Consider the following 57,671-nt stretch of genomic DNA (forward strand, 5'->3'; position numbering starts at 1 on the left):
TGGGTGCAGTACCCATTCATCGCAGCATTAAGGCCCCTAAGAAAATAGTTAAAGCTAGTCCAAAGAAAAGAGTGACTGCAAAAGCGAAGCGCTAGTTCGCTTAGCAGCTCCAAAACAAAATGCCTAGATTTGGATCTAGGCATTTTTTACATCTTACTAGTGATTAGCAATGCAAAGTTAAGCCTCTTTCTTGCCCAACATTTCCCAGGTAGCTACTACGCTATCCGGATTGAGAGAGATCGAAGTAATGCCCTTAGCAACCAACCAACGGGCAAAGTCTGGGTGGTCTGAAGGGCCTTGACCACAAATACCAACGTATTTGTTTTGCTTACGGCAGGCATCAATAGAGCGAGCAATCATGAACTCCACCGCAGGGTCGCGCTCATCAAAGTCAATTGCCAGCAATTCCATACCGGAATCACGATCTAAGCCCAAAGTTAACTGAGTCATATCGTTTGAACCGATTGAGAATCCATCGAAATGCTCGAGGAATTGATCCGCTAAGATTGCATTAGAAGGAATCTCGCACATCATGATCAGGCGCAGACCATTCTCACCACGCTTGAGGCCTAACTTTGCCATCATGTCGATGACGCGCTCAGCCTGCTTAATGGTGCGAACAAAGGGCACCATGATCTCAACGTTATCCAGACCCATATCCTCACGAACACGCTTCATTGCGGCACACTCTAAAGCAAAGGCTTCACCAAAATCTGCTGATACGTAACGGGATGCGCCACGGAAACCGAGCATTGGATTCTCTTCGTCCGGCTCATAGCGTGAACCGCCAATCAGCTTCTTATATTCATTTGACTTAAAGTCGGACAAACGCACGATCACGGGTTTTGGATAAAAAGCAGCAGCAATCGTTGCTACACCCTCAACCAATTTATCTTCATAAAACTGACGCGGACTTGCATAGCCACGAGCAACACTCTCGACTGCGCGCTTCAGATCAGGGTCAATGTTTGGATACTCCAAGACAGCACGTGGGTGCACACCAATGTAGTTATTGATGATGAACTCGAGACGGGCCAAACCAACACCGGCATTTGGGATTTGGCAGAAGTCAAAGGCCAACTGGGGATTACCGATATTCATAGTGATCTTGACTGGGATCTCTGGCAATACGCCACGAGAAACTTCAGTCACTTCAGTTTCAATCAAGCCATCATAAATATGGCCTTCGTCACCTTCTGCGCAAGATACAGTAACCATCATGCCGTCTTGCAAATGCTCAGTCGCGTCACCACAACCTACTACCGCAGGAACACCTAACTCGCGAGCAATAATCGCTGCGTGACAAGTACGACCTCCACGGTTAGTGACGATCGCAGAAGCACGCTTCATCACTGGCTCCCAATTAGGATCAGTCATATCAGCAACTAATACATCGCCTGGCTGCACACGATCCATCTCGCTTGGGTCGCGAATAATGCGAACCGGGCCTGCACCAATCTTTTGACCAATCGCACGACCCTTAGCTAACACTTTTGAGCTACCTTTTAACTTGTAGCGCATTTCTACTTGACCTGCAGCCTGACTCTTTACCGTCTCTGGGCGTGCCTGCAGAATATAAATACGGCCATCTTGACCGTCCTTACCCCACTCGATGTCCATTGGACGGCCATAGTGCTTTTCAATAATGACCGCGTATTTTGCTAATTCAGTAATGTCAGCATCTTCCAATGAAAAACGATTACGCTTTTCTGGAGCAACATCCACAGTCATCACCTTCTCAGCAGAGCCTGCTGGGGCAAATTGCATTTGAATCAGCTTAGAACCTAAAGAGCGACGAATAATCGCCTTCTTATCTTTTGCCAAAGTAGTTTTGAATACATAAAACTCATCCGGGTTCACTGCACCCTGCACAACTGTCTCGCCCAAGCCATAGCTCGAAGTGATAAACACCACATCTTCAAAACCAGACTCCGTGTCCAAAGTGAACATCACACCTGCAGCACCCAGGTCAGAGCGCACCATCCGCTGTATTCCAGCAGATAGCGCTACTTCAGCGTGGGCAAAGCCCTTGTGAACGCGGTAAGAAATCGCACGGTCGTTATATAAAGAGGCAAATACTTCACGAATCTTCTTAAGAACATCATCAATGCCTTCAACGTTCAAGAAAGTTTCTTGCTGCCCTGCAAATGAAGCATCAGGCAAGTCTTCTGCTGTAGCAGAAGAACGTACGGCAAATGAGCCTTTGCCGGAATCGTCTAACTTCTTAAAAGCAGTGCGAATCTCCTCATCAAGGCGTGGCTGAAATGGGGCGGTCTCAATCCAGCCGCGGATTTCTTTTCCAGCCTCGGCTAGAGCACGAACATCATCAATATTGAGATTTTCCAAACGCTTTTGAATACGCTCGGTCAAGTTGTTGTGTTCTAAAAAATCACGAAACGCTAATGAGGTAGTTGCAAACCCAGTAGGCACACGCACACCAGTGGAGGACAACTGAGAAATCATTTCACCAAGTGAAGCATTTTTACCGCCGACTGACTCAACATCCGTCATCCGGAGTTGCTCAAAAGGTAAAACATAGGCATTGGCTACATCGTTACTTTGTTGCTGTTGGTTGGACATAAAATACTCTCTAAGGATAAGGAAACTGGTCGAGCGGCCGGATAAAATACGGCATACTTCATTAACCACATATTGTAGTGCTGACCAAGACCTCTAGGCCAATCTCATGTCCACCCAAGCTCGTATTGTTTTTATTGTTTCTGATGGCACCGGCATCACCGCCGAGAACTTCAGCCAATCGATTTTGGCTCAATTTGAGGCCACTTTTAAGCATATTCGAGTGCCTTTTGTGGATAGCCCTGAAAAAGCCCATGATGCGGTCTCTAGCATCAATCAGGCAGCCTCCAAATATGAAGTCCAGCCCATTGTTTTCACTACTTTGGTGAATCCCGAACTGAACACCATTGTCGGCAAAGCCAATGGCCTGATTTTGGATATGTTCCAGACTTTTGTGGCGCCTTTGGAGCAGGCTCTCGGGGTTAAATCAACCCATGCCATGAACCGCCTGCACCACAATGCGGATACTGAGGCCTACAAAAACCGGATCGAAGCCATTAACTACTCTCTGGCCCATGATGACGGCCAATCCAATAAAAATCTAGCTGAGGCTGATGTCATTTTGGTGGGTATATCGCGGGTAGGCAAAACACCAACCAGTCTTTATTTAGCAATGCAATATGGCCTGAAGGCAGCAAACTACCCTCTGATTCCAGAAGATTTTGAACGTGGGCAGTTACCCAAAGATTTAATCCCGTATCGCAGTAAGATTTTTGGCTTGATGATTGATGCTGAACGCTTGTCAGAGATTCGCAATGAGCGACGCCCTGGCAGTAATTACGCCAAGTTAGAAAACTGCCGTTATGAGATCAACGAAGCCACCGCCATGATGAAAAAAGAATCCATTCCTTGGGTGGCTACGACGAGCAAATCGATTGAAGAGATTGCCACTACTGTCTTGCAATCTATTAAGTCGGATAAAACAATCCTCGGCTAGTGCACTAGCTAGTCTTAGTTACGACGAATTCGCACTGTCTCAAATAGACAGATTGCTGCAGCAGTCGAGACATTGAGGGATTCAACTCTTGGGTCAATCGGAATGGAGACGCCTTTGGCTTGAGCAAGCAGGTCTTCAGAAACGCCCTGTCCTTCACTTCCCATTACCCAGGCAACGGGATGAATCAATACCTTGGGCATATTAAATAGATCGAGCTCGCCATCAGCAGTGGTAGCTAGCAAAGGTGCAGTGACCGCACTTAAGACTTGCTGAGATGACCAGCCTTCATAAAGCTCAAGCAGGCGATGTGCGCCCATACCCGCTCGTAATACTTTGCTTGACCAAAGATGGGCACAACCGGACAGCGCAATTACCTGAGTAAAGCCTGCTGCCGCAGCAGTACGCAAAATAGAGCCCACATTCCCAGCATCCTGAATGCGATCCAAAATAATGACATCCCCCTCAAGCGTAGCAACCGACTTTTGCGGGTTCAAGGCAGATTCGGGAAGATCCAGCAAGCCCGCAATCTGCGGCGCATTGACTAGATCACTGAGCAAATCCCACAAACCTTTATCCAATTGATAAACCCGAGTCTCTGGACAAATTTCTACATGATCGTAAACAGCTTGAGCAATTTCTGGGTTCTGCAAACCCAACTCAGAAGTAATCAATATCTTGAGTGCTGGATTACCCACCCAAGTTTGTATCAAATGAATACCTTCTAACAAAGCCTGGCCGCAAGCAAATCTCGCCTTTTGTCCTTTAGGCCCAGTAGCTTGCAATTGACGAATCTCCTTAAATAAGGAATTATCTTTTGAGCTGATAAATTCAATTTTCATAGTTCGGATTATCGACTATGCAGTGCCAATACATTTCGCACAGGAGAAAAGCTACGGCGGTGTTGATCACACGCGCCAAATTTCTTTAGCGCAGCAAAATGCGCTTCAGTTGGATACCCCATATGCTGAGCAAAGCCATACTGGGGATGCAGCTCATGCAAAGCCATCATTTGACGATCGCGTGTGACCTTCGCCAAGATAGAAGCGGCTGATATTGCCGGCTCTTTGGTATCGCCCTTCACAATAGCCTCGGCTGCTATGGGAAGTTCAGGACAGCGATTGCCATCAATCAATGCTTTATCTGGCCAGCCGCCTAAACGTGTAGTGAGATCTTCTATTGCGCGGCGCATTGCCAACATCGTTGCTTGCAAAATATTGATCTCATCAATCTCCACTGGGCTCGCCTCACCAATGCCCCAGGCTTTAGCCTTTAGCTGAATTTGCTCAAACAAAAACTCACGCCTTGCAGCAGATAGCTTTTTAGAATCTTTTAATCCAACAATGGGATTCTCAGGATCAAGCACGACAGCACCAGCAACCACCGATCCCGCTAGTGGACCACGTCCCGCTTCGTCGACGCCACATACCCAAATCACGCTCACGTAATCACTCGATGTTTTGTAGCGACAATGGTTTGCGCTACGGCCTGAGCAACCAATAAGCCAGTGGGTCTGCGCAAGGTCTCGTGCATTTCTGCAAAACGGGTTTTTAATTGAGCGGCCTTGCTAGGATTATTTAACCAAGCTAACAAGGCATCAGCCAAGTTCTTGGGAGTGGCATCATCTTGTAAAAGTTCTGGCACAACGAACTCCCCGCAAAGAATATTTGGCAAACCAACATATGGCAGATAGCCTTGTCGTTTCATGATCTGCGCTGTCAACCAAGGCACCTTGTAAGAGATCACCATCGGCTTTTTCCAGAGTGCCGCCTGTAATGTCGCTGTACCACTAGCAATCAGCACAACATCGGCGGCCTCAAGCACAACATCAGCCTCGCCATCAATCAGATGAATATGAAGGTCAGGATTTTTATCGAGTGTATTTTTGAGCAAGGCTTCTAGCGGTTCACGCAAGCGTGGCGTTGCCACTGGGATTACAAAATGCAGAGTTTGTCCTGGCATGCACTTTGCAAGTTCTGCCATGGTCTCAAAAAAGACTGGTGCAATCAGTTCAATCTCAGAACCGCGACTACCCGGTAATACAGAGACAAGCACTCCGCTCAATGTATTACTTGGCAGATGTAAGATATTTTCTATTTTTTGCTTGGCGCTTGCTGGGTTTGGCTCAAGAGGTATTTCACTGGCAAGTGGGTGTCCGACATAAGTTGCGCTAATGCCAGCACGTTCATAAATCTCAGTCTCAAACGGAAAAATACAGAGCATACGTTCAACTGCTTGCTTAATTTTGTTGATGCGCCCAGCTCTCCACGCCCAAATGGATGGGGAAACGAAATGCAGCGTAGGAATACCTGCTTTGCGCAAAGCCAACTCAACGCCTAAATTGAAATCTGGTGCGTCAATACCTAGATACACATCTGGGCGACCATCGCCGGTAAGATTGGCAATCAACTCTTTACGTAATTTCAGAATCGCAGGTAACTGTTTTATTGCCTCAACGTAACCACGGACACTTAATGTCTCCATTGGCCAATCTGAGCGCAGACCCTCGTCCTGCATACGAGGACCGCCAATACCATAGACCTCCAGATTAGAGGTGTCGGGGATCTGTTTTAGTGCGCTCAATACTGGCGCTGCCAGCAAGTCACCCGAAGGCTCTCCGGCAACACAAGCAAGTTTAGACACTAGACCTACTCTATCGAATAATGCCGCGCGTAGAGGCGGCAATAAAGTCATGGAACTCTGTCAGCTTTTCTGCAGTTTGGGCATCGGATGCGCTAGCGAGCGCCATCTTCTGAATCTCTACCTTGGCTTCTTCAAAGCTGAGGCCATCTTTATAGAGAACCTTATATGCCTGCCGCAAAGCAGAAATCGTTTCGCTTGAAAAACCACGACGCTTTAGACCTTCCACATTAATGCCATGGGGAGATGCTTTATCACCAGCCGCAATCACAAACGGCGGAATGTCTTGCACTAATGCGGAGGCGCCACCCAACATAGCATGTTGACCGATGCGTACAAATTGATGCACACCAGACATACCACCCATGATTGCCCAGTCGCTTACCTTTACGTGGCCAGCAATTTGTGCATTGCTTGAGAAAATCGTATGGTTACCGATTTGGCAGTCATGTGCAATGTGCACATAAGCCATGATCCAGTTGTCATCACCAATTCTAGTGATGCCCTCATCCTGCGATGTACCCGTATGAATGGTCGTGAACTCACGAATGGTATTGCGATCCCCAATAATCAACTGGGTAGGCTCACCACGGTATTTCATATCCTGGGGAGCGCCGCCAATAGCAGCGAAGTGGGCGAAGTTATTTTCTTTGCCAATCGTGGTGTAACCCTCAATCACAGTGTGAGAGCCGATCTTGCAAGCAGCACCAATTTTGACGTTAGGTCCAATGACGGAGTACGGACCGATCTCTACGTCGCTGGCGATCTCCGCTTTACTATCAACTACAGCAGATGCATGAATCCGAGTCATTACGCACCTTTCGTACGAACGGCACAAGTGATATTCGCTTCGGCAGCTAACTCGCCATCCACAGTAGCTTGCACTTGGAACTTATAGATACCAGCACGTTCACGCTCTAGCTTAGCTGTCATGATTAATTGATCGCCAGGCAATACTGGCTTCTTAAAGCGAGCACCATCAATACCGGCAAAGTAATAAACTGCATTTTCTTCACGTACCTCAGAAAAGGTTAGAAGTGCCGCAGTCTGGGCAAGCGCCTCAATAATTAAAACCCCTGGCATAACCGGAAAATCTGGGAAGTGACCCTGAAAGAACGGCTCGTTCATGGTGACATTCTTCAACGCAGTAATGCTTTGACGAGGCTCAATCTCCAATACGCGGTCAACCAATAAAAATGGATAGCGATGTGGCAACAACTTCAAAATTTGATTGATGTCGATAGCGATGGGTTTGCTCATGTAATTACCTGCTGAATAAAGTTTCTAGATTTTTATAATATGGTGATGAAATTATTGAGATTTTTCTAATAATCGTAAGCGTTGGCGTATTTTATCGAGACCCCGCAGAATTGCTGCGTTTTTCTCCCAAGCGCTATGGAGCATTGAAGGATAAACGCCCGTGTAATGCTGCCCCGGCTCCGTAATTGAACGAATAATTGAGGTATTACCTGATATTGTTGTTCTGTCAGCAATGGTGAGGTGACCAGCAAAGTTCGCAGCGCCGCCAATAATGCAAAAGTTGCCAATCTTAGTACTTCCCGAAATGGCAGCACAACCAGCAATCACACAGCAATTACCGACCACTACGTTGTGAGCAATTTGAACTTGGTTATCTATCTTGGTACCATTGCCAATAATGGTGTCACTCATAGCGCCACGATCAATTGTGCTTGAAGCGCCCACCTCAACATCATTTCCGATAACAACAGCACCTGTTTGCGGTATCTTCACCCACTCAGCACCGGTAGCAGAAAAGTCAGGGGCAAAACCAAAACCATCCGCACCAATGACCGCTCCACTATGAATAATGCAGCGCTCACCAAGCTTAGTTTCTGAATAAAGCGATACGTTGGGATAAATCAAAGTATCGCTACCGATACTGGAGTTTCTGGCGACAGAAGTATTTCCTAACAAGATCACTCGCTCACCTAATTTAACGCCAGGACCGATTTGCACAAATGGTCCGATATGACATGAGGCTGGAATGCTGACGCTAGGATCAATGGCGGCACTGGGATGCACTCCAGGCGCATAAACAGGTGCAGAAGCCTTGGCAAAGTGCTGCGCCATTCTGGCAAAAGTGGCATAGGGATTTTTAGAGACAAAAAATACTCGTCCTGCCGCGTTACCTCCAAGGTTCGCTTGGAGAAAATCTAAATCTGCCTTGCTGACAATCAATGCACCTGCAGCGCTATCACTAGCCTGTTGGCGATACAGCGGATTCGAAAGAAAGGAGATTTGACTTGATTGCGCTCGCTCAAGAGGAGCGAGGCCTTGAAGCGAGAGGGAGCCATCCCCCACCAAGCTTACTTGAAACTGTTCGGCCAGCTCGATGGCGGTGGGCATAAAACTTACTTAAGACTATTCAAAGCCTTGATGACATCATCAGTAACATCAACCTTAGGATTGGCATAGGCTGGATCTTGAATAATGACATCAATTTTTCTTTGTTCAGCGATTTGCTTCAGGGCTTGATTAGCTTTTTCAGCAATCTTGGCACGCTCTTCAAAGTTACGCTGATTGAGATCCTCAGTGTACTCACGCTGTTTGCGCTGCAATTCGCGATCTTGATCGGCCAACTCACGCTGACGACGTGCACGCTCAGCCTCAGACATGACTGCTGAGTCACGATCTAACTTTTCTGCAGCAGATTTGATTTTTTGGGCGCTGTCACGAATTTCGTTTTGGCGTTTTGTAAATTCATTCTGCAGCTTAGTCTGACTAGCTTTGGCCATGTTCGATTCGTTGAATACTTTTTCAACGTTCACAGCTGCAACCCGAGTCCCAGCATCTTGAGCCAATGCCGATGGCATAGCAATGAGTGATGAAACAGCAATTAAGCCGTACTGAATCCATTTGGAAGATTGATGAAGCTTCATAAAACTTTCCTTAAACAATTAAAACGCTGTACCCACTTGGAACTGCAAACGTTGGACGTTATCCGTCGGTAATGATTTGATCGGAATACCATAACTAAACTTGAGCGGGCCCAGTGGTGATATCCATGATAAACCCAAGCCATAAGAATATCGTAATACGAGATTGATATTCTCGTTATAGACATTACCACCGTCTACGAAACCAAATACGCGCAGGGTTTTATCCACTCCAGAGCCTGGGACTGGCACGGTGTACTCCACATTATTGACGATTTTTGACTGTCCGCCGGTGGGCTGATAGCGTCCGATATACGAGTTGTAGTAAGTGGGGCCAAGCGAGCCAGGCGCGTAGCCACGAACCGAGCCGATACCACCAACATAATAGTTTTTAGTAATCGGAAACGGATTATTGCCATAAGCTTCACCGTAACCTAACTCTCCGTTGTAGGACAGAATGTTGCCTTTTGAGAAAGAGTGGTATTTCTGGTACTGACCGAATAAACGGTAGAAAGTCATATTTCCAACCGGGGTTCCTACCTCGGCACTTAACTGCTGCAAGGAACCAGTCGATGGAATTAAAGCGCTATCGCGACCATCGCGTGACCAACCTACAGTGATAGGTACGTTATAGGTAGTCAAAGTCGCAGGATATCCAGGCGAGGCTATACCGTAGCTCATCGCATAATTTAAATATGGGATAGGGGTATTGTTTGTAGTCTGAATCTGAAAGGCTTCTATACCCGTTCCAAAGAACACACGGTCAACCTCTGTGTATGGAACACCGAACTTGATATTGCTACCAACAGATTTAATTTGATAATTAGGATCGCCGACGTAGTACAAAGGCTTGGATGATCTGTAGTACAGATCGGTATAACGACTAATGCCATCCTCAGTGAAATACGGATCGTAGTTTGATAGGGCCAAGCTCTGGTTAATCTTACCCAAAGACATATTCAAACCTACGGCAGTACCCGTTCCAAATGCATTCTCCTGATTAATACCAGCAGAGAGAATCAATTTTTCAGTTGAGGAAAAGCCTGCACCAATCGTGACGGCGCCGGTTGGCTTTTCAGTTACCTTCACATTGACGTCAACTTGATCCGGTGACCCAGGAACGTCCTGAGTAGAAACATCATTCTCCGTGAAATAGCCCAAACGACCTAAACGTTTTTTGGAGAGATCAATCTTTTCACTATCGAACCAAGAGCTTTCAAACTGGCGCATCTCACGCCGAACCACCATGTCGCGGGTTTTAGCATTACCGGTAATATTGACTTGGCGCACATAAACGCGTCTACCAGGATCAACCACCAAGGTTAGATCTACCTCGCTTAAGTCACGACGAATATCCGGCTGTGGGTTGATGGTTGCAAACGCGTAGCCATATGAACCCAGAATTTCAGCAATCGCCTTGGTACTCTCAGTCAACTTGGCAGATGAGAAGGTATCACCTGGCTTGAGACTTACCAGCTGAATTAACTCAGCCTCTTTGCCCAATAAGTCTCCAGCTAAACGCACATTCTTCACTGTGAACTTATTGCCTTCACGAATACTCACTGTGAGATAGATGCCCTTTTTGTCGGGAGTAATAGAAACCTGAGTAGATTCGATAACGAACTCGAGGTAACCGCGATTGAGATAGTAAGAACGAATGTTCTCTAAGTCAGCAGTGAGCTTTTGCTTAGAGTACAAATTATCTTTGCTATACCAAGAAAGCCATCCGCCCGTCTTCAATTGCATCTCGCTTTTGAGAGTGCTCTCGCTAAAGACGTTATTACCGATAAAGTTAATCTCTTGAATCTTGGCTACAGGGCCTTCATCAATATTGAAATAAATCGCCACTTGATTGCGCTCTACTGGAGTAACAGTTGCAACTACTTCAGCAGCGTACATGCCCTTACCAACATACTGACGCTTGAGCTCTTGCTCGGCCTTATCAATTAGCGCTTTGTCATAGAAGCGGGCTTCAGCCACACCTACTGCCTTTAGGGATTTACGGACAATTTCTTGATCGAATTCTTTCATCCCAGTAAATTCAATTCGGGAGATAGTAGGTCGTTCCTCAACGATCACAATCAACACATTGCCTTGCGCTTGAATCTGAACATCTCGGAAAAAGCCAGTGTTGTACAAAGCCTTAATAGCCTCAGCACTCTTCTCATCTGTAAAGGTGTCACCCACCTGAACGGGCAAATAGCTAAAAACAGTTCCTGGTTCAACTCGCTGCAAACCCTCGATTCGAATATCTTTGATCACAAAAGAGTCGGCAGCTTGTGCATGAATGCAAAAACCGGCCGCAAGAATCAGAGCGGCTTGCGCAGCAAATCGAGTTAGAGAGCGAAAAGAGGGGATCAGAAAATTCAAAATGAAAGGTAGCGTTGCAAATCGTTAAACAAGGCTAGCAAGGAAAGGGATATCAGAAGCAAAAAACCCACTTTTTGGAGCTTTTCCTGCAGTGATAAAGATATTCGCTTACCAGCAACCAACTCCCATGCATCATACAGGAGCTGACCCCCGTCGAGCATTGGTAAAGGCACTAAATTCAAGAGTCCAATACTGATACTCATGAGGGCTAAAAAGGCGACAAATGGCTGCCAACCGACCTGAGCAGACTTACCAGCCATATCCGCAATACTTAAGGGCCCACCGAGCTGCTTTAAGGTCGTTTTACCCGTAAATAAACCCAACATTAGCCTTACGGAGACCTTGGTTATCAGAGAAACCCGCTGGTATGCAAAACTCAAAGCATCTATTGGCCCTAACTTGAGTTCCATCCACTCCGATGGTGGAATCGCCTGGGGAAACAAACCCAGCGCCTGAAATGGATCGGATTCAGGTGTAATTAGAGGTAAATCGCCCTGCCTAAAGGATTTGACGTGACGAGCACCAGTAGCATCCTGAATTTCTAGGGCAAATCCTTGCTCGCCGGTAATCGCATTTAAGAGCAGCCAACGCAATGCATTCCAACTTGGGACAGAGTCAAAATCATCAAGAATGGGAGCGCCACTGTAGTCAGATGAAAGAGATTGCCAACCAACAACCTGATCACCTGCGGCAACCCCCAGTTTTGCAGCAATGGATTGCTCGGGCGGAGCTTGAAGTCGAGCGGGAAGCTGGGGCACGCCCGAAACATAAATCACTGAGAACAAGATGACTGCCAAAAGGAAGTTGGCAAAGGGTCCTGCGGCCACAATCATAGAGCGTTGCCATAGGGGCTTTACATCGAAAGACTGGGGGCGCTCTTGCGGTGGAATAATTTGCTCACGATCACGGCCGTCCAACAATTTGACATAGCCACCCAAAGGAATAGAAGCAAGAACCCACTCGGTGCCGTTACTAGCGTGATAAGTAAAGAGGGGCTTACCGAAACCTAAGGCAAAGCGAAGTACTTTGACTCCGCATAAACGAGCCGCTAAAAAATGACCGAACTCATGAAAGCTGACCAATACACCCAGTGTGACTAAAAATGCGGCAAGAGTGATTAAGGCCTGCATCAAAATGCCAATCTATTTCTGAAGGTTGCGAATAAATTGAGTGGCAACTTGACGAGCCTGAGCATCAGACCCAAGAATGGTTTCTAAAGAATCTGCAGGGGCCGATGGCAAGGCATTTAAACAGTGCTCCACTACCTTCGAAATACTTAAGTAAGGCAATCCATCTTCCAAGAAAGCGGCAACGGCAACTTCATTGGCGGCATTTAATACGGCAGGCGAAGTCCCCCCTGCTTTTGCAGCAGCAAAAGCCAAACTCAAACAAGGGAATTGGGCAAAATTGGGCTCTGTAAAACTGAGGCCGCTCAACTGTGTCAGATTCAAAGGAGCAACACCAGCATTTATACGTTCAGGCCAAGCCAGCCCATAGGCAATGGGTGTACGCATATCAGGTTGACCCATTTGCGCTAAAACTGAGCCATCGCGATATCGCACCATCGAGTGCACTACGCTCTGCGGATGAATCAACACCTTAATTTTTTCTAGTGGCAAACCAAACAACCAAAATGCCTCAATAACCTCAAGACCTTTATTCATCATCGTCGCAGAATCAACCGATATCTTTCGACCCATTACCCAATTCGGATGTGCACAGGCTTGATCAGGAGTAATGCCTGCTAGATCTGCGAGAGGTCTATCCCTAAACGGTCCGCCAGAAGCGGTTAACCACAGCTCTTCAACGCCTAAATGAAGCGATGGAGTTTTTGTGAAACGATCGGGTAGGCATTGAAAAATCGCATTGTGCTCGCTATCAATCGGCAGCAATTCACCGCCGCCCACTTTCATCGCCTGCATAAATAAATTACCCGACATCACTAGCGCTTCTTTGTTGGCAAGTAATACTCGCTTACCTGCTTTTGCTGCCGCCAAGGTTGGGACTAGACCGGCCGCCCCTACAATCGCCGCCATCACGGTATCGCACCCAGATTCAGTTACTGCACTAACTAAAGCCTCAGGCCCATAAAGAACTTGTGTAGGAATCTTTTTTTCTTGCAAAAGTTGACTCAGTTGAGCAGCACCACCAGCATCAGCCACTACTGCAATAGCAGGCTTGAACTCGATACATTGCTCTGCTAAACGCTCAATTTGTTTTGCGGCAGTCAGGGCCACCACTTTAAAGCGGTCGGGGTGAGCGCGGATCACATCTAGGGTATTAACACCAATTGATCCAGTAGACCCTAAGATAGCAAGCTGTTTCAGAGACATTAAATCCACCCTGCTAATAATGCAGCGATCGGCATTGTTGGAATGAGTGCATCAACGCGGTCTAGTACGCCACCATGACCTGGCAGCAAATGGCTGCTATCTTTGACGCCAGCCAAACGCTTTAACTGAGACTCAAATAAATCTCCAAAGACGCTGAACGCCGTTAATACTGTCACCATCAGGAACATTGGCACCCAACCGAATTGAATAGCCCAAGCACCAAATAAAGTATCGCCTAGCGGTAAATAGGTGACACACAAGAATGCATAGAGATAACAAAGCGCTAAACCGCCTAGCGCGCCCTCAATCGATTTTCCCGGACTAATACTTACAGCTAACTTATGTTTACCAAAAGCTTTACCGACAAAATAAGCGCCGATATCAGCAACCCAAACCAAGGCCATCGTAGTTAATAAAAAGACTAAGCCCAGCTCACGTAAGAAGACCAAAGCAAACCAAGTTGCCGGCAGAATAATCAAACCCGCCATGCTATAGAAAGGTTTGAATTTTTGCAGCGAGAGATTCATTCCCTTCGCCAAGATAAATGGCGCGATAAAGAACCAAAACAAGACTGCCATCATGAGCAAAGAAAATTGCCATGTGATGGCTTGCACGCCTAGTAACAATAGAATAATAGCCAAACAGAACACAGCGTAGAGCCAAGCAGCCTTCTGAGCTTTCGGAGCAATCATGCGACTCCATTCCCAAGCGGCAGCAACTAAGGCGATCAAGAAAAATATACCCAAGTAAATCGGTGGCAAGAAAAATAAAATGGGTAATAGCACTGCCATCAAGATAGTGGCAGTAATGATTCGGGTTCTTAGCATGGGAGAAATAAAAAGGGGTTAGACAGCGTCGCTCAATGACTCAGACGCTAACTGAGCGCTGGTGCGTCCAAAGCGACGCTCGCGCTGACTAAACCAGTCAAAAGCTTTATGTAATTGAGCTTCATCAAAATCAGGCCAGAGAGTATCCGTGAAATACAACTCGGTATAGGCCAGTTGCCACAGCAGAAAGTTACTGACGCGCTGCTCGCCACCAGTTCGAATAAACAAATCTGGCTCAGGCGCATAGGCCATCGATAGATAGGGCTGCAATAATTCTTCAGATACTTGTTCTGGTGTCAAACCAGGATTGACAGTCAAAGATTGGCGCATCGCCTGCAAGATATCCCAGCGTCCACCATAGTTAGCAGCAATAGTGAGCGTCAGCCCTTTACAGGCAGCTGTTTTTTCTTCGGAGAACTGCACCATCTCCTGAATCCCAGAATCAAAGCGACTTAAATCCCCAATGAGGCGAAGACGGATATCGTTTTCAGCCAAACGAGAGACCTCACCCTTTAAGGACTTTAGAAATAGCTTCATTAAAAAGCTAACCTCTTCTGGAGGACGACGCCAATTTTCAGAGCTGAAAGCAAAGAGAGTGAGATATTCCACGCCCAGTTGGCGACACTCTTGAACAATCTTACGAACAGCACCCAAACCTTCTGAGTGGCCCGCTACTCGCGGCATGAAGCGCTTGCTGGCCCAACGCCCATTACCGTCCATGATGATGGCGACATGACGAGGAATGGCGCTAACCTTTGGAATAACTAAGGTTGAGCTAGTGTGCTGTGTCATAAGGCGAATAATAAGAATGAATCTGACGATTAAACCGTCATGATCTCTTTTTCTTTTTCAGAGACGATCTTATCGATCTCAACCACTGCGCGATCAGTCATCTTCTGAATATCATCAGTGGCACGACGCTCATCGTCTTCAGAAATTTCTTTATCTTTGGTGAGGCGCTTTAAATGCTCATTGGCATCACGGCGTAAATTACGTACAGCGATCTTAGTATCTTCACCCTCGTTTTTGACAACCTTAGTCAAATCACGGCGACGTTCTTCAGTTAATGCAGGCATGGGCACACGAATGACGGTGCCCTGGGATGCTGGATTGAGACCCAAATCCGAATCACGAATCGCCTTTTCAACTACAGCAACCATTGTTTTTTCAAATGGCTGCACATTAATCGTTCTGGCATCAGCCAAACCTAGGCTAGCCACTTGGCTTAGTGGCGTTGGATTGCCGTAGTAATCAACTTGGATATGCTCCAAGATTCCAGGATTTGCACGACCAGAGCGAATCTTCGCTAGATTGGTTTTCAGAGCCTCAAGAGACTTCTGCATCTTTTGATCGGTAGTGGTTTTAATTTCTGCTGCGGACATCAAGCCTCCTATTAAACGTGTACTAAGGTGCCTTCAGACTCACCTTGAACCACACGCATCAATGCGCCTGGCTTGAGAATCGAAAACACTTTGATTGGTAATTTGCGATCACGGCACAATGCAAATGCAGTTGCGTCCATTACCTGCAAGTTTTTGATGATTGCCTCATCAAAAGTCATTGTTTTATACAAAGTAGCTGTTGGGTCTTTCATTGGATCTGCACTGTAAATACCATCCACCTTAGTAGCCTTGAGCACGATTTCAACTCCCATCTCTGCGCCACGCAAAGCAGCTGCAGTATCGGTAGTAAAGAATGGATTTCCAGTACCAGCCGCAAAGATCACCACCTTGCCTTCACTCAAAGCACGAATCGCCCGAGGACGAATGTAGGGCTCAACGACTTGATCCATCCTTAAAGCAGATTGCACGCGTGCCTCAACCCCTTTTTGACGCAAGGCATCTTGCAGTGCGAGAGAGTTCATCATGGTGGCGAGCATTCCCATGTAGTCGGCGGTTGCACGATCCATACCAGCCGCACCACCTGCTACACCTCGGAAAATATTGCCGCCGCCGATCACGATAGCCAATTGAACGCCGCTATTCACTACGTCGGCTATTTCTTTCACCATGGAATCAATCGTGATTGGATTGATTCCAAAAGCATCATCCCCCATGAGGGCTTCACCAGAGAGTTTTAAGAGAACACGTTTGTAGGCTGGCATCGTTTTATTTTCCGTAATTTGCTAGGCAATTTATCTGCTTAGCTTATTGATCTTTAAGTACTTTTTAATACCTTGCCCAAATTATAAAGGGCTTGGCACCGATCAAAGAAAAGGGCATGGAAACCGAGGTTTCTATGCCCTTTTGGGTATTACAGCCTTGCTGGGTAAGCCCAGTGAGTTTGAGGCTAATTAAGCACCTTTAGCAGCGGCAACCTGAGCAGCAACTTCAGCCGCAAAGTCGTCTTGACGCTTCTCAATGCCCTCACCCACAACAAACATGGTGAAACCTTTGATGGTGGTGTTAGCAGCCTTCAGCATTTGCTCAACCGATTGCTTGTCGTTTTTAACGAAAGTTTGGTTCAACAAAGAAACCTCTTTGAGGTACTTCTGAATAGAACCCTCAACCATCTTCTCAACGATTTCTGGTGGTTTGCCAGATTCAGCAGCCTTTTGAACAGCAACACTTCGCTCAACAGCAATGGCTTCTGCAGGAACATCTGCCATCGACAAAGCCACTGGCTTCATTGCAGCAATATGCATTGCTACGTCTTTAGCTGCAGTCTCATCACCTTCGAACTCAACCATAACGCCAATGCGAGTACCGTGGAGATAAGATACCAACTTATTGCTGCCAGCGAAACGCTCAAAACGACGTGGCATGATGTTCTCGCCGATCTTACCGATTAAGGCGCTGCGAACTTCATCCACAGTTTGGCCATTCATTGGCAATGCTAATAAGGCAGCAACATCCGCTGGATTCTTTTCAGAAATCAGATTTGCGCAGGCTTGTGTAAATGCCAAGAAATCATCATTTTTTGAAACGAAGTCAGTTTCGCAGTTCACTTCAAGCAAAGTGCCTGTAGTGCCATTGATTGCTGAAGCAACAATACCTTCGGCCGTAACGCGGGATGCGGCTTTACCAGCTTTGCTACCGAGCTTTACACGCAGAATTTCTTCTGCACGAGCCATATCGCCATCAGCCTCAGTCAATGCTTTTTTGCACTCCATCATCGGAGCATCTGTCTTGGCGCGTAACTCGCCAACCATTGCAGCGGTAATAGCAGCCATTATTCAGCTTTCCCTTCTTCAACAAACTCTTCTTCGCCTTCTTTAACGGCAGTCAAGATTTCTTGAACAGAGTTTGATTTACCTTCGAGAATTGCATCAGCAATACCTCGAGCGTAGAGAAGAACAGCTTTGCTGGAGTCATCATTACCAGGGATGATGTAATCAACGCCTTCTGGTGAGTGGTTGGTATCTACTACAGCGATAACAGGAATGCCAAGCTTATTAGCTTCAGTAATAGCAATCTTGTGATATCCAACGTCCACTACGAAAATCGCATCAGGAACGCCGTTCAAATCCTGAATACCGCCAAGCGCTTTTTGCAACTTGTCGAGATCGCGATCATTAGTCAAGGCTTCTTTCTTGGAAAGCTTTTCCCAATCGCCAGCTTCTTTAGCAACTGCCATATCCTTCAAACGCTTCAGGGAGCCTTTAACAGTTTTGAAGTTGGTGAGCGTACCGCCCAACCAGCGACTGTCGATGTAAGGCATGCCAGCACGAGCAGCTTCTTCAGCAATAATCTCGCGTGATTGACGCTTAGTACCAACGAATAAGATAGTTCCACGGTTAGCAGCAATTTGTTTTGCAAATTTCAGGGCGTCCTGAAACATAGGCAATGTTTTTTCCAAATTGATAATGTGAATTTTGTTGCGATGGCCAAAAATATAAGGGGCCATTCTTGGGGACCAGAAACGGGTTTGGTGACCAAAATGGCAACCGGCTTCCAGCATTTGACGCATAGTTACTGACATAACTTCTCCTAAGGGTTGGTTTCTGAGATTGAGTCCTAGCTGCGCTAAAAAGCGCCACCCTGGAAGGCTCAACCCGCGATTTCAGATCAAAATTGACCTGAGAACGAAATTATAGCTTAAATATCAATGATCTAGACGCCCCACCCCTAGCGCCCCGCTAGAAAACCCACTCGGAAATACCCTAAAACGGGGCATCTGCCTATTAATTAGGCAGATGCCCACTAGCAAAAAGCTCCAAGTCGTTGATAATCAAGGCATGAACAGTGTATTTACAGCCGAAAAAGACATCCAAGGGATGCGCGAAGCTGGCCGCTTAGCCAGTGAAGTTCTTGACCACGTTGCTCCGCATGTGAATGCTGGTATCAGTACCGCTGAACTCGATCGCATTTGCCATGAATATATGCGTGACGTCCAAAAGACTATCCCAGCCCCACTCAACTACCAACCCCCAGGCTATCCACCCTTTCCGGCATCGATCTGCACCTCGGTCAATGATGTGATCTGTCATGGCATTCCTGGTGAGAAGATTTTAAAAACTGGGGATGTTGTTAATCTCGATATCACGGTAATTACGCCAGATGGCTACTACGGCGATACCAGTCGCATGTTTATGGTTGGGGAAGTTTCAGTACTAGCCAAGCGTCTTACGCAAATTACTTTTGAATGTATGTGGCTTGGAATTGCACAAGTTAAACCTGGCGCATCGCTTGGCGACATTGGCCACGTTATTCAGACCCATGCTGAAAAAGCAGGTTATTCAGTTGTTCGTGAATACTGCGGCCATGGTATTGGCAAAGTGTTTCATCAAGACCCACAGATTCTTCACTACGGTCGCCCTGGCACCGGTGAGAAATTAGAAGAAGGGATGACCTTCACTATTGAACCAATGATCAATGCCGGTAAGCGCGATATTCGCACGATGCCTGATCAATGGACGGTAAAGACTAAAGATCGAAGTCTCTCTGCGCAATGGGAACACACGCTACTGGTAACAGCCACTGGCGTTGAAGTATTAACTTGGTCAGAGGGAAGTAATCCGATTCCTGATTGCGTTAAAGGTCTCTCCTTTAGACCCCATCTAGCCAACGCTTGATTACTAAATTAGCTCAAGCGTAATGGGTCAAACTCTCGCAGCCGCTCAACCTGTTGCAGATATTGCCAGCTTACGGGCTGCCCGAGAACTAGCGTATAACGACTTTCGCGAGCATCAAGTAGTTGGGCGATTAACCAAGCAACTGAGTAAGCTCAGCGATGAACTCCTCATCAGCCTATGGAATTCCTGTGATTTAAGTTCGGATGCCGCTCTTGTAGCAGTCGGTGGATTTGGCAGGGGCGCACTCTTTCCCTATTCCGATATTGATATTCTGATTTTGCTGCCTTCAGATAAGCAATACTTTGAAGAAGTACTGGCCAGCAAGATTGAAAAGTTTGTAGCGCAATGCTGGGATACCGGTTTAGAAATTGGCTCCTCAGTTCGAACTATTGCCGAGTGCGCATCTGAGGCAGAGCAAGATATTACGGTTCGCACCTCCCTGCTTGAATCCAGACTCGTCTGTGGCAAAAAGGCCCTCTTCAAAGAATTTGAATCTGTTTATGAGAAGACCTTAGATCCAAAGTCATTCTTCCAGGCCAAGCTAGCAGAGCAAATCCAGCGGCACTATAAATATCAAGACACGCCCTACTCATTAGAGCCTAATTGCAAAGAGAGTCCTGGTGGCTTGCGTGACTTACAGGTAATCTCCTGGGTCAGCAAAGCAGCGCACTTAGGTAATACATTTAAAGATCTCAGTCTTGCAGGCCTCATTACCCAACGTGAGTTAACTGAGCTCAATCGGAACCAGCGTTTTTTAGAGACTCTGCGCGCTAACTTACACCTACTAGCGAAACGCAGGCAAGATGTTTTGGTGTTTGACCTACAGACACCGTTGGCAGCAGCCATGGGAATCCAAGAGGAATCCTCTAGGCTTGCCAGTGAAGCCATCATGCGCCGCTACTACTGGGCGGCTAAAGCAGTCAACCAGTTAAATGATGTACTACTTCAAAACATTGAAGCACTCCTCTTTCCTCAAGAATCTAAGACGACTCATGCCATTGCTGGCGAGGGCAATGAGTGCTTTATTGAGCGTCAAGGTGTCCTGGACATTACTGACCCCCAGTTGTTTCAGAAGCATCCAGAACAAATCCTGCGGACTTTCTTAGTTTTTGCGCAAACAGCGAACGTCAAAAGCTTATCAGCAACGATCTTTAGAGCCTTGTATAACGCTCGCCAAAAGATGGATAGTCAATGGCGCAAAGATCCGGTTAACCGCGCACTCTTTATTGAAATCCTTAAAGAGCCTGAGGGAGTCAGTCGCGCCTTCCAGCTCATGAACCGCACTAGCGTCCTCGGTCGCTATCTGCCAGCCTTCAGAAGAATCGTTGGTCAGATGCAGCATGACTTGTTTCACGTTTACACAGTGGATCAACATATCCTAATGGTGCTGCGGAATGTCCGCCGCTTTATGGTGGTTGAGCATACACACGAGTTTCCTTTTTGTAGCAGTCTGATTGCCCATTTTGAAAAGCCTTGGCTATTAGTCATAGCCGCACTCTTTCATGACATTGCCAAAGGACGTGGTGGCGACCACTCTGAGCTTGGCAAGGCGGACATGCGTAAGTTTGCCAAAGATCATGGCTTAGATAAGGCAGATACGGAGCTCTTAATTTGGCTAGTTGCAGAACACTTGAATATGAGCCAAGTAGCTCAGAAACAAGACATTACCGATCCAGATGTAGTGCAAGCCTTTGCTAAAAAGGTTGGTGATGAGCGCCACCTTACCGCACTCTATTTATTAACCGTTGCCGATGTCCGTGGAACCAGTCCCAAAGTATGGAATGCCTGGAAAGGCAAACTATTAGAAGATCTCTATCGTGTAACTCTCCGCGTATTGGGTGGAGCAAAGCCAGATGCGTCCTCTGAACTTGCGCAGCATCAAGAAGAATCCCGCGCCAAATTGCGCCTCTATGCAATTGAAGACTCTGCTTACGAAAATCTCTGGAAACAACTGGATGTTGCCTTCTTCTTGCGCCAAGATGCTGCCGACATTGCCTGGTTAACTCGCCATCTATTTGATAAGGTGGATAGCCAAACTCCGGTCGTACGTGCCCGCCTCTCTCCAGTTGGCGAAGGCTTGCAGATTGCTGTCTATGTCAAAGACCAGGAAGATCTCTTCGCCAGAATTTGCGCCTACTTTGAACGCCATGGCTTCTCGATTTGGGATGCCCGCATTCATACTACAAAGCATGGCTATGCTCTTGATACCTTCCAAATCTCAGGCAGTAATTTAGTAGATGAAGGCAGTAGCTACCGAGATCTTATTCAGTTGGTGGAGTACGAGCTCACGGCGGCGCTACAAATTAATGATCCTCTGCCATCACCGAGCATGGGAAGACTCTCGAGACAATCTCGCACCTTCCCTATTCAGCCACGCGTGCACATGACTCCAGATGAGCGTGGTCATTACTACGCTCTATCCCTCTCAGCGAGTGATCGCACCGGCTTGCTTTATGCAATCTCTAGAGTCTTGGCTAGGCATCAAGTGTCCCTGCACACTGCACGCATCAATACATTAGGCGAGCGAGTGGAAGACGTATTCTTATTGGATGCGGCTAACTTGAGCAAGAACCCTAAGCTTCAGATCTTGCTAGAGACAGATTTACTAGAGGCGCTAGGGGCTTAAGCCCAGTCTTGCAGCTTTTGTAAGGCTCGATTAATGCGCGGGCTGGTAATTTGATCAAAAGGCACCCATGCTTTTTGAATACCTTCAGGGGACTCTCGCTCCTCAATCACCTGCAACACAAATAAAAGATCAATGTGCAAGTGTGCACCCTCACTTTTCTTTGGATTTGCAGGGATTTCATGTAAATCAATATCAACTGGATCTAATTGACCATCAGTAGGCGCGCAAAGAATACCCGTCTCTTCGTAAACTTCTCTTATTGCCGCCTCAATGGGAGACTCACCATCATCAATGTGGCCGCCAGGCTGGAACCATTCTTTGATGTACGGATGAAAGATAAGAATAACCTTACCACCCTTAATCACTAAGCCACTTGCTGTGATATGGCCTAACTGGTTGGATCTTGAAAACGGATTTTCTGAGTCCAATATTCTCCGAGAGATTGAAGTGAAGGGTAAAGGGGAATTCATTACAAGAGTTTCTTTGTACCGCGACTAATAAAATTGAAGCTTGAGAACCTATCTAGGGAAGATAGAGTAATGATGGCAAGGGCACCGCACAACATCAGTAAAGAGGTAGAAACCCACGAGGCTGTAGAAAAATTTGAAAGAATAAAGCTAGCAAATGCTCCGAACATCATCTCAATAGAATAAAAAAGTCCTGAAATTAACCCTATATCCGTATTAAATGAGCGTGTCACACCCGCTTGAGTAGCGGGAAAAATTACCCCGACCCCAAATAAAGAAAGAAAAATACAGGGTAACAATATAAAGAGAGAGTCCATACCCAGTAGAGAGAAAATCACTAGAAAAGATGTGGAAATTAAAATAATTAGCCCAGAGAAGTAAATCAAGTCCTTGAGATCCATGCGCTCAATGTTTCGACGAATAAAAATTGTTCCAAATATATATCCGCCAATCGATAGTGAGAAAAGGTAGCTATATTCCAAAGGGCTCAATTTATAAATTTGTTGAATTAATCCCGGAGAAGAAGAGATAAAAGAGAAGTACACAGTCCAAGCAAAACTGATAACTAGCGTGTGGAATAAAAACTCCCGATGGGTAAGTAACTCTAAATATTTCTTGAAGATAATGGAAAACGATATGGAATCTTTATTTAGAGCAGTCGTAAGAGACTCTTTCATAAAAATATGTATAAGACCAAGTGAAATGAAGGCAAATAATGTAAGGACATAAAATATTGATCTCCAGCCATAGTGAATCGTTAAATGCGCTCCAATGATTGGCCCTAGAATTGGGGATGCTATTAGCCCTGCCGCCAAATAACTTAAAACTCGTACTTGAGATTTAAAATCATACAAATCCCTAACAATTACCCTAGCCAAAAGAGTGCTACACCCTCCACCTAAGGCCTGAAAAAATCGACAACAGATTAACTGGTCGACTGACGTTACAAAACAGCTCGCAAAGCTCGCTAAGGCAAATATAAAGATCCCACAGAGAACGATCACTCTTCGACCATAAAAATCTGATAGCGCTCCTGAAAGTAGTAAGCTGCTAGAGTAACCGACCATATAAGAGGTCAACGTTGACATTAATGAGGAGTGACTAGCAATAAGGTCTTCGCCCATAAATGAAATCGCAGGTAAATAGATGTCCGTTGCCAGCATAGGAATTACAACTAAAACCATCAGAAGCGGCAGTAAAAATGGATTTTTAGTTTGCATTTGTCACTCCAAATTGCTTTTCTCCAGCAAACTCTATTTGATTGATTGACTGCTGTATGGAATTAACTACATTGCGAGCCACTCTCTTGGCTCCCATTGAAACCATATCCAATGAACTGACAAAGTAATAGGTGCCAGAAGTAAGGTGCCCGATAGCATAAAAATTTTTCACTTTATCCCTGCCGCTTTTAACCATCGAAGTTTCATAATCAACCTGAATACCGCCGAATGGGTTAGCCCTTATCAATCCAGATTTCATAAGATTGTTTAATAAGGGTGATCCGGTATTGCCATCAACAGAGCGAGCCGGTCCAGTTGCATTAATCACCCAGTCGCATTCAATTTGGATTAACTTTTCTGGACCGCCAGCATCAGAAATTGAGACAACAAAATTGTTGGGAGTTTTACAATTAATCTCCATCAAATGTGTGTGATGCTTGAGGATGCCAGCCTTAAAGAGTGAATATAGTTTTAAGCAGGTGTGCACTGGTAATGGAACTCTCTTACACATCCATAATCGGTGATATTTATTCATGAACATCTTTTTTCCAGTGATGGTCAAAGCATCCCAATAGTTACTAATAACAGCATCACTTGCAACGGCAAAATTCTGCCATTCTGCATACAGATGCCCTTTAGAAAGTAGATGCCAAATCCAATCCTCATAAGGGAGTTCATCTGGATTAAAGAACTTATTCCATTTAACTCCGGCTCTTATAAAATCTTTTCTAGCTAGCCTCAAAGCCTGCCTTAAAGAAATTTCACCAAGCTGCTTGGATCTTATAGCCTCTAAATTTTCAAGGTTGAAATACATCAACTCAAATTTTTCCTTGGAACATCTCACTAGAGGGTGGTTTGATCCTCTAGTAAAAAAATGAATTGGTCCTGCATGCCCTTGCTGGGCTAGTACCACGGCTATATCGGCAGCGGTCAACTGGCCACCAATAATCCCAACACAATCATTCTTACCAATACCCATGGCATAACGATTAATCGGGTAAGGATTATTGACGTATTGGCTTTTTCCCTTCAGCCTAAATATGTCATGTGGGTCAATGTTTCCCGTACACAAAATTACATAATCAAACTGATTTACATGTTCTGCACAATCAACTACCTCAAAGTGTTGATACTTACGCTTAATATCAATCACCTCGTGATTTACCAACTCGACTGAAATGTTAATTTTTTTGGCTTCAGAGATGGCATCATGAAGACGATCTTTGAGATATAAACCAAAGAATTGTCGTGAGATATATCCATCGGGTGAAACTCCCGAACCTGACATAACTTGACTTGAGCCTTTCCCATGACCCCTATCAACCATCCATTCCCAAAAATCAGTTTCTCGATTTTCAAATATAGAGGTGGTTGAGCTAACCATATTCATCAATAAATCATCGCTATCGTATTGATACGCTAGTCCTGATCCAAAGCTTGAACTTTTCTCAAAAACATTAATTTTGTATTTTTGATAATTTGAATTTTTTATGCGCTCGATAAGGCTTGCTAGAGTTGCAACGCCAGAGGCCCCGCACCCAATTATTGCAATGCTGGTGATTGATTCACTTGAATATAAATAGCTATTCATCTCCAAACAATCAGAGATCTCTAAAAGCTTGCTTACTGTATTTTGATGCATGCTTCCCCCTCAAAGCCTTAAGCTTATCGACAGGAAACAAAAATGCCTACCTGATGTTTATGTAGGAAATGACCTACTTAAGTAGATCCACCATAGCCGCTTCATCAATTACTGGAACACCTAGCTCCTCTGCTTTAGTAAGCTTGCTTCCAGCATCGGTACCTGCAACTAGATAGTCAGTTTTTTTGGAGACTGAGCCTGCTACTTTGGCGCCTGCTTTTTCGAGAAGATCTTTTGCCTCATCCCGCGTCATTGTTGGGAACGTGCCTGTCAGTACAAAAGTTTTTCCTGCAACTGCCGCGCTGATGACTTTCTCTTCGACAGAAAGCTGCATTCCTGAAGCTAATAGTTGCTCAATCACTTCACGGTTATGAGCTTCTTCCATAAAGCTGGTGATAGAGTCTGCGACTACAGGACCAACATCTTTTACCGTGAGCAAGTCTTCGAGGCCCGCATCCATCAGAGCATGCATGGACTGATAGTGATTGGCTAAATCTTTGGCCGTAGTCTCGCCCACATGACGAATACCTAAGGCAAAGATGAATCTTGCTAGCGTCGTATTTCTAGATTGATTGATTGCTGTAATAAGATTATCAGCAGACTTCTCGCCCATGCGCTCTAGATTAGCGACTGCTGTAAAGCCTAGGCGATAAAGATCAGCAGGCGTTCTGACTAGATTGTGATCAACCAACTGATCAACAATCTTCTCACCCAAGCCTTCAATATCTAACGCACGTCTATGCGCAAAATGAATTAATGCCTGCTTACGTTGTGCGCCACAAAATAAACCACCACTGCAACGGGCAATAGCTTCATCAGCCAAGCGCTCAATATGGGAATCACACACAGGGCAGTTTGTTGGCATGACAAATGCTGTTGTACCTTCTGGTCGACGCTCTTTAAGCACCGAAACCACTTCTGGAATGACATCTCCTGCTCTTCTGACGGAAACGATATCGCCAATACGGACATCTTTACGCTTAACTTCGTCTTCATTGTGCAAAGTGGCATTGGTAACAGTCACTCCGCCTACCTCGACGGGAGCAAGTCTTGCAACTGGTGTAATGGCACCAGTGCGCCCAACCTGGACATCGATACCGAGTACAGTGGTTAAGGCTTCTTGCGCTGGAAACTTATGAGCCAAGGCAAAGCGTGGCGCCCTAGATACAAAGCCCAGCTTAGCTTGCTCTGCAAAGGAGTTAACTTTATAGACCACACCATCAATGTCATAAGGCAAAGAATCGCGCTTTGCACCAACTTGATTGTAAAAGGCCAAAATATCATCTACTGATTTGAGAACACGGCGTTCTGCGCAAACTGGCAAACCCAGTTTGCTATAGGCGTTTAGAAGTTGTTCGTGGGTGGCTGGTAGCCAGGACTGCGGCTCCAATACGCCTAAGCCATAGGCAAAGAATGACAGTGGTCTTTTAGCGGTAATCTTAGAATCTAACTGACGCAAACTTCCTGCTGCAGCATTACGGGGGTTGGCAAACTCTTTCTCACCTTGGGCAGCAGCTTGCGCATTCATTTTTTGGAAATCTTTCAGATACATAAAGACTTCACCGCGCACTTCCAAGACTGCGGGGATATTGGCACCTGTCAACTTGAGGGGAATAGCTCGAATAGTTTTGATGTTGGCAGTGACATCTTCGCCACTGGCACCATCACCCCGAGTAGCAGCCCTTACTAAAGAGCCATGCTCGTAGCGCAAGGAGATTGCGAGGCCATCAAATTTAAGTTCACCTGCATAATCTACATGATCCGCATGCAGACCTTCACGGCAGCGACGATCAAAAGCAATTAACTCAGCATCTTCAAATGCATTATTCAAAGAAAGCATCGGTACTGCGTGAGTTACTGAATCGAATTCCTTGAGTGCGGCACCACCCACTCTTTGCGAGAGTGAATCGGCCGTAATCCATTCGGGATGCAAAGCCTCTATATCTAGTAACTCACGATATAGGCGGTCGTACTCACTATCAGGCACTATTGGGTTATCTAGAACGTAGTAGGCATGTTCTAAGCGCGCTAGTTCGGCTTGTAATAATGCATAGCGATCCGCTACATTTATCGGATTAGAGGACGACAAGTGATTCCTCAGCTAAAAAGTCTACTGGCAGCAGAAGATCCAGCAGGAACACCGTTTCTCTCGAGGTTTTCATATAAACCATCAAGGTGTTTACGAATACTTTGAATAGAAATTTCAGATAAATTGATACCGTTGTCATCGACTAAACGACCATGAGCAACTTGTGCAATTTCAAGACCCTCCGCAAGCATGCGCTCAAATGCTTTCTCATCAAAAGGCACTAAGGGCAACTCTAGAAGCAAGGTAAGTTGCTGCACCGGCTTGCCGGGATTAAGGTCACTACTGCTAAAAATAGGCGCTCGATTACTGAAGTATTCATAAGTACGGCCACTGCGCGACAAGATAAATCCACGTTGACGCATCAAAGAATCTAGGCTAGTCCAAGGATAAGCTTCATCAAATAGCACATTGATACTCAATTGAATATCGCTTTCAGCCGCCATGAAATCCAAATCTTTAGCCTTATCCAGCATCGTACTCACACTTGGCATGTCAATCTGAGAACCAAGCGTTAAGGCGAGCGCCTGAGCTCTAGAACAAAAGTCAGATAACTCCAGCACGCCTATAGGGCCGCGACGACTTGCTAATTGAATAGCCAGTTGAAGCTCCGAATAAGAAGAGTCAGGCAAAAGTAAACCCCATGCCTCAGAAGAATCATGATCCACATTCAAACCCTCGCACATCCAGCGGGCTGAAGATGGGGCTGATAAATCTTCCCAGGAATGCATTTCTTTTAGGATTTCCGATCCCATAATTGGGTGGGAAAAGCGCAAGGTAATAACGCAGTCTATTCTTGGATCAATTGAAAAGGCTGGCAATTCCGCCTTGACTGGCAAGGAGCCTTCTTGAAAAACCGGCTCAATCTGTTCGCCAGGAATAGGGTCAGCAAAACCAGTGCCAAAAGTTGGTTCACGCGCACTTCGCTCAGCGGCGTAGTACTCGACGCTCGCTTTGGCTTTACGCAGTGCGCGAGCATATTTAACATTCAGAATAGCCACTAATATCAGTATCAGTAGGCCGATAACAGCCAAAGCAAACTGCAAGTCAGACAAACCCAATGCTGTCATGATTTGCTCTAGATCCACTTAAGCTGCCTCCACCATCGATACTGCAGAAGAAATATCCACCGCCACAATACGCGAGACACCCTGCTCTTGCATGGTGACACCAATCAACTGATGAGCGATTTCCATGGTGATCTTGTTATGTGAGATGAATACAAACTGAGTCTTATCAGACATTTTGGCAACCATCTTCGCATAACGCAAGGTGTTCGCGTCATCCAATGGTGCATCAACCTCATCGAGCAAACAAAATGGTGCAGGATTAAGGAGAAATAAGGAGAAGACCAAGGCAATCGCAGTCAAGGCCTTTTCACCACCAGAGAGTAAGTAAATGGAGCTATTTTTCTTGCCTGGAGGCTGAGCCATGACCTGAACACCAGCATCCAAGATCTCCTCACCAGTCATTACCAACTCCGCATGACCACCACCAAACAGCTCGGGGAATAACTTACCGAAATGTATATTGACCTGATCAAAAGTGCCCTGCAAGAGGTCGCGAGTTTCTGCATCAATCTTAGCAATCGCATCCGTCAAAGTCTGCATTGCTTCGTTCAAGTCAGCTGATTGCGCATCTAAGAACTGTTTACGCTCACGTGAACTAGAGAGTTCATCCAAGGCAGCCATATTAACTGGCCCTAAAGATTGAATCTCAGAATTAAGGCGATTTACTTCAGTTTGCAATGCTCCAACCTTGAGATCTGGGCTAAAGCTAGCCTCTAATGCAATTAAGTCTGCTTCAGCGTCTGAAAGTAAGGTTGCAAACTGTTCAAAGTTCAAACGGGCGGCCTGTTCGCGTAACTGTAAGTCGACCACTTTGTCACGCATAGGTTGAAGGCTGCGCTCAATCTGTAAGCGCACTTCATCTGCTTCACGTAATTGATGCAAGAGTGCATCTTGTTCTGTACGGGCGTTTGCTAATGCGGCTTCGCGAGCGCTGCGCGCCAGCAAGAGTCCCTGTAATTTATCTTGAGCCTCTTCATCACTCAGAGTTTCTAGCTCTTGCTCAGAAGTAGCCTGCTTATCCTGAATCTCCATAATCTGTACACGGGCGGTACTTTGATCACGCTGTAAATCAGCAATCCGCTGCTGTAAAGATCTAGTTGCAAATGCTGCTTCTTGGGCAGACATCTCAGATGAGCGTAAAGATTCACGGAGACGATCGCGCTCTTGAGTGGCTAACTCCAACTTTTCTTGCGCGATGGCGAGATTCTCTTGCAAGCCTTGCTTAGATTCCTCTGACTGAGCGAGCTCTTCGGAGGATTGATCTTGAGTTTGGCTCAACTGCTCCATTTGTTGACGCAACTCACTTAACTCACCCTGAATTTGCTCAGCGCGTTGGCTGTACTTTTCTTCGGCCTGAGTTAACTGCATTCTTTCCACTTCAAAGCCATGCACTTCTTGAACTGCATGCTCTGCGGCAATGCGGGTTTGCTCAGCAGCTTGATGGGCAGCTTGGTAATTGGCAACGCATTGATCCAACTCACCTTGCAACTCACTCTGAATTAACTTCTGTGCACGCAATTGCTTCTCGAGACCCTCCATCTCTTGAGCTCGAGCCAACATACCAGCCTGCTCAGAGTCGGCGGCATATAACTGCACCCCCACTCGACTAACTAAATGGCCTTGCTGAGTAACGAAAGCACCACCAGCAGGTAACTTTTCACGGCGATGCAAGGCATCTTCCAAGCTATTGGCAATGTAAATGTTATCCAGCCACTCTTGCAATACAGCAGCTACGCGTGGTGCGCCTGCACTTTGAACGCGGGTCAATAGTGCAATGAAATCTGCTGGCACGGTAGTGTGCGCAGGAGAAATGTCCTCTGTGAGCAAGATCGCTAAACGACTTGGAGGAGCATCATTTGCTAAGGCTAAAGTTTCTTGAACGCTCTTGGCTGTAACAGCTGCTAAGCGCTCGCGCAAGACGGACTCCAACGCGGCTTCCCAACCACTCTCTACCTTAAGCTCTTGCCATAAGCGCTTGCTCTCTTTTAAACCTTTACTCTCAAGCCATGGACCAATTTTGCCTTGAGCTTGAACGCTGGCTTGCAAAGCAGTGAGTGCGGTGAGTTTCGCTTCAGTTTGAGCTAACTCTTGGTTAGCTGATTGAATCTGTTGTTGCGCGATATTACGAGCCTCATCGGCAGCAGGCACACGTTGTTGTGCTTCACCTGCTTTTTGTCTCGCTTCATCCACTTTGCGTTGTGCCATCGCATGACGATCGATTGCCATTTGCAATGCTTCGGCATCAGGCCTACGCATACCTGCGAGCTCAGCCTCAAGACGGGTATCGCGCCCCTTGAGTTCCTCAACTTGCGAGGCGATTGCTTTCACACGCTCGCCCAAACTGGCTAAGCGCTGGTCAATCGTGGCCAAGTTCTCGCGTGCATCATTGAGTTTGCGTACATGAACTTGATAGGCTTCTTCGCGTGCTGGCATTTGCTCTTGCAAACCAGATAAATCCGCCATTAATGTTTGCTCTTTTTCCGCAGCCAAGCTGAGCTCATGCTCGGCAGAGCGTTGCGCCTGAGCGGCATCAGTTTCTTGAACAGTCCAACGTTGTAGTTGAGCTTGTAAATCTTGTGATTGTTGTTGCAGGCGCTGACGCGCTTCTTGCACGTAACGAATTTGTGACTCAACTTGACTCACATCAGCATTGGTTTGATACAAATCGCCTTGAGCTTGAGAAACCTGATCTTGCAATGCGTACTGCTCAGTGCGCATTGTCTCGAGCTCAGTCTCCACGTGACGCATTTTGGCAGTCTGCTCTTCTAGGCTGACTTGAGTGTCACGAATACCATTGGCATGACGCTCCTGTTCTTTACCAGCTTCAGTCTGACGTACAAACCAGAGCAACTGCTGTTGCGACTTCATTGCAGTAGATAATTCAGCATGGCGCTCAGCAACAGTAGCCTGCTTCTCTAAACGTGTAACCTGCTGATCAAGTTCACGCAAAATATCTTCTACGCGAACTAAGTTTTCTTTTGTATCCTCAAGGCGGGAGGCAGTTTCTTTGCGACGCTCCTTGTATTTAGAAACACCGGCCGCTTCTTCTAAGAAAACACGCAACTCTTCTGGCTTTGCTTCCAAAATACGGTTGATGGTGCCCTGCCCGATGATCGCGTAGCCTCTTGGACCCATGCCGGTACCCAAGAAAATGTCTTGAATATCTTTACGGCGCACGACTTGATTGTTGACGTAATAACTAGAGTTACCATCACGTGTCAAAACGCGTTTAATACCTAATTCAGTAAAAGCACTCCACTGACCTTGAGCGCGCCCTTCTGAGTTATCAAAAATGAGTTCGACGCTGGCACGACCTGAAGGCTTACGTAAACCAGAGCCATTAAAAATCACATCCTGCATAGATTCGCCACGCAATTCACTAGCGCGAGATTCACCCAAAACCCAGCGCACGGCGTCAATAATGTTCGACTTTCCGCAACCGTTAGGACCCACAACACCGATCAATTGACCTGGCATTTCAAAATGGGTTGGATCGACGAAGGACTTAAAGCCGGAAAGTTTGATGGATTTCAGTTGCACGGCGTACTTTGCAGGGAAAAAGGGGGTTCAAATAAGGGGGTAAAAAATTATCACTAAAGTGGGAAGATGATAGCAAGCTTAAGGCTCCCCACACGGGTTTTTGCCTCACCGATATAATGATCAGTCTATATCCAGGGACAAAACCCCTTAACAATCTGATAGTTAACTAAAAAGCATGAGCAAATCACCACAAAGCATCATCGATCAAGCCTGGGAAAACCGCGCAAACCTGTCTCCTGAGGCCGTTTCTGGGGAAATCCGCAATGCCGTGAACGCCGTTCTCGAGGGCCTAAATACAGGCAGTATTCGCGTGGCTGAGCGCCGTAGCGTTGGCAAATGGGAAGTTAACCAGTGGGTCAAAAAGGCTGTTTTGTTGTCTTTCCGCCTGGAAGACAACAAACCTATGGGCGCTGGCGGCTATACCCAGTTTTACGATAAGGTGCCGAGCAAGTTTGAGAACTACACCGCTGAAGACTTCGCCAATGGCGGCTTCCGAGTGGTTCCCCCTGCAATGGCTCGCCGAGGCTCATTTATTGGCAAAAATGCTGTTTTAATGCCTTCCTACGTCAATATTGGCGCTTATGTTGGTGAAGGCACTATGGTTGATACCTGGGCAACTGTAGGCTCATGCGCTCAAATTGGTAAAAACGTACATCTTTCTGGTGGCGTAGGCATTGGCGGTGTTTTGGAGCCCATTCAGGCTGGCCCAGTGATTATTGAAGATAACTGCTTTATTGGCGCCCGCTCTGAGGTAGTTGAAGGCGTGGTTATTGAAGAAAATGCCGTTCTTTCCATGGGTGTCTACATTGGTCAAAGTACCAAGATCTACGATCGCGAAACCGGTGAGATCCATTACGGCCGTGTACCTGCAGGTTCTGTTGTAGTTCCAGGCTCCCTTCCATCTGCATGCGGTAAGTACAGCCTGTATGCCGCAATCATCGTCAAAAAGGTGGATGCCCAAACTAGAGCTAAGACTGCGATTAACGAACTATTGCGCGATTAAGTTATCAAGCCAAATCCATGAGTGCCACTCTAGAGCTAACTGAAGCCCTCATCTCCTGCCGCTCGGTAACCCCAGCGGACGGGGGCTGTCAGGAGCTCATTGCCAAACGCCTGCAAGCAATTGGTTTTCACACTGAGAGTGTTGTTAGTGGTCCTGAGAATTTTCAGGTTACCAATTTGTGGGCAATCAAAAAGGGTGTTTCCGGGGATCGGGGTAAGGTCTTGGTATTTGCTGGTCATACTGATGTCGTGCCTACTGGCCCACTAGAGAAGTGGACTAATGATCCATTTAGTCCAACCATTAGAGATGGCATGCTCTACGGTCGTGGGGCCGCTGATATGAAAACCTCTCTTGCAGGATTTGTGGTCGCTACTGAAGAGTTTGTCATCAGCCACCCAGATCACAAAGGCACGATTGCCTTTTTGATTACTAGTGATGAAGAGGGTCCTGCGAACGATGGCACTGTCATCATGTGCGAGCGCTTGCATAAGCAAGGTCAGCGTTTAGATTACTGTGTGATTGGTGAACCAACTTCTGTTGATCAACTTGGCGACATGATTAAAAATGGTCGCCGTGGATCGCTCTCCGGAAAACTTCGGGTTAAAGGCATTCAGGCACATATCGCCTATCCTCACCTGGGCAAAAACCCCATTCACCTTTCAGCGCCAGCGATTCAAGCGCTTGTTGAAACTGAGTGGGATAAAGGTAATCAGTACTTCCAGCCCACAAGCTTTCAGATTTCGAATATTCATGCAGGTACTGGTGCGAATAACGTGATTCCTGGTGAGCTGTCGATTGATTTCAATTTCCGCTTCTCTACTGAAAGCAAACCAGAAGAGTTACGTAGTCGCCTAGAGGGAATTCTCAGTGCCGCAGGTCTCGATTTTGAAATTGATTGGGTCTTAGGTGGCAGTCCATTCATTACCGGTGATGGCGCTCTTGCTGGCGCACTACGTAAAGCGATTAAAGCTGAAACCAATATTGATACAGAACTCTCCACTACTGGCGGCACAAGTGATGGTCGCTTTATTGCGAAGATCTGTAAAGAAGTGGTCGAATTTGGTCCGCTCAATGCTACGAGCCACAAGATTGATGAGTGCGTGATTGTGGATGATGTTGTGCCACTCAAAAATATCTATCGCAAGACACTCGAGCAACTTGTTGCTTAAGACTGTTTCGTCAATTACTCTTTCTTATAAAAACTCCTCATGGACCCTGCGCCCCAGCAATCTCTGACGCTTGATCAATGTATTGATCACATTGCACAACAACTAGAGGCAGCAGATTTACATTATGGTCATGGTGCTATTGATGCGCAAAGTGAAGCCCTCTGGATTGCCAGTAAACAGCTTGACTTAAGCCCTGCAGATGCGCTGGATCACTTAGAGCAAGTGATGAGTGCCGAGCAAATTGCTCGGGCGCTTGAAGTGACGAAAACCCGCATCTCCACACGCAAGCCATTAGCCTATATCTTGGGTGAAGCCTGGTTAATGGGTGTACCTTTTTTCTCTAGTGAGCAAAGTATTGTTCCCCGCTCCTGGATAGCTGAGCTCATAGTCGATGGCTCGCTAGAGCCCTGGTTGCCGGCTGATGGCAAAGCACTCGATCTCTGTACTGGTAATGGCTCTCTAGCGATTTTGTTAGCCTTAACATGTCCCGATATTCATGTCAGTGCTTGTGACATCAGCTTGCCTGCATTAGCAATAGCATCTCGCAATCTCGATCGTCATGGCCTTACTTCTCAAGTAGAGCTTTTTGAGGGTGATCTCTGGGATGCGCTTCCAGAACCCCATGAAGACAATCTCTTTGATCTCATCATTTGTAATCCGCCTTACGTCAATACCAACTCGATGAACGCCCTGCCCGCTGAATACCATGCGGAGCCTGCTCTTGCATTAGCCGGTGGCGATGATGGCATGGATCTGATTCGGAAGATCATTGCTGGCGCACCAGACTATCTATCTGAGCGTGGCGCCATTCTGATTGAGATTGGCAATGAGTATGAGTACTTTAAAAAAGCGTTTCCTCAAATTCCGGTCATCTGGATGGAAGTATCCGCAGGAGATGAACAGGTGCTACTGATTCAAGCGGAAGATTTGCGCTAAATTATTAGCGCCTTAACTGAGCTCTGCTGCTGCAGAGATGGCCTGATCAATACGTTCTACTGGTATCACTCTTAATCCTGGAATCTTTGTCTTCGGCATATTAGCCTTCGGAATAATGGCTACAGTAAAGCCCAGCTTGGCCGCCTCTTTCAGACGCTCCTGACCACGTGGGCATGGACGAATCTCTCCCGCTAAACCAACTTCACCAAATACGATCAGCTCTTTAGGCAGGGCCTTATTGCGAATCGAAGACTGGATTGCTAACAGTACCGCTAAGTCAGCAGCTGGCTCTGAGATCTTCACGCCACCTACTGCATTTAAGAAGACATCTTGATCGAAGCAGGCAACACCAGCGTGACGATGCAGTACTGCTAAGAGCATCGCTAAGCGGGCTTGTTCCAAACCAACAGCTAGGCGACGGGGATTGGGGATATGCGCAGTATCTACTAACGCCTGAATTTCAACTAAGAGCGGTCGACTACCTTCTTGTGTAACCAATACGCAGGCACCTGGCACCATCTCTGCATGCTGCGATAAGAAAATCGCTGAAGGGTTAGCAACGCCACGCAGACCCTTTTCAGTCATCGCGAATACACCCAACTCGTTGACTGCACCAAAGCGGTTTTTAATCGAGCGCACCAATCTAAATGAAGAATGGGTATCACCCTCAAAATACAAGACGGTATCTACAATATGCTCCAGCACACGAGGGCCAGCCAAGTGGCCATCTTTAGTCACATGCCCCACCATTAACACGCAAATGCCGCTAGATTTAGCAGCCCTAGTTAATTGCGCAGCACACTCTCGTACTTGCGTAACCGAGCCTGGTGCTGAACTGAGTACCTCTGAATACAAAGTCTGAATCGAATCCACCACCAAGACCTGTGGCTTCACTGTATCCATAATGGATAAGAGCTTTTCCAACTGAATCTCGGCGAGCACCTCTAATTGTGGTGCATCGAGTGCAATGCGTTTTGCGCGTAATGCAATTTGCGCTGCAGACTCTTCACCACTACTGTAAAGAACGTTCATACCTGCGGCACTCATCTCTGCAAGGGCTTGGAGTAAAAGAGTGGATTTACCAATCCCAGGATCGCCGCCCAAGAGCACCACGCCACCAGGCACTAGCCCACCACCGAGCACACGATCAAACTCTTCTACACCAGTACTAAAGCGCGGGAGATCTTCAGCGGAAATAGCAGAAAGCTTTTGACGGGGAAGAGGCTGGGCTAAGGCCTGAAAGCGGGAATTTGAGCTGACCTCGGGAACCCCCTCTTCCAAGGTATTCCATGCCTGACATGAGGGGCACTGCCCCTGCCATTTAGCAGAGCTTCCGCCGCATGACTGGCAAATATAGATTGTTTTTATTTTGGCCAATGGATTAATCGAGCTGAGTGCCCGCTTTGTTTTCTTGAGCTCGTTTAGGTGCATCTTTTCGGCGTTGCTCTACATCTGCTGCGCGAGCAGCAGCTGCTTTTTGCTTCTCCTCAAACTCTCTTTGATTGGCTGAGCGCTCAGCTGCTTTTTCAGCAGAAGCACGTTCAGCAATCTTAGTGGCATCGCGTTGATCTTTAATACTGGCGCGTAACTTGCGCTGCACTTCATATAACTCAACCTCTTGCACACGAATGGGATCGATTTCTTTACGATATTGCGCACGCGAATCTTTTAGGCAGTCATTCACCCAATACTTTTGATAACACTCCGAATTGGTTTTATCCCAGCGATACTTAGCCCAATCACGTTGCAACTCGAGATCACGCTCAATCTTATCTAACTGCTCTAACTGAGCCTCTTCTGCAGGAGTTGCTAGCGACAGATTGCTGAAGGAGCAAATCAACAAGAAGGCTCCAAAGAAACGCAAAGAAAGTGGCCTAATCAAATCTCTACCTTTGCGCCAAGCTCAACTAAACGATTGGTAGGAATTTTAAAGAAATCCGATGGCTTGGCTGCGTTTTGCATCATCCAACCAAACAGTTTCTCTCTCCATAGGGCCATCCCAGGATTTGCTGACGGGACAATAGTGTCACGCGCAACAAAAAATGAAGTATCCATTAAATTAAATTGAATATTTTTCTGCTCACTGAGTAATAACAATACCTTATTGATGTCGGGCGACTCTTTAAAGCCGTAAACTGCTCTGACTAAGAATATGTTGCCGCCTAAATCGTTGATGCTCAGGCGCTCCTGATCATTGACGTAAGGCACATCCCAGGTGCTGAGCTTCACAAAAAAGATGCGCTCATGCATAACTCGGTTATGTTTTAAGTTATGCAACATCGCAATTGGCACGTAATCGATGTGCGCGGTTAAAAAGATAGCTGTTCCCTCAACACGGTGTGGAGGGTGGGCTAATAAACTAGTCACAAATTCTTTCAAATGGATCGATCCTTCGACTAATTTATCGCGCAAAAGTTTGCGTCCTCGATACCAAGTGATCAAGCAGGTAAAAATGATGAGGCCTAAAAATAAAGGATACCAACCACCATCCTTAATTTTAATTAAGTTAGCACTCCAAAAAGCAAAATCTAAAACAAAGAAAATGGTCGTCAAGGACAGCACTAAGAATAGATTCATCTTCCACTCGCGATACATGACCACGCCCAATAAAATTGCAGTAATCATCATGGTTGATGTAACTGAAATACCATAAGCTGCTGCCAAGTTCACTGATTCTCTAAATTCAATAATGGTGATAACCACCATAAATAAGAGGGCCCAATTCACTACTGGAATATATATCTGTCCTTGCTCAGAATCAGAGGTGTGCATGATCGTCATACGCGGCATAAAGCCCAGCAAAATTGCTTGACTCACTAAAGAGTACGCACCTGAAATCACCGCTTGGGACGCAATGACTGTAGCCGCAGTAGCCAGACCAACAACAGGCCATAAAGCCCAATCTGGAACCATTAAATAAAATGGGTTTGAGGCCGCCTCTGGATTGGACAATAAGAGTGCGCCTTGCCCTAGGTAGTTAATTAAAAGGCTAGGTAAGACAACAATGAGCCAAGCATATCGGACAGGGTTTCTTCCAAAGTGCCCCATGTCCAAGTAGAGCGCTTCTACGCCAGTAACAACCAAGACTACAGCGCCCATCACAATATAGGCAGTAGTTGGGTGATCTAGCACAAACTGCACGGCATACATTGGATTGATTGCGCCAATGATTTGCGGCGCGGCGCCAATATTAATGACACCTAATGCTGCTAGAGTAATAAACCAAGTGAGAGTCACTGGACCAAATAAATTACCAACAGCCGCCGTGCCATATTTTTGAATCATAAATAAGGCTACTAAGATCACTAGGGAAATAGGGATAATGAATTTATGCAACCCAGGTGCCGCAATTTCGATACCTTCAACAGCAGATAAAACAGAAATCGCTGGGGTAATGACAGACTCGCCGAGTAGCATGCAAGCACCGAGCATGCCTAGAATCATTAAGAAGAAATAACTTTTTGATTTGCTATCAAACGATCTAAGCGCTAAAGCCATCAAAGATAAAACGCCACCCTCACCTTTATTATCAGCACGCATCACAAATAGAACGTATTTAAAGGTTACGATCAAGACCAAAGACCAGATCATCATAGCTATCACGCCAAATAATGCCTCTGGAGAAAATGGGATGCCATGCTGCGGATCAAAGCACTCTTTGAGAGCGTACAGGGGGCTGGTACCAATATCGCCGAATACCACACCAATAGCAGCTAACATCATCGTTGCCAAGCCTTTTTTATGGCTATCGTGATCACCATGCAGATCAACGGGCTTCAATAAATCAGAACTTGAAAACTCAGGATTACTAATGGACATCTCATCACCTTTGAGTAATATTGCGTTGCAGTATGTTACACCTTATGCAGGCTGACTCTGAAGTCATATTTCTGTTTAAAAATCGTTTTTTTAAGCACCAAATTAAGGAATATCTCGACAGAGAGAGTGAAAAAATGGTAGAATCTATGCTTCAGACGCGGGGTGGAGCAGTCTGGCAGCTCGTCGGGCTCATAACCCGAAGGTCGTAGGTTCAAATCCTGCCCCCGCAACCAGTAAATCAGGGTCTTATGTCGTTTTGACCCTCGGAACCATCAAACTAATAAGTTTGATGGTTTTTTTACGTCCAAAAAAATGCCCGCATAGAGCGGGCAAAGGTACCACATACAACGGAGGAGACTACTTCAAATATTTACCAGTTCTTTCGTTCTGATAAATTTTTGACCGCATACAACTTGAAAATCACCATGATCTAGATAACCATCTGGTCTATCGCTACTCTCAAGCTCATAAATATTTCCACGCTCTATCAATTTCAACTTATGGTCAAAGTCATATCCGAACGCTCTGATACGCAGATCTAACTCTTCCCTACTAATATCTCTCGTAATTCTTAAGTAAGCCATATAGTCTGCTTTGGTAAATTTCTTATTACCCCATGGTATTGGATAAGAAATTAGTGGCGCCTCATTAAGTAACTCTTTTTTCTTTTGACTAAAGAGTGCCAACATGCTGTCCATGGTGAGTTTGTACAAATCAAAAGCATTGGTATTTTTTGGCACTGGGAAAGCATGGATCCCATTAATCTTGCCCGTGTCCACCAATTCATCCATTTCATGAACTGTCGTTCCGTAGACTTGATCCCCTTCGTAGATCGCCATCTCTAATGAAGCGTAGCCTGGTCGAATCGGCGGTCCTGGGTGAAAGTTATAAGCGCCGTATTTCAACTTCTTAATAATGGATAAGGGAACAATCACCCCGCTAAGGTAAGCAATCAGTCTAGAGCGATCTAACAGCGAATGTGGTAACGCAATCAAGCTAGCCAAGTCATTAAGCAAAATAATTTCAACTGCCGGATTAATATCCTTTAGTTCCGAGGAGAACTTTTCATAGTGATCGCCATTGTGAAGAAGAATGATCGAATTAATCATTTTCAATAGCTCTCATATGGCGCCGAAGCAACGGACTATGTTTGATAACAAAGGAGAGCATCAGGACTGTCACCATGGTCCCGAAAAATCCCGCCATGACGGCAACTAGACTCTCTCTTAAATAATTACTAGAGGAAATAGCGTTAAATTCAAAAAGTACAAACGTATATGAAAAGCCATGAATAAAGCTGCAAAACAATGCCAATCCAACAATCTTGAGGTAGGTAATATTCTCAATATCTCGCCCGACTCCCATTGCCCTTAGCGCCAACTTAACGGTAACCCAAAAAACAATAGCATTTTCTAGGGCGATTATTAGAGGAAGGGCTAAGCCAAACTCCGGATGCTGAATTGACTGTCTAATTAAAACGCCAGCAGCAAGCCCAACAACCCCCCAAATATCAAAAACCAAAACACACAATACTTTGACGCCAGTTGGCAGGTAAAAGAAGGATGAGTAATCGTTATTGATCAAAAAATCTGGCAAGTAACTCATAGGCAAAAACGCCAAAAAATAGAGCGCAATAGAGATTGCTATCTTTATTAAGGCTCCGGAAAGTAGACTCTTCATCTTTATTATCGTAAGATTTGGTTAATTCTGACCTATAATACTAAAAAATAGTACTCTTAAAACATTACTGAGACCTATGGGAAATACCTACCTTCGTTTTTTTCGACTCATGTCTGCGATTAACAATCCAGCATTTCCAACGCTCGATGACACTTCAAGAAAAATATTAGAGGTTGTTTCGGCAGAAGCCTTTCTTTCGAACCGCTATTTAACAGTCAAGCAGCTCATAGAAATGGATGATCTAGGATCAAAAGCGAATCTTCACAGCAGACTTCATGGTTTGGTAGAGAGTGGCTACATAAAGCTGGTTCCCCAATCCGATGCTCGTTTTAAAGATATTGTTCCAACACCCAAAACAAAGAAATACTTTGACACTCTAAGTAAGGCACTTAAAAAATCCTTAGAGGCCTGAAGAGAAATGCCCGTAGCCCGATAAAACAAATACTTGCACCGTGAATCTTATTAAGTTCAATGAAAAATTTTACCGCTCAAGAGATCAAATCGATCGCGTACCACTCCAAGGTCTTTGAAGCACTTGGGCAGGAAAGCAGGCTGAAAGTATTTGACTTGGTTTGTCAGTCTGGCAACAAGGGCATTAAGCCCAAAGAAATCGTTGAGCAATTAGGCATCGACGGTGGAACACTACACTTTCATCTCAAAAGACTGATGGCAGTCAATTTGATTATGACAAAGTCAGATGGGCCAAGAGGCACTTACTATCTCAATGAGGGCGCTCCAAAAGGAGCTATCAGATTGTTTAGTTGAGACCTCAGATAAGGGTGACAGTGGAGATAGTCATTTAAAGCACTGGGCAACTTCCCCCTGAATCACCAATAATCGCCAAACCACCTTCGGGTGGTTTTTAGCTCTTTTTAGGGCTTCCCAGTTTGATGGTGAGCTTGATGATATTTTTACTGCCGACCTGTAAGCCTCTATTTAAAATGCTATCAGCAGCCTGTCACTCGGGAATTACGCACTCATAACCCGACGGTCATAGGCTAATACTTATTTACCCACTTCTATCGGAGGGCGATGCCACAGCCTTTGCGAATACCCTCTCTGAAATAGGGGGGCTTTATTTAACTTGTTCGCATTATAAAAACTCCAAACCTGCGCACCAGTATTTGGTGTTTGATAAAACGGAATATTCATACTTTGGTATCGGGCTGTTACTGATGAGTGAGGATGTCCATAACGATTGCGATACCCGTTCTGTGCAAATGCTTCATCGGGACTGAGTGCCGTTAAGAGCTCTTGAGAAGAGGATGTTTTGCTACCGTGGTGCGGTGCCATGAATATCAAATTCTTATTCCTTAAATGATTGAGGGCTTTTTGAGTTAAGCGCTCAGTGATTTCGGCCTCACCCTGCTTTTCAACATCACCCGTTAACCAAAATGAAGCAGTTTGATTACGAACTTCCAGAACGCAACTGACTTCATTAGGCTTTCTGGGGTGGTGATCCTCAAAATTGGTATGCTCATGAGGATGCCAAATATGAAAGTCAACCCCATCCCATGACCATTGCTGACCAAAGCGGCAGGGAATTGCGGGAATCTTTCTCTCCTTCAAATTCTCGAGTAATGGATTAGTGCTTGGCAAAGATCCCATCATGAAATCAAATCTGATTTCTTTGAGCAGAGTTGCGGCACCTCCAATGTGATCGCTATCACTATGACTAATGACCATGCGATCAATGTGATTGATTCCTCTCCCCCTCAAATACGGCAGGATGATTCTTTGTCCAGCATTATCTTTTCCCTGAATCGGTCCGGTGTCATATAGCAGTCGCTTTGTTTTAGTTTCAATTAGGACTGCCGTGCCTTGGCTGATATCGAGTACCGTTGCGCGAAACTCGCCTTTTTCTAAATGAGCACTAGTCGACAACTGAATAAATAGGGTTACGCACAATACGAGGCCCGCTATTCTTGACATCCAACTCTCCTGAATAGATCCGGGACGAATCGCTATAAGGATTCCGATGGTCGATAAGGCTATCGCCCACCAAGCTGGCTGGCTGGACCAAGCGATTGACCATTTCCAGCTAGCCATCCACGCAAGCATGATTGCTAAGTAGTCCATCGTGGCATGCGCTGGTATCAATAAGTACTTACCAATGAAGTCAGGCAACAAGGCGCCAGCAATAGCTAAGGGGGTCACGATGTAGCTCACTACAGGGATAGCAATAGCATTCGCCAGGGGCGAAACAATCGAAACTTGATAAAACCAATACAAGGTCAATGGTAAAAGTGCAATGGTGACAACCGCTTGAACTCGGCATGCTTCACGGAGCGCTTGAATCACCCTATTTCTCCAATGAACCTCCAGCTCTCTACCAGTAGGTAAGCCCAACAAGCCAGCAGAATCCTGCATGGCATACAAAATCGCAGCTACCGCTCCAAACGAAAGCCAGAACCCCGGCGTATAAGTGGCCATCGGATCAATCACTAGTACAAAAAATAGAGCCCACCACCAGATATCAAATGAACGAGGATTTCTGCCAGACCATAAGGCGAAGGCAACTACCCCGACCATATACATCGTTCGCTGCGCAGGAATCTGAAAGCCTGCCAGCCACGCATACACGAAGGCTGTCAAAAATCCTACTGCAGCTGCGACCTTGCCAACCGGAACCGAGAGCGGCAGTGTGTTGCGACGCCAGATAAATGTGGCGAGCATAGCGCCAAATCCTGCCAACATCGTGACATGAAGACCTGATATGGAGATGAGATGCCCAATTCCAGTAGCATTAAATACACGCCAATCTTCTTGGTCGATTGCATTTTGATCTCCCATCACTAAGGCAGCAATTACTCCGCCATAACGAGCATCTTTTGATAGTAAGCGCTGAATCTTTTGCCTTAACTTCCAGCGCTGATACTCCATGGCTAGAGCAAATTCTGTAAAAGCAATATCCTTCTCAAGAATTAATTGTCCTGACCTAACTGACCCACTTGCACCAAAGTCTTGATGAAATGACCAGCGCTCAAAATCAAAAGTATGGGGATTCAGAGATCCATAAGGTCTTTTAATTTTGACCTTAAATTCCCAGCGCTGACCTGGAATGACTTCCGGCACATCCTGAGGATTGCGCCATGCAGGCTGCCAACTCAAATAGACCTGCGGAGGAAATGATTCAATTCTCTTGCGCCCCAAAAATGCCTGATCCACCTCAAAAGAAAACTTTGCGCCGCTAGAAGCGCTCTGGGGTAAAGCATTGACCCTGCCTTCGAGCACAAGGTCTTTACCCTCATGCTCTAAGGCTAGGATATTGCTTAAACGATCCTGTGCGTAATATGCGCTCCAAGCAAATCCCAAGGCGCAACAACAGACTGCCAGTAATAGGCTGCTAGCATGGCGATATTGGACCAATGGGCGATTAAGGTAAAAACCCAATAGAGAAACAATGATAGTTACCGCGCACATCCAGCGCCAATACTCTGGCACAGTCGGTAAAAGTAGAAGTAGCGATCCCCCGGCGATAAACGCCGCAATATTGATGCGCAAGTTCTTAAGAAGCGGATTGTAGGTTTGGATTGTCAGTCATTAGGGATGACCAACGGGGCAATGCTTGCATGGCATTTTGCCAAACTACTTTTGAAAATATTTCATCGCTGATTCCGCGAATACCTGCTAATTGCTGCGCAATTCTAGGGAGTAAAGCAGGCTCATTGAATCGACCGCCCTCCTCTTTGAGCCAGGCTGGCGGTATATCCGGCGCATCAGTTTCAGTAACAATACTTTCTAGTGGCAGCTCTTTTAAGAGACGGCGAATCTGCAATGCCCGATCATAGGTTGCAGCACCACCAAATCCAAGCCTAAATCCTAGTGCAATAAATTGCTCAGCTTGCTGATGACTACCATTGAAGGCATGCGCTATACCGCTAGAAACGGTTCTTTTACGCAGAGCTTTCAGAATGGCATCCTGTGAACGACGCACATGCAAAATCACCGGCAACTGAAATTGCTGCGCCAAATCCAATTGCTTGTGAAAGAAAAATTCTTGCCGCTGAGGGTCGAGTCCCTCCACAAAATAATCCAAGCCGATCTCACCAATAGCTACAAATCGAGGATCATCCAGTGATTGCTCAATTTGATTTTTAAGAGCACCGATATCACTCTCTTGCGCTCGATTGATATAAAGCGGATGAATACCTAGCGTGTACACCAATCCTGGGATTTGATTGCCGTACTGGTTTGCTAAAGTTTTGGCTGGATTCCAATCGGAAGCCTGAACTGTAGGTAGCAGAATGGCTTTAACGCCTTTATCCGCCGCACCTGAAATAATTCTCGGCAGGACATCCTTAAACTCAGGCGCATCTACATGGCAATGGGTATCCACCCATGCAAGGTCTGCATTCACCTCGCTCATTGTGCGAAGGTCTTTAATACTCCGCGCTCTAAATGCAAAATCCGGTCACAACGTTTAGCACGAATAGGATCATGGGTCACAATCACAAAAGCGGTACCCTGCTCACGAGCAATATCCAACATCAAGTCAAATACGCCATCGGCAGTTTCGGTATCAAGATTACCCGTTGGCTCATCCGCTAAAACACAAGAAGGATTACCCACTAGTGCGCGGGCCACTGCAACACGCTGACGCTCACCACCAGACAGTTCACCTGGCGTGTGTTGAACACGCTTTGCTAGACCAACTGCATGCAACATTGTGCTTGCTCGTTCCATGGACTCTTCATTACTTAGGCCCCGAATACGCAAAGGTAGCGCCACATTCTCAATGGCACTGAATTCATCCAAAAGATGGTGGAACTGGTAAATAAACCCCAGACTGTGATTACGTAGTTGATCTAATTTGCTTACTGGCAATTGATGAAGATTCTGCCCAGCAAGTATCACGGTACCTGCACTTGGAGTATCTAAGCCGCCTAGTAGATGCAATAAAGTGCTTTTGCCTGAACCAGAAGAGCCAACGATGGCCACCTTCTCGGAAGCGCTTACCTGTAAATCAATTTCTTTTAGGACATCAACTGCAGTCGACCCTTTGCCATAGGTCTTTGCAAGGCCCGACGCACTCAAAATGATTTGATTGGGATCACTCATAGCGCAATGCCTCCGCAGGCTGAACTTGAGCGGCTCGTCGACTTGGGTAGAGTGTAGCCAATACAGAAAGGCCAAAAGCCATAAGGCCAACAGTAAGAACATCAGATAAACGAACGTCCGATGGCAACTCACTAATAAAGTACACATCGCGTGGCAAGAAACGCACGCGGAAGATAGCTTCAATTGCAGGAACAATCACATCGATGTTTAACGCAATTAGGAGACCTAAGCCAACTCCGGCTAAAGAACCTAGTAGACCAATCGCCAAACCTTGTACCAAGAAGATTCGCTGAATAAGTCCAGGACTTGCGCCCATCGTTCTTAAGATGGCAATGTCAGCTTGTTTCTCATTCACTGTCATTACCAAGGTGGATACCAAATTAAAAGCAGCTACCGCAATAATCAAGGTGAGGATGATGAACATCATCTTTCGTTCTGTTTGAACAGCAGCAAACCAATTGCGATTGGAACGCGACCAGTCACTCACCCACAAAGCTTGTGGAACAACTTGGACTAATTCAGAAGCTATCTCTGGTGCACGCTGCATATCATCGACCTTCACGCGTAAGCCGGATGGGTCTTGTAAGCGCAGTAAAGCTGCAGCATCTTTCCAGTGCATGATGGCTAAAGAGCTGTCGTATTCATAATGACCGCTGTCCACGATGCCGACGACTTGAAGCGTCCGCATTCTGGGCATGGCACCTGCTGGAGTGAGATCACTCTCTGGCACGATTAAGTTAATGCGATCGCCAACCCGTGCGCCAACCATATTGGCAAGCTGTGCCCCCAAGGCAACACTAAACGCCCCTGGCTTGAGATCCTCAATGCTGCCAGCAACAAACTGTTTAGGTAAATCAGAGACTTTGCCCTCTTCACTTGGCAACACTCCCCGAATAGACACGCCACGCATCACATTCTCGCGACTGAGCAAACCTTGCGAGCTGACCATTGGCGCAACACCCACTACGTGCGGCTGGGCAGCAACCTTGAGTGCAATCGGCTCCCAATTGGCCAAACCATCTGGGGCAGTAATTTCAACGTGAGAAAGGACGGATAACATGCGGTCGCGCACCTCCTTCTGAAAGCCATTCATGACTGAAAGCACCACAATCAGGGCAGCAACGCCCAAAGCGATACCTGCAGTGGAGATTCCAGAAATAAAAGAGAGGAAGCCATCACGCTTACCCACCGTCTTGCGACGCTTAGATCGGGTATAGCGCAGGCCAATTTCTAGCTCAATGGGAAGTCTCAACATGCTTACAGTTTAGTGAATTAAACGAGCAAACAGATGGTTTCTGTAAATGCCACCTAAAATCAGGGGAATGACTACCAATTTGACCCTCCTTACAAGTTCTTTGCGACGCTTTACCCTGATGGTGTCGGGAGAAGATGCTATTGATGCGGGATTAGAGGGTAATACCCCGCCCAGCGGACTTCCACAAGAGCGCTTTCTACTAGGTGATCGACTGCCGATTGCCCCGGTCTTACTATTAGGCCAAAGCGGCCTCATAGTTAACCCAAATGAAGTGATTGCTTGTCTTCAGCCAGTCCACTTTCATGCTACCCGGGATCATTTAATCTTGATGGCTCAAAGTCAGATTGATCTAACAGCAAATGAATCTGCTAGTTTGCTGCAAGTTGCCCTCCCCTTCATCGAAGAAGATTTTAGAAACAAGGTGTTATTTCAGGGGCAGCGTGATTGGTTCATTCCAGCAGGTCCATTTATCAGTCTTGCAACGCACTCTATTGATCAAGCGCATGGTCGCAATATTGATTGGTGGATGCCGCGCGACACAAACGTGACTGGAGTTGCTAAGCTTTGGCGCAAACTCCAAAATGAAATTCAAATGCTTTGGCACATTGATCCAGTCAATCAGGAGCGCGAACAACGTGGATATCCCAGCATCAACTCCTTATGGATTAGCGGTATCGGAAAACTAGCTGATATCCAGACTCCCCCATTGCTGGAGAATGTAGACCAGATATACGGAGATCATCCCCTCTTGGCTGGCTTAGCTAAATACCTTGCAATCCCTCAGCAGCGTGAAATTGATTTCTCAAATCTGCAAAATACCTTTGCATGGATTGATCGCCCTGAGAGTATTTGGGGTAACTTAAGAGCAGCACTCTTGGGTAATGAGTTAGATGAAATCGAAGTGATTGATTTTCCCAAGGGTCAAACTCGCCACAGAATTTTCACTTCCAAGGACTTAAATAAACAGTCATGGGCCTTCTGGAAAAAATCAGAACCCTTAACTTGGCAAAAAATTATTTCATCATGAGTCTATTCTCTCAGCGTCCCTTCTCTGATCGCACAGCTAGCTGGTTACAGCAAAGTGGTCTGCACCCATTGCTAGCGAGGCTGTACGCAGCTCGCGGCATCGATAAGCCAGATCAACTCTCTTTAGATCTAAAGCAACTACTCTCGCCAGTCGAACTCAAAAACTGCATCAGTACTGCCACCCTGCTAGCCGATATTTTGGAGCGCAAAGAGTCTATGCTGGTAGTAGCAGACTATGACTGCGATGGCGCTACTGCATGTGCTGTTGCTCTGCGTGGATTAAAGATGTTGGGTGGACCAAATACTCCCATTCAGTTCTTGGTGCCTAATCGCTTTACGATGGGCTATGGACTAACTCCAGAGGTTGTTGATCTTGCCGCTCAGCAAGACCCTAAACCTAAATATCTCATTACAGTCGATAACGGCATTGCTAGCGAAGCTGGGGTAGATCGAGCCCGCGAGCTAGGAATGGAAGTCATCGTGACCGACCACCATCTTCCAGGAGATCGACTACCTAAAGCCACTGCAATCGTTAATCCCAATCAACCAGGCTGCAGCTTTCCGAGCAAAGCCCTTGCCGGTGTAGGTGTGATGTTCTATTTATTAGTGGCACTTCGTGCAGAGCTTCGTCAGCGCGGTAAATTTACTGCTGAGACTCAACCTAAGATTGAGAACCTCTTGGATCTCGTGGCCTTAGGCACCGTAGCGGATGTGGCACAGCTTGATCGCAATAATCGCATCTTGGTTTCTAATGGCCTCAAGCGTATTCGTTCGGGAGTATCTCAGGCAGGTATTCAGGCGCTGTTCCAGGCGGCTGTGCGCGATCCTCGCAAAGCGAATACCTTTGACTTAGGTTTTGCTATCGGTCCTCGCTTAAATGCAGCAGGACGTCTGGCGGATATGACTTTAGGTATTCGCTTATTAATTTGCGATAAGCCTGAGCAAGCCATTGAGCTGGCTTATGAACTTGATCGCATCAATCGCGAGCGACGCGTTATTGAAGGCGGCATGCAAGAAGCCGCTCTCGCTCATCTTGCTGAGGATCAATTAGCAGGCACGATGGCAGAGCGCTCTAGCATCTGTCTTTGGAATCCAGAGTGGCACCAGGGGGTGGTTGGTATCGTGGCCTCTCGCCTGAAAGAACGATTTAATCGTCCCGCGATTGTCTTTGCTCCGGCTGATGGTGCTAGCGGAGAAGAATTGCGTGGCTCCGGGAGATCGCTGACAGGTTTTCATCTGCGCGATGCCTTAGATATTGTTTCTAAGCGTGAGCCTGGCTTAATTCTGAAGTTTGGTGGCCACGCCATGGCGGCAGGCCTTAGCATTAGAAAATCCGATTTTGAAAAGTTTGATACCGTGTTTCAGCAAGTTGCGAACGGCTTACTGAGTGATGAATTGTTAGAGCGTCGCCATATTCATGATGGGCCACTAGATCTATCTGAATTCACACCCGAAACCGGCGATCTCCTGGCTGAAGAAATCTGGGGGCAAGGCTTTCCTCAACCCATTTTTTATGGGGAATTTGAGATTGGGCAGCAAAGCCTCATGAAAGAAAAGCATCTGCGCCTGCAGCTACGCCCGATCGGAAGCGGTCCAATGGCTAGCAAACCATTTACTGGGGTCTGGTTTAACCACACCCAACCCTTGCCAGCCAAGGCCAAGCTGGCCTATCGCCTAGTCACCGACCGTTTTCAAGGGCAGGCACGCGTACAACTCATGATTGAGGCCCACGACGAGGCTTAGGCTGCAATAACCCCCTTATAATCAGGGGATGGAAGCCGAACAACTCAACATTATTTCAAATACCCTGTCCGATCTGCTCACCCGTGAGCAAGCACTTCGGGGGTATCTTTGACTTCGAAGTAAAGTCACGACGCCTTACTGAAGTTAACTCTATTCTTGAAGATCCCACTATCTGGGATGATCAAAAAAAAGCGCAGGCCCTCGGTAAAGAGAAGAAATTGCTCGATGGTGTTGTTGCCACTCTCACCGATTTAAATAGCAACATCACTGGCGCCCTCGAATTATTCGATATGGCTAAAGAAGAAAGTGATTTTGAAACTATTGCTGCTATCGAACAAGACGTCGAAAGCTATAGCAAAATTATTCATGATCTCGAGTTCCGCCGTATGTTCCATAACGAAATGGATTCTTGTAATTGCTTTATCGATGTTCAAGCAGGCGCTGGTGGAACAGAGGCCTGCGACTGGGCCAGCATACTTTTACGCCAATATCTTAAATATTGCGAGCGCAAAGGCTACAAGACAGAAATCCTAGAAGAATCCGATGGCGATGTTGCCGGCATCAAGAGTGCCACTATCAAGGTGGATGGTGAATATGCTTACGGACACCTACGCTCAGAAACTGGTGTGCACCGTTTGGTACGCAAGTCACCTTTTGATTCCTCTAATGGTCGCCATACTTCTTTTGCCAGTATCTACGTATACCCAGAGATTGATGACTCGATTGAGATTGACGTTAATCCAGCAGATATTCGTACCGACACCTATCGTGCCTCTGGTGCGGGTGGACAGCACATTAATAAAACCGACTCCGCTGTTCGCTTAACCCACCTGCCCACCGGAATCGTGGTGCAGTGTCAGAACGATCGAAGTCAGCACCGTAATAGGGCTGAAGCAATGACGATGCTCAAATCTCGCTTGTATGAGCACGAGATGCAAAAACGTCGTGCTGAGCAAGATAAGCTTGAGGCTAGTAAAACCGATGTGGGCTGGGGTCATCAGATCCGCTCCTACGTACTGGATCAAAGTCGGATTAAAGACTTACGTACTAACGTAGAGATTTCAAATACACAAAAGGTATTAGATGGTGACCTTGATGCCTTTATTGAAGCCAGCCTGAAGCAAGGCGTTTGATGCAGTACCCCCATTCCAGTTATTAATATTCCATATGAACGATCAAGTGAATTCAACTCCCAACCAAGCTGCAGCTACTGAAGCTGTAGATGAAAACCATATCATTGCCGAGCGTCGTGAGAAATTAGCCAAGTTACGTGAAGGCGGTATCGCATTTCCGAACGACTTCGTACCAACCCACTTAGCCGCAGATCTTCACACTCACTACGACAGTCTTACCAAAGAAGAATTAGCCGCCAAGAAGGTGCATGTCAAAGTGGCTGGCCGCATGGTACTCAAGCGGGTGATGGGTAAGGCAAGCTTTGCCACCATTCAAGATCGTAGTGGCCAAATTCAGTTCTACATTAATGATGAAATCAGTGGTGCCGATATTCATGGTGCATTTAAGCACTGGGATATGGGTGACTTTATCTCTGCTGAAGGCAATTTGTTCAAAACTAACAAAGGTGAACTCTCAGTCGAATGTAGCAAGCTGCGTCTATTAAGCAAGTCTTTACGTCCACTGCCAGATAAGTTTCATGGTCTATCAGACCTAGAGACCAAGTATCGCCAACGTTACGTTGATTTGATCGTCAATCCAGAAAGTCGCAATACTTTCAGAGCGCGTAGCAATACGATTGCTTCTTTGCGTCGCCATATGCTCGATGCAGACTTCATGGAAGTAGAGACGCCTATGCTCCACCCAATCCCTGGTGGCGCTACGGCTAAGCCTTTCATTACGCATCACAATGCTTTGGACATGCAAATGTTCTTGCGCATTGCCCCAGAGTTATATTTGAAGCGTTTAGTAGTGGGCGGCTTTGAGCGTGTGTTTGAGATTAACCGCAACTTCCGAAACGAGGGTGTGAGCCCACGCCACAATCCAGAATTTACCATGATGGAATTCTATGCGGCTTATACTGATTACCGTTGGCTGATGGATTTTACAGAGAGCTTAATTCGTGCTGCCGCAATGGATGCGCAGGGTACTGCTGTTTTGACCCACCAAGGTCGTGAACTGGATCTCAGCAAGCCATTTCAGCGCCTAACGATTACTGAAGCCATCCTGAAATATTGTGGCCAATCAAACAAGAGTTATGAAGCGGCTCAATTAGAAGATGCTGCATTCATTCGCTCTGAATTGAAAAAAGGTGGCGAGAACCCAGACTCCCCTACCCTTAAGAATGCTGGCATTGGCGCTCTTCAATTAGCTCTCTTTGAGTTAGTTGCCGAGTCACACCTATGGGAGCCAACTTACATCATCGATTACCCAATCGAAGTAAGTCCTCTTGCCCGTGAATCCGATACCCGCCCTGGGATTACCGAGCGCTTTGAATTATTCATTACTGGTCGCGAAATCGCCAACGGCTTTTCAGAGTTAAATGATGCTGAAGATCAAGCCAATCGCTTCCGTAAGCAAGTAGAACAAAAAGAAGCGGGTGATGAAGAGGCAATGTACTTTGACCATGACTTCATTCGTGCACTGGAATATGGCATGCCTCCGACTGGTGGTTGCGGTATCGGCATTGACCGTTTAGTCATGCTGCTAACTGACGTACCTAATATTCGTGATGTGATTTTGTTCCCGCATCTACGTCGCGAGGAAGAGTAAGCGGCTCGAATACCTTGATCCAGAAATCAAAAGCCGCAGAATTCAAGCTCTGCGGCTTTTTTCTCGACTGCACCAGGAATGGTTAAACAGCTGGATATAACTTCGCGCCCTTACTATCAATGACAGTCACATTCACTGGAATACCTAAGCTAACACTAGAAGATACAGTACAGAAGTCCTGAAACTGAGCCAATACACGCTCAAGATTATCAAGGGTATTGCCCGGTACGCCAATCCGAATCTCTACATTGATAGCCAATATGCGTAAACGGTTTTCTGCATTCCTACCTATTTCACAACTAGCCTTTGTTTCAATCGGTTCGGGATTTTGCTTAAACTTTCTGAGCGCAAAGAGCAGTGAATCAGACAAGCAGTTAGCCACACCTGCCAACAAGAACTGTGATGGGGTAGCACCTTGTGATTTTCCAAGGGGTGGCGGTTCATCCCCATAAATAGGATCACGTTCTTCGTTGTAATAAATAGCAAATTGATAATCAGCTTGCTGAACTAGTCTTACGGAGGGTTCGCCACTCATAAAAACTCCAATAACTTAAAACACCATATTAATAGATAGCAGGAATTAACTTTTTGACTCTACGCTGATAGTCTCGGTAATCTGGAAAACGCTCTATCAGCCAGACCTCTTCCCGCCTTGCCTTGATATCAAATAAGAAAAATAAGCTAATGGCATAGATCAATATATAAATGCCAGGGAAGATGAGTAGCCAAGCTAGTTCCGCTAAGAGCACCCCAAAGTAGATCGGGTGTCGTACAAATTGATATAAGCCATCCTGAATCAGGACGGCATTGTCTTTTGGGCAAGGCAAAGGGGTGAGATTTTTGCCGAGATTAATGACGGCAATCACCATAATTAAAGTGGCTAGCAAGGCAATCGCAATGCCACAGGACTTGAGAATGAAAGTGATAGGTTCTGAGCTAACAAGAAGAGGACCTTGAGGGCCAAACAAGATGAGGCCAATCAGAATTCCCTGCACCACCACATACCATGCCCCTCTCTCAAAGATCGATTGATGTGGCAATGAACTCATAGCGTGGCCTTATTAAGATAAGGCCACAGTCTAACTGGATTCAGTACAGCAAAGCCTTATTAAAGTGCTCATCAACGCTACCCTCATCCTGGGTCAAGACATGTTGTGCAATGAGGAAAACGCCTGAAATGAAACTAAGGCAAACCAGCACTCCAAAAGCATGGTATTGATTTAGGCCGTTCTGATTAAGGACATCAAGATAGAGGGCACTTTCTAGAGCCAGGTGGGTAGATAAGCTCAGTAGAGCCAAACCTAATAATATCTGGATGATGGTGAGAAATAGGGGCTTTTGAATAGTGGGATTTGCGGACATATGATTCTCTCAATTGGGCATAGATTGATCATAGGGGGCTAGCCAGCATAAGTAAAAGAATCCCTTTTTATATGCTAAATACTTTTTTATCTATAGAACCATTCCCAGAATGAGGATAATTAGGATTTACACCTTCATAATTAGTATTTATGGCTGCCTACAATACCGAAACCGTCCTTACCGTTCATCACTGGAACGACACTCTTTTTAGCTTCACTACTACGAGAAACAAAGGTTTACGCTTCCGTAGTGGCCATTTTTTGATGATTGGCTTGGAAGTTGAAGGTAAGCCATTGGTTCGCGCCTACAGTGTGGCAAGCCCTAATTATGAAGAGCATTTGGAGTTTTTAAGTATCAAGGTTCAAGATGGCCCCCTCACCTCCCGTCTTCAGAAGATTCAGGTGGGCGACCCCGTTTTGGTTAGCGAGAAATCCGTGGGCACCTTAGTCATAGATGACTTAAATCCAGGAAAACACCTCTACTTATTTAGCACCGGGACAGGATTGGCACCTTTCATGAGCATTATTCGCGATCCGGATACGTATGAGAAGTTTGAGAAAGTAGTCTTGATTCATGGCGTTCGTTTGGTAAGCGAACTCGCTTATGGTGATTACATTAAAGATGAACTCACTCAAGACGAATATATTGGTGAAATCATTCGTGAGAAATTAATCTACTACCCAACAGTGACGCGCGAAGCTTTCAAGCACACCGGTCGCTTAACTACTGCGATTGAATCAGGGCAACTCTTTAAAGATATTGGCTTACCCCCGCTAGATCCAGCAGTCGATCGCGCCATGATCTGCGGTAGTCCATCCATGCTCAAAGAAACTGCTGAGATGCTAGATTCCAAGGGCTTCAAGGTATCCCCTAGCCTTGGTCAATTAGGCGACTACGTATTTGAGCGTGCATTCGTAGAAAAGTAAGTAAGCTATATATCCAAAAGTAATGTAGTTATCGCTATATGTTTCTTGTGGATATATAGACTCCTTGGTAAATTAGTCTTCAGAAGATATTTACCAAGGAACTGAGATGTCACCTGTCCGAGAGCACTACAACCCGATTATTATGCAGTTATTGCGTGAGCACGATAGCTTGCCGCATGAGAATGTAGCTGAACGAAAAAACTTTCAACGCAGAATTCTGTTCTTGATGACCGCTATCAAGATGGAAGAGCTTGAGGACTCTTACGCTTAAGAACACTCGGCACAGATGCTTATCTGACGACTGGAATAAACCCATCTCGATTCGGCATCTTGACCAACGGTAATGACTTTGCATTCATTACCTCATCTTTTGAAACAATCTTATTCATATACAAGATGTAGGCAGTTAGGGCATACACCTGATCATCTGTCAGCGATTGCGGTGCCTGATGTGGCATGGCTCTCTTCACATAGTCAAATATCGTTGTAGCGTAAGGCCAAAAACTACCCACCGTTTTAACAGGCTTGTCTGTATTTAAGTTGCCGCCACCAACCAATCGGTTAGCGATTCCGCCTTGCCCTTTGTCTCCATGGCAGGATGCACATTTTTGCTGGTACAGGGCTTCACCACTTGCAGCTGTGCCAGACCCAGGGGGCAAACCCGCTCCACTGGGACCAACATCAATATTCCATGCTTTGACTTGATTTTCGGTAACCGGCTTACCAAGACCAACTGGTCCGGTAGCGTGATATCCGCTCGAGCAAGCCACTAAAACTCCAGACAATGCAAAAGCCAGAGGCAGCTTCAGAAAAGATTTAGCGACCATTTGTAATCTCCCCATTGGCAGCAACACGCCATGGCTGAATTGCATTGTTGTGATAAAAGCTATTAGGACTTTTTGCCTTTAATAAAGCCTCCATACTTGGCTGAGTGTCGCCACTTGAGTCGATCGCTCGACTCATGAATACAGTCGGTTCACCATTCCAAACCCAGGGATAGCGGAAGCGTACCAAAGATTTATCCATGACCGGCTCTTGCAAGATAGCATCAGCCCAAGACTTTCCACCATCCGTTGATACTTCGACCCTTTTAATCTTTCCGTTACCAGACCAGGCAACGCCTGAAACTTCATAGAATCCCTTGGACTTGAGTTTCATCATGCCGGATGGTTGCGTTATTACAGACTTCACATCCATAGCAAAAGTAAATTGAAGAGCCTTGCCGTCAGCTTGCAAGTCGGTATAGGCTGATGTTTCTTCACGAGTTTGCCAGGGTTCAGAGCCTAATTTAAGGCGTCTTAGCCACTTAATACTCATATTCCCCTCAAAGCCCGGCAACAATAGACGCAAAGGATAGCCCTGCTCAGCCCGCAACATCTCACCATTCTGGGCATAAACCAATAGCGCATCATCCATCATTTTGCTCATCGGAATACTACGAGTCATTGCAGCGCCATCAGCACCTTCGGCTAAGGCCCATGTGGCGCCTGGCTGGACTCCGCATTCTTGAAAGATAGTCGAGAGACGAACCCCGGTCCACTCACAACAAGAAAGTAGTCCGTGAATTTCCTGAGCAGTTTTACCCGTTGCCTTCTTTAATTCAGCCGCACTATTACCGGAGCACTCCAAAAAATAAATACGAGATTCTGACGGAAAACGAACAATGTCTTCCATAGTCAACATCAGGGGCCTATCAACCATGCCATGAATGACTAAGCGATGCTGATCAGGATTGATATCAGGCACACCAGCATGATGCCTCTCAAAGAAGAGCCCATTTGGCGTGATGATGCCATGTAAATTTTGCAATGGTGTTCTAGAGCCCGTTAAGAAAGTGGGAGCAGGAGACGGTAAGACTCGAACTACATTCTTTTCGTATTTTGAGGGGAGGCCGTAAGGTGGATTGATGAAGGTAGAGCCCTGCACCTTAGTCCAGGGGTCTACTTCTAAAAACTCACTTGCCGAGGCTTGAGCCAAGGTGGTGCCAGAGACTAATGCAGCGCTAAGACCTGCACTAACACCAGCAGAATTTTTTAGAAATTTTCGACGACTAACAATATAGCCTTTATCCGACATAGGTCATTCACCTTTTCAAAATACATGCATTACTGATGAGCACTTTTTAAAAGAATACCGCCAAAATAATGATTAGCAATTCAATTAAGAAAGATTCAAAATAAAAATGAGGCCGATTGAGGCAATAAATAGGGTTTCCACTAGCAACATGACTACTGGTTGCCAACCCAACTTTGCCAACTCCTGAAAGTTTGTTTTCAGTCCAGCTGCACCAATAGCAATCACCAACATCCAGCGGGATATTCCGCCAATAGATTGGGTAAGGGAGCTTGGCAAAATCTGCATAGAGGCAACGACTGATAGCGCTACAAAACCCAATAAGAATGTCGGTATCAGACGTAGGCTACCCCACCCTAAGCGCTGAGATGATTTTTCAGCACCAAAGAAAATAGAGATAAACAACACAACAGGTAACAAAAGGGCGACACGGAAAAGCTTAACGACAGTTGCTACATCACCTGCCTCAGGACCAAACAACATACCTGCAGCAACCACCTGAGCCACATCATGAATGGTGGCTCCTAGAAAGATGCCTGCAGGTAAAGCGGTGATATCGAGCAACTGCAATGCGAAAGGGTATACCACCATGGCAATAGTGGAGAGGACAGTTACCCCAACCACTACAAGCAGAGTAAATCGCTCATTCTC

Annotated in this window: 53 protein-coding genes and 1 tRNA gene (2 of these 54 cut by a window edge); 16 read left to right on the forward strand and 38 right to left on the reverse strand. The window is 46.2% G+C overall.

Features of this window, described 5'->3' with window-relative positions:
• On the forward strand, positions 1-95 hold the 3' end of the coding sequence (locus tag ICN27_RS07050; RefSeq protein WP_216269484.1) for a proteasome-type protease. Its footprint begins 766 nt before the window's first position; 95 of the gene's 861 nt are visible here — the last part of the coding sequence; the start codon falls outside the window, past its left edge; its stop codon occupies positions 93-95.
• 82 nt (positions 96-177) lie between these two features.
• On the opposite strand, the gene ppsA is transcribed toward ICN27_RS07050, so the two are convergent.
• Positions 178-2,580 carry a phosphoenolpyruvate synthase gene (ppsA, locus tag ICN27_RS07055; protein ID WP_216269485.1) on the reverse strand — a complete coding sequence of 801 codons (2,403 nt, stop codon included), beginning with the start codon at positions 2,578-2,580 and terminating at the stop codon, positions 178-180.
• A gap of 106 nt (positions 2,581-2,686) precedes the next feature.
• Between ppsA and ICN27_RS07060 the strand changes: the two genes are divergently transcribed.
• Positions 2,687-3,514, forward strand: coding sequence for a pyruvate, water dikinase regulatory protein (locus ICN27_RS07060; RefSeq protein WP_215307811.1), 828 nt, complete (start codon positions 2,687-2,689; stop codon positions 3,512-3,514).
• Positions 3,515-3,528: 14 nt separating this feature from the next.
• Here ICN27_RS07060 and ICN27_RS07065 read toward each other — a convergent pair whose 3' ends face one another.
• From ICN27_RS07065 to rpsB, 16 genes are all read right to left on the reverse strand, one after another.
• The gene (locus ICN27_RS07065; RefSeq protein ID WP_216269486.1) at positions 3,529-4,353 is read right to left on the reverse strand and encodes an RNA methyltransferase; all 825 of its coding nucleotides are present in this window, start codon (positions 4,351-4,353) and stop codon (positions 3,529-3,531) included.
• 8 nt (positions 4,354-4,361) lie between these two features.
• Positions 4,362-4,955 carry a ribonuclease HII gene (rnhB, locus tag ICN27_RS07070; protein WP_216269487.1) on the reverse strand — a complete coding sequence of 198 codons (594 nt, stop codon included), beginning with the start codon at positions 4,953-4,955 and terminating at the stop codon, positions 4,362-4,364.
• Positions 4,952-6,205, reverse strand: coding sequence for a lipid-A-disaccharide synthase (gene lpxB, locus ICN27_RS07075; protein WP_216269488.1), 1,254 nt, complete (start codon positions 6,203-6,205; stop codon positions 4,952-4,954). The genes rnhB and lpxB overlap by 4 nt, the downstream gene beginning before the upstream one ends.
• Positions 6,165-6,962: an acyl-ACP--UDP-N-acetylglucosamine O-acyltransferase gene (lpxA, locus tag ICN27_RS07080; protein ID WP_215307820.1), complete on the reverse strand. Its 798-nt coding sequence runs from the start codon at positions 6,960-6,962 to the stop codon at positions 6,165-6,167. The genes lpxB and lpxA overlap by 41 nt, the downstream gene beginning before the upstream one ends.
• Positions 6,962-7,411, reverse strand: a complete 450-nt coding sequence (gene fabZ, locus ICN27_RS07085) for a 3-hydroxyacyl-ACP dehydratase FabZ (RefSeq protein ID WP_046330453.1) — start codon at positions 7,409-7,411, stop codon at positions 6,962-6,964. The genes lpxA and fabZ overlap by 1 nt, the downstream gene beginning before the upstream one ends.
• Positions 7,412-7,462: 51 nt before the next feature.
• On the reverse strand, positions 7,463-8,518 hold the full coding sequence (lpxD, locus tag ICN27_RS07090; protein ID WP_216269489.1) for a UDP-3-O-(3-hydroxymyristoyl)glucosamine N-acyltransferase: 1,056 nt from the start codon (positions 8,516-8,518) through the stop codon (positions 7,463-7,465).
• A gap of 5 nt (positions 8,519-8,523) precedes the next feature.
• Positions 8,524-9,051, reverse strand: coding sequence for an OmpH family outer membrane protein (locus ICN27_RS07095; protein WP_215307824.1), 528 nt, complete (start codon positions 9,049-9,051; stop codon positions 8,524-8,526).
• Between the two features lie 18 nt (positions 9,052-9,069).
• Positions 9,070-11,418, reverse strand: a complete 2,349-nt coding sequence (gene bamA / locus ICN27_RS07100) for an outer membrane protein assembly factor BamA (RefSeq protein ID WP_370624493.1) — start codon at positions 11,416-11,418, stop codon at positions 9,070-9,072.
• Positions 11,415-12,548, reverse strand: coding sequence for an RIP metalloprotease (locus ICN27_RS07105; RefSeq protein ID WP_216269490.1), 1,134 nt, complete (start codon positions 12,546-12,548; stop codon positions 11,415-11,417). Before ICN27_RS07105 ends, bamA begins: the two co-directional genes overlap by 4 nt.
• Positions 12,549-12,560: 12 nt before the next feature.
• Positions 12,561-13,751, reverse strand: coding sequence for a 1-deoxy-D-xylulose-5-phosphate reductoisomerase (gene ispC, locus ICN27_RS07110; RefSeq protein ID WP_216269491.1), 1,191 nt, complete (start codon positions 13,749-13,751; stop codon positions 12,561-12,563).
• Complete coding sequence (locus ICN27_RS07115; RefSeq protein WP_216269492.1) at positions 13,751-14,578, reverse strand: phosphatidate cytidylyltransferase; 828 nt, start codon at positions 14,576-14,578, stop codon at positions 13,751-13,753. The genes ispC and ICN27_RS07115 overlap by 1 nt, the downstream gene beginning before the upstream one ends.
• A gap of 18 nt (positions 14,579-14,596) precedes the next feature.
• On the reverse strand, positions 14,597-15,370 hold the full coding sequence (locus ICN27_RS07120; RefSeq protein ID WP_215307832.1) for an isoprenyl transferase: 774 nt from the start codon (positions 15,368-15,370) through the stop codon (positions 14,597-14,599).
• A gap of 29 nt (positions 15,371-15,399) precedes the next feature.
• Positions 15,400-15,960, reverse strand: coding sequence for a ribosome recycling factor (gene frr, locus ICN27_RS07125; RefSeq protein WP_215307834.1), 561 nt, complete (start codon positions 15,958-15,960; stop codon positions 15,400-15,402).
• A gap of 11 nt (positions 15,961-15,971) precedes the next feature.
• Positions 15,972-16,682 (reverse strand): UMP kinase, encoded by a 711-nt coding sequence (gene pyrH, locus ICN27_RS07130; RefSeq protein WP_046330461.1) that lies wholly within the window; start codon positions 16,680-16,682, stop codon positions 15,972-15,974.
• Positions 16,683-16,871: 189 nt separating this feature from the next.
• Positions 16,872-17,750, reverse strand: coding sequence for a translation elongation factor Ts (tsf, locus tag ICN27_RS07135; RefSeq protein WP_216269493.1), 879 nt, complete (start codon positions 17,748-17,750; stop codon positions 16,872-16,874).
• Positions 17,750-18,499 carry a 30S ribosomal protein S2 gene (rpsB, locus tag ICN27_RS07140; protein WP_215307837.1) on the reverse strand — a complete coding sequence of 250 codons (750 nt, stop codon included), beginning with the start codon at positions 18,497-18,499 and terminating at the stop codon, positions 17,750-17,752. The genes tsf and rpsB overlap by 1 nt, the downstream gene beginning before the upstream one ends.
• 256 nt (positions 18,500-18,755) lie before the next feature.
• Between rpsB and map the strand changes: the two genes are divergently transcribed.
• Complete coding sequence (gene map, locus ICN27_RS07145; protein WP_216269717.1) at positions 18,756-19,592, forward strand: type I methionyl aminopeptidase; 837 nt, start codon at positions 18,756-18,758, stop codon at positions 19,590-19,592.
• Positions 19,593-19,614: 22 nt separating this feature from the next.
• Positions 19,615-22,218 carry a [protein-PII] uridylyltransferase gene (locus ICN27_RS07150; protein WP_216269494.1) on the forward strand — a complete coding sequence of 868 codons (2,604 nt, stop codon included), beginning with the start codon at positions 19,615-19,617 and terminating at the stop codon, positions 22,216-22,218.
• Here ICN27_RS07150 and ICN27_RS07155 read toward each other — a convergent pair.
• The 6 genes from ICN27_RS07155 to smc all read right to left on the reverse strand — a co-directional run bounded on the left by ICN27_RS07155 (position 22,215) and on the right by smc (position 32,243).
• The gene (locus tag ICN27_RS07155; protein ID WP_251370810.1) at positions 22,215-22,646 is read right to left on the reverse strand and encodes an NUDIX hydrolase; all 432 of its coding nucleotides are present in this window, start codon (positions 22,644-22,646) and stop codon (positions 22,215-22,217) included. The genes ICN27_RS07150 and ICN27_RS07155 overlap by 4 nt on opposite strands.
• Before the next feature lie 41 nt (positions 22,647-22,687).
• The gene (locus ICN27_RS07160; protein ID WP_216269496.1) at positions 22,688-23,905 is read right to left on the reverse strand and encodes a multidrug effflux MFS transporter; all 1,218 of its coding nucleotides are present in this window, start codon (positions 23,903-23,905) and stop codon (positions 22,688-22,690) included.
• Positions 23,895-25,547, reverse strand: a complete 1,653-nt coding sequence (locus ICN27_RS07165; RefSeq protein ID WP_216269497.1) for an FAD/NAD(P)-binding protein — start codon at positions 25,545-25,547, stop codon at positions 23,895-23,897. The genes ICN27_RS07160 and ICN27_RS07165 overlap by 11 nt, the downstream gene beginning before the upstream one ends.
• Before the next feature lie 73 nt (positions 25,548-25,620).
• Complete coding sequence (gene ligA / locus ICN27_RS07170; protein WP_216269498.1) at positions 25,621-27,636, reverse strand: NAD-dependent DNA ligase LigA; 2,016 nt, start codon at positions 27,634-27,636, stop codon at positions 25,621-25,623.
• An 8-nt stretch (positions 27,637-27,644) separates the two neighbouring features.
• Positions 27,645-28,703, reverse strand: coding sequence for a cell division protein ZipA C-terminal FtsZ-binding domain-containing protein (locus tag ICN27_RS07175; protein WP_215307851.1), 1,059 nt, complete (start codon positions 28,701-28,703; stop codon positions 27,645-27,647).
• Between the two features lie 18 nt (positions 28,704-28,721).
• A complete protein-coding gene (gene smc, locus ICN27_RS07180; protein WP_216269499.1) occupies positions 28,722-32,243 on the reverse strand; it encodes a chromosome segregation protein SMC in 3,522 nt (1,173 codons plus the stop codon).
• Between the two features lie 175 nt (positions 32,244-32,418).
• On the opposite strand from smc, the gene dapD reads away from it, so the two are divergent.
• From dapD to prmB, 3 genes are read left to right on the forward strand one after another with little or no spacing between them, the layout of a single operon-like run.
• A complete protein-coding gene (gene dapD / locus ICN27_RS07185) occupies positions 32,419-33,246 on the forward strand; it encodes a 2,3,4,5-tetrahydropyridine-2,6-dicarboxylate N-succinyltransferase (protein WP_215307856.1) in 828 nt (275 codons plus the stop codon).
• Between the two features lie 17 nt (positions 33,247-33,263).
• A complete protein-coding gene (gene dapE, locus ICN27_RS07190) occupies positions 33,264-34,415 on the forward strand; it encodes a succinyl-diaminopimelate desuccinylase (protein WP_216269500.1) in 1,152 nt (383 codons plus the stop codon).
• 39 nt (positions 34,416-34,454) lie between these two features.
• On the forward strand, positions 34,455-35,351 hold the full coding sequence (gene prmB, locus ICN27_RS07195; protein ID WP_216269501.1) for a 50S ribosomal protein L3 N(5)-glutamine methyltransferase: 897 nt from the start codon (positions 34,455-34,457) through the stop codon (positions 35,349-35,351).
• 12 nt (positions 35,352-35,363) lie between these two features.
• Here prmB and radA read toward each other — a convergent pair whose 3' ends face one another.
• The 3 genes from radA to ICN27_RS07210 are packed head-to-tail and all read right to left on the reverse strand — an operon-like array spanning position 35,364 to position 39,170.
• Entirely contained in the window at positions 35,364-36,728 is a 1,365-nt protein-coding gene (gene radA / locus ICN27_RS07200; protein ID WP_216269718.1) for a DNA repair protein RadA, read from the reverse strand.
• A gap of 4 nt (positions 36,729-36,732) precedes the next feature.
• The gene (locus ICN27_RS07205) at positions 36,733-37,233 is read right to left on the reverse strand and encodes a hypothetical protein (protein ID WP_216269502.1); all 501 of its coding nucleotides are present in this window, start codon (positions 37,231-37,233) and stop codon (positions 36,733-36,735) included.
• Positions 37,230-39,170, reverse strand: a complete 1,941-nt coding sequence (locus ICN27_RS07210; RefSeq protein ID WP_216269503.1) for a potassium transporter Kup — start codon at positions 39,168-39,170, stop codon at positions 37,230-37,232. The genes ICN27_RS07205 and ICN27_RS07210 overlap by 4 nt, the downstream gene beginning before the upstream one ends.
• 156 nt (positions 39,171-39,326) lie before the next feature.
• Here ICN27_RS07210 and ICN27_RS07215 point away from each other — a divergent pair.
• Positions 39,327-39,403: transfer RNA gene (locus ICN27_RS07215), tRNA-Met, on the forward strand.
• Positions 39,404-39,532: 129 nt separating this feature from the next.
• Here ICN27_RS07215 and ICN27_RS07220 read toward each other — a convergent pair.
• A complete protein-coding gene (locus ICN27_RS07220; protein ID WP_216269504.1) occupies positions 39,533-40,279 on the reverse strand; it encodes a formyltransferase family protein in 747 nt (248 codons plus the stop codon).
• Positions 40,272-40,850 carry a hypothetical protein gene (locus tag ICN27_RS07225; RefSeq protein ID WP_216269505.1) on the reverse strand — a complete coding sequence of 193 codons (579 nt, stop codon included), beginning with the start codon at positions 40,848-40,850 and terminating at the stop codon, positions 40,272-40,274. The genes ICN27_RS07220 and ICN27_RS07225 overlap by 8 nt, the downstream gene beginning before the upstream one ends.
• A gap of 76 nt (positions 40,851-40,926) precedes the next feature.
• Here ICN27_RS07225 and ICN27_RS07230 point away from each other — a divergent pair, with 76 nt between their 5' ends.
• Positions 40,927-41,262: a winged helix-turn-helix domain-containing protein gene (locus ICN27_RS07230; RefSeq protein WP_216269506.1), complete on the forward strand. Its 336-nt coding sequence runs from the start codon at positions 40,927-40,929 to the stop codon at positions 41,260-41,262.
• A gap of 59 nt (positions 41,263-41,321) precedes the next feature.
• Positions 41,322-41,615: a winged helix-turn-helix domain-containing protein gene (locus ICN27_RS07235; RefSeq protein WP_216269507.1), complete on the forward strand. Its 294-nt coding sequence runs from the start codon at positions 41,322-41,324 to the stop codon at positions 41,613-41,615.
• 240 nt (positions 41,616-41,855) lie between these two features.
• Here the strand turns inward: ICN27_RS07235 and ICN27_RS07240 are convergent, their stop codons facing one another.
• From ICN27_RS07240 to ICN27_RS07255, 4 genes are read right to left on the reverse strand one after another with little or no spacing between them, the layout of a single operon-like run.
• Positions 41,856-44,354: a DNA internalization-related competence protein ComEC/Rec2 gene (locus ICN27_RS07240; RefSeq protein WP_255535065.1), complete on the reverse strand. Its 2,499-nt coding sequence runs from the start codon at positions 44,352-44,354 to the stop codon at positions 41,856-41,858.
• Positions 44,355-44,358: 4 nt separating this feature from the next.
• Positions 44,359-45,219 carry a TatD family hydrolase gene (locus ICN27_RS07245; RefSeq protein ID WP_216269508.1) on the reverse strand — a complete coding sequence of 287 codons (861 nt, stop codon included), beginning with the start codon at positions 45,217-45,219 and terminating at the stop codon, positions 44,359-44,361.
• A complete protein-coding gene (gene lolD / locus ICN27_RS07250; RefSeq protein WP_216269509.1) occupies positions 45,216-45,911 on the reverse strand; it encodes a lipoprotein-releasing ABC transporter ATP-binding protein LolD in 696 nt (231 codons plus the stop codon). Before lolD ends, ICN27_RS07245 begins: the two co-directional genes overlap by 4 nt.
• Positions 45,904-47,166, reverse strand: coding sequence for a lipoprotein-releasing ABC transporter permease subunit (locus ICN27_RS07255; protein WP_216269510.1), 1,263 nt, complete (start codon positions 47,164-47,166; stop codon positions 45,904-45,906). Before ICN27_RS07255 ends, lolD begins: the two co-directional genes overlap by 8 nt.
• A gap of 67 nt (positions 47,167-47,233) precedes the next feature.
• Here ICN27_RS07255 and ICN27_RS07260 point away from each other — a divergent pair, with 67 nt between their 5' ends.
• The 4 genes from ICN27_RS07260 to lysS all read left to right on the forward strand — a co-directional run bounded on the left by ICN27_RS07260 (position 47,234) and on the right by lysS (position 52,659).
• On the forward strand, positions 47,234-48,193 hold the full coding sequence (locus tag ICN27_RS07260; protein ID WP_255535066.1) for a hypothetical protein: 960 nt from the start codon (positions 47,234-47,236) through the stop codon (positions 48,191-48,193).
• Positions 48,190-49,935, forward strand: a complete 1,746-nt coding sequence (recJ, locus tag ICN27_RS07265) for a single-stranded-DNA-specific exonuclease RecJ (protein WP_216269512.1) — start codon at positions 48,190-48,192, stop codon at positions 49,933-49,935. The genes ICN27_RS07260 and recJ overlap by 4 nt, the downstream gene beginning before the upstream one ends.
• Positions 49,936-49,963: 28 nt before the next feature.
• Positions 49,964-51,068, forward strand: a protein-coding gene (gene prfB / locus ICN27_RS07270) for a peptide chain release factor 2 (protein ID WP_215354197.1) whose coding sequence is annotated in 2 segments (ribosomal slippage) — positions 49,964-50,044 and positions 50,046-51,068 — 1,104 coding nt in all. Because the reading frame shifts where the segments join, the coding sequence is not laid out codon by codon here.
• A gap of 34 nt (positions 51,069-51,102) precedes the next feature.
• On the forward strand, positions 51,103-52,659 hold the full coding sequence (gene lysS, locus ICN27_RS07275; protein ID WP_216269513.1) for a lysine--tRNA ligase: 1,557 nt from the start codon (positions 51,103-51,105) through the stop codon (positions 52,657-52,659).
• Positions 52,660-52,741: 82 nt separating this feature from the next.
• Here the strand turns inward: lysS and ICN27_RS07280 are convergent, their stop codons facing one another.
• Genes ICN27_RS07280 through ICN27_RS07290 form a run of 3 tightly spaced genes read right to left on the reverse strand, consistent with a single transcriptional unit; the run spans position 52,742 to position 54,021 of the window.
• A complete protein-coding gene (locus ICN27_RS07280) occupies positions 52,742-53,194 on the reverse strand; it encodes an OsmC family protein (protein WP_216269514.1) in 453 nt (150 codons plus the stop codon).
• Positions 53,195-53,222: 28 nt separating this feature from the next.
• Positions 53,223-53,708 carry an isoprenylcysteine carboxylmethyltransferase family protein gene (locus ICN27_RS07285; RefSeq protein WP_216269515.1) on the reverse strand — a complete coding sequence of 162 codons (486 nt, stop codon included), beginning with the start codon at positions 53,706-53,708 and terminating at the stop codon, positions 53,223-53,225.
• A gap of 40 nt (positions 53,709-53,748) precedes the next feature.
• Positions 53,749-54,021 carry a hypothetical protein gene (locus ICN27_RS07290; protein ID WP_216269516.1) on the reverse strand — a complete coding sequence of 91 codons (273 nt, stop codon included), beginning with the start codon at positions 54,019-54,021 and terminating at the stop codon, positions 53,749-53,751.
• Between the two features lie 149 nt (positions 54,022-54,170).
• Between ICN27_RS07290 and ICN27_RS07295 the strand changes: the two genes are divergently transcribed.
• The gene (locus tag ICN27_RS07295; RefSeq protein WP_046330487.1) at positions 54,171-54,947 is read left to right on the forward strand and encodes a ferredoxin--NADP reductase; all 777 of its coding nucleotides are present in this window, start codon (positions 54,171-54,173) and stop codon (positions 54,945-54,947) included.
• Between the two features lie 106 nt (positions 54,948-55,053).
• Positions 55,054-55,218: a hypothetical protein gene (locus tag ICN27_RS07300; RefSeq protein WP_216269737.1), complete on the forward strand. Its 165-nt coding sequence runs from the start codon at positions 55,054-55,056 to the stop codon at positions 55,216-55,218.
• 19 nt (positions 55,219-55,237) lie between these two features.
• Here the strand turns inward: ICN27_RS07300 and ICN27_RS07305 are convergent, their stop codons facing one another.
• The 3 genes from ICN27_RS07305 to ICN27_RS07315 all read right to left on the reverse strand — a co-directional run.
• A complete protein-coding gene (locus ICN27_RS07305; RefSeq protein ID WP_216269517.1) occupies positions 55,238-55,774 on the reverse strand; it encodes a c-type cytochrome in 537 nt (178 codons plus the stop codon).
• A complete protein-coding gene (gene soxC, locus ICN27_RS07310) occupies positions 55,764-57,023 on the reverse strand; it encodes a sulfite dehydrogenase (RefSeq protein WP_216269518.1) in 1,260 nt (419 codons plus the stop codon). Before soxC ends, ICN27_RS07305 begins: the two co-directional genes overlap by 11 nt.
• Positions 57,024-57,107: 84 nt before the next feature.
• Positions 57,108-57,671, reverse strand: the 3' portion of a protein-coding gene (locus tag ICN27_RS07315; RefSeq protein WP_216269519.1) for a YeiH family protein. 429 nt of this gene lie beyond the right edge of the window; only the last 564 of its 993 coding nucleotides appear in the window; its start codon lies beyond the right edge, outside the window; it ends in the stop codon at positions 57,108-57,110.

It is taken from the genome of Polynucleobacter sp. Nonnen-W13, assembly GCF_018881735.1.
Lineage (GTDB): Bacteria > Pseudomonadota > Gammaproteobacteria > Burkholderiales > Burkholderiaceae > Polynucleobacter.

Excerpts from the sequence above, each read along its gene's own strand:
- ppsA (WP_216269485.1), bottom strand. The coding sequence starts at position 2,580 with ATGTCCAACCAACAGCAACAAAGTAACGATGTAGCCAATGCCTATGTT.
- ICN27_RS07060 (WP_215307811.1), top strand. The coding sequence starts at position 2,687 with ATGTCCACCCAAGCTCGTATTGTTTTTATTGTTTCTGATGGCACCGGC.
- ICN27_RS07065 (WP_216269486.1), bottom strand. The coding sequence starts at position 4,353 with ATGAAAATTGAATTTATCAGCTCAAAAGATAATTCCTTATTTAAGGAG.
- lpxB (WP_216269488.1), bottom strand. The coding sequence starts at position 6,205 with ATGACTTTATTGCCGCCTCTACGCGCGGCATTATTCGATAGAGTAGGT.
- lpxA (WP_215307820.1), bottom strand. The coding sequence starts at position 6,962 with ATGACTCGGATTCATGCATCTGCTGTAGTTGATAGTAAAGCGGAGATC.
- fabZ (WP_046330453.1), bottom strand. The coding sequence starts at position 7,411 with ATGAGCAAACCCATCGCTATCGACATCAATCAAATTTTGAAGTTGTTG.
- lpxD (WP_216269489.1), bottom strand. The coding sequence starts at position 8,518 with ATGCCCACCGCCATCGAGCTGGCCGAACAGTTTCAAGTAAGCTTGGTG.
- ICN27_RS07095 (WP_215307824.1), bottom strand. The coding sequence starts at position 9,051 with ATGAAGCTTCATCAATCTTCCAAATGGATTCAGTACGGCTTAATTGCT.
- ICN27_RS07105 (WP_216269490.1), bottom strand. The coding sequence starts at position 12,548 with ATGCAGGCCTTAATCACTCTTGCCGCATTTTTAGTCACACTGGGTGTA.
- ispC (WP_216269491.1), bottom strand. The coding sequence starts at position 13,751 with ATGTCTCTGAAACAGCTTGCTATCTTAGGGTCTACTGGATCAATTGGT.
- ICN27_RS07115 (WP_216269492.1), bottom strand. The coding sequence starts at position 14,578 with ATGCTAAGAACCCGAATCATTACTGCCACTATCTTGATGGCAGTGCTA.
- ICN27_RS07120 (WP_215307832.1), bottom strand. The coding sequence starts at position 15,370 with ATGACACAGCACACTAGCTCAACCTTAGTTATTCCAAAGGTTAGCGCC.
- frr (WP_215307834.1), bottom strand. The coding sequence starts at position 15,960 with ATGTCCGCAGCAGAAATTAAAACCACTACCGATCAAAAGATGCAGAAG.
- pyrH (WP_046330461.1), bottom strand. The coding sequence starts at position 16,682 with ATGCCAGCCTACAAACGTGTTCTCTTAAAACTCTCTGGTGAAGCCCTC.
- tsf (WP_216269493.1), bottom strand. The coding sequence starts at position 17,750 with ATGGCTGCTATTACCGCTGCAATGGTTGGCGAGTTACGCGCCAAGACA.
- rpsB (WP_215307837.1), bottom strand. The coding sequence starts at position 18,499 with ATGTCAGTAACTATGCGTCAAATGCTGGAAGCCGGTTGCCATTTTGGT.
- map (WP_216269717.1), top strand. The coding sequence starts at position 18,756 with ATGAACAGTGTATTTACAGCCGAAAAAGACATCCAAGGGATGCGCGAA.
- ICN27_RS07150 (WP_216269494.1), top strand. The coding sequence starts at position 19,615 with ATGGGTCAAACTCTCGCAGCCGCTCAACCTGTTGCAGATATTGCCAGC.
- ICN27_RS07160 (WP_216269496.1), bottom strand. The coding sequence starts at position 23,905 with ATGCAAACTAAAAATCCATTTTTACTGCCGCTTCTGATGGTTTTAGTT.
- ICN27_RS07165 (WP_216269497.1), bottom strand. The coding sequence starts at position 25,547 with ATGCATCAAAATACAGTAAGCAAGCTTTTAGAGATCTCTGATTGTTTG.
- ICN27_RS07175 (WP_215307851.1), bottom strand. The coding sequence starts at position 28,703 with ATGACAGCATTGGGTTTGTCTGACTTGCAGTTTGCTTTGGCTGTTATC.
- dapD (WP_215307856.1), top strand. The coding sequence starts at position 32,419 with ATGAGCAAATCACCACAAAGCATCATCGATCAAGCCTGGGAAAACCGC.
- dapE (WP_216269500.1), top strand. The coding sequence starts at position 33,264 with ATGAGTGCCACTCTAGAGCTAACTGAAGCCCTCATCTCCTGCCGCTCG.
- prmB (WP_216269501.1), top strand. The coding sequence starts at position 34,455 with ATGGACCCTGCGCCCCAGCAATCTCTGACGCTTGATCAATGTATTGAT.
- ICN27_RS07210 (WP_216269503.1), bottom strand. The coding sequence starts at position 39,170 with ATGTCCATTAGTAATCCTGAGTTTTCAAGTTCTGATTTATTGAAGCCC.
- ICN27_RS07220 (WP_216269504.1), bottom strand. The coding sequence starts at position 40,279 with ATGATTAATTCGATCATTCTTCTTCACAATGGCGATCACTATGAAAAG.
- ICN27_RS07225 (WP_216269505.1), bottom strand. The coding sequence starts at position 40,850 with ATGAAGAGTCTACTTTCCGGAGCCTTAATAAAGATAGCAATCTCTATT.
- ICN27_RS07230 (WP_216269506.1), top strand. The coding sequence starts at position 40,927 with ATGGGAAATACCTACCTTCGTTTTTTTCGACTCATGTCTGCGATTAAC.
- ICN27_RS07235 (WP_216269507.1), top strand. The coding sequence starts at position 41,322 with ATGAAAAATTTTACCGCTCAAGAGATCAAATCGATCGCGTACCACTCC.
- ICN27_RS07245 (WP_216269508.1), bottom strand. The coding sequence starts at position 45,219 with ATGAGCGAGGTGAATGCAGACCTTGCATGGGTGGATACCCATTGCCAT.
- lolD (WP_216269509.1), bottom strand. The coding sequence starts at position 45,911 with ATGAGTGATCCCAATCAAATCATTTTGAGTGCGTCGGGCCTTGCAAAG.
- ICN27_RS07255 (WP_216269510.1), bottom strand. The coding sequence starts at position 47,166 with ATGTTGAGACTTCCCATTGAGCTAGAAATTGGCCTGCGCTATACCCGA.
- ICN27_RS07260 (WP_255535066.1), top strand. The coding sequence starts at position 47,234 with ATGACTACCAATTTGACCCTCCTTACAAGTTCTTTGCGACGCTTTACC.
- recJ (WP_216269512.1), top strand. The coding sequence starts at position 48,190 with ATGAGTCTATTCTCTCAGCGTCCCTTCTCTGATCGCACAGCTAGCTGG.
- lysS (WP_216269513.1), top strand. The coding sequence starts at position 51,103 with ATGAACGATCAAGTGAATTCAACTCCCAACCAAGCTGCAGCTACTGAA.
- ICN27_RS07280 (WP_216269514.1), bottom strand. The coding sequence starts at position 53,194 with ATGAGTGGCGAACCCTCCGTAAGACTAGTTCAGCAAGCTGATTATCAA.
- ICN27_RS07285 (WP_216269515.1), bottom strand. The coding sequence starts at position 53,708 with ATGAGTTCATTGCCACATCAATCGATCTTTGAGAGAGGGGCATGGTAT.
- ICN27_RS07290 (WP_216269516.1), bottom strand. The coding sequence starts at position 54,021 with ATGTCCGCAAATCCCACTATTCAAAAGCCCCTATTTCTCACCATCATC.
- ICN27_RS07295 (WP_046330487.1), top strand. The coding sequence starts at position 54,171 with ATGGCTGCCTACAATACCGAAACCGTCCTTACCGTTCATCACTGGAAC.
- ICN27_RS07300 (WP_216269737.1), top strand. The coding sequence starts at position 55,054 with ATGTCACCTGTCCGAGAGCACTACAACCCGATTATTATGCAGTTATTG.
- ICN27_RS07305 (WP_216269517.1), bottom strand. The coding sequence starts at position 55,774 with ATGGTCGCTAAATCTTTTCTGAAGCTGCCTCTGGCTTTTGCATTGTCT.
- soxC (WP_216269518.1), bottom strand. The coding sequence starts at position 57,023 with ATGTCGGATAAAGGCTATATTGTTAGTCGTCGAAAATTTCTAAAAAAT.